This is a genomic window from Micromonospora arida, from assembly GCF_042873195.1.
GTDB classification, from domain to species: domain Bacteria; phylum Actinomycetota; class Actinomycetes; order Mycobacteriales; family Micromonosporaceae; genus Micromonospora; species Micromonospora arida.
The window spans coordinates 313,673-370,275 of record NZ_JBIALC010000002.1 but is presented as its reverse complement, the minus strand read 5'-3'; the positions used below and the strand labels follow the sequence as shown (position 1 = coordinate 370,275).

At 71.3% G+C, this 56,603-nt stretch carries 52 protein-coding genes (2 of these 52 running past the window's edge); 23 read left to right on the top strand and 29 right to left on the bottom strand.

Translation table 11 applies throughout. The features are described from left to right. The 8 genes from cydD to deoC all read right to left on the bottom strand — a co-directional run. On the bottom strand, positions 1 to 1,452 hold the 5' portion of the coding sequence (gene cydD, locus ACFYP0_RS08330; RefSeq protein WP_355493898.1) for a thiol reductant ABC exporter subunit CydD. Its footprint begins 225 nt before the window's first position; the window shows 1,452 of its 1,677 coding nt (coding positions 1-1,452); its start codon is at positions 1,450 to 1,452; the stop codon falls past the left edge of the window. Further along, positions 1,449 to 2,456 carry a cytochrome d ubiquinol oxidase subunit II gene (locus ACFYP0_RS08325; protein ID WP_124856356.1) on the bottom strand — a complete coding sequence of 336 codons (1,008 nt, stop codon included), beginning with the start codon at positions 2,454 to 2,456 and terminating at the stop codon, positions 1,449 to 1,451. Before ACFYP0_RS08325 ends, cydD begins: the two co-directional genes overlap by 4 nt. Positions 2,457 to 2,466: 10 nt before the next feature. Continuing rightward, positions 2,467 to 3,720, bottom strand: a complete 1,254-nt coding sequence (locus ACFYP0_RS08320) for a cytochrome ubiquinol oxidase subunit I (protein WP_124856354.1) — start codon at positions 3,718 to 3,720, stop codon at positions 2,467 to 2,469. A gap of 585 nt (positions 3,721 to 4,305) precedes the next feature. Continuing rightward, positions 4,306 to 5,211 (bottom strand): M56 family metallopeptidase, encoded by a 906-nt coding sequence (locus ACFYP0_RS08315; protein ID WP_355493899.1) that lies wholly within the window; start codon positions 5,209 to 5,211, stop codon positions 4,306 to 4,308. 10 nt (positions 5,212 to 5,221) lie between these two features. Next, complete coding sequence (locus ACFYP0_RS08310) at positions 5,222 to 5,695, bottom strand: BlaI/MecI/CopY family transcriptional regulator (RefSeq protein ID WP_091394501.1); 474 nt, start codon at positions 5,693 to 5,695, stop codon at positions 5,222 to 5,224. A 330-nt stretch (positions 5,696 to 6,025) separates the two neighbouring features. Further along, complete coding sequence (locus ACFYP0_RS08305) at positions 6,026 to 6,850, bottom strand: aldehyde dehydrogenase family protein (protein WP_355493900.1); 825 nt, start codon at positions 6,848 to 6,850, stop codon at positions 6,026 to 6,028. After that, the gene (locus ACFYP0_RS08300; protein WP_124862044.1) at positions 6,843 to 8,273 is read right to left on the bottom strand and encodes an aldehyde dehydrogenase family protein; all 1,431 of its coding nucleotides are present in this window, start codon (positions 8,271 to 8,273) and stop codon (positions 6,843 to 6,845) included. Before ACFYP0_RS08300 ends, ACFYP0_RS08305 begins: the two co-directional genes overlap by 8 nt. Before the next feature lie 6 nt (positions 8,274 to 8,279). Next, the gene (gene deoC / locus ACFYP0_RS08295) at positions 8,280 to 9,239 is read right to left on the bottom strand and encodes a deoxyribose-phosphate aldolase (protein WP_091394490.1); all 960 of its coding nucleotides are present in this window, start codon (positions 9,237 to 9,239) and stop codon (positions 8,280 to 8,282) included. 133 nt (positions 9,240 to 9,372) lie between these two features. On the opposite strand from deoC, the gene upp reads away from it, so the two are divergent. Further along, the gene (gene upp / locus ACFYP0_RS08290; protein WP_124862038.1) at positions 9,373 to 10,005 is read left to right on the top strand and encodes a uracil phosphoribosyltransferase; all 633 of its coding nucleotides are present in this window, start codon (positions 9,373 to 9,375) and stop codon (positions 10,003 to 10,005) included. A gap of 72 nt (positions 10,006 to 10,077) precedes the next feature. After that, a complete protein-coding gene (locus tag ACFYP0_RS08285) occupies positions 10,078 to 10,755 on the top strand; it encodes a GOLPH3/VPS74 family protein (RefSeq protein WP_355493901.1) in 678 nt (225 codons plus the stop codon). A 130-nt stretch (positions 10,756 to 10,885) separates the two neighbouring features. Here ACFYP0_RS08285 and ACFYP0_RS08280 read toward each other — a convergent pair whose 3' ends face one another. Next, on the bottom strand, positions 10,886 to 12,553 hold the full coding sequence (locus tag ACFYP0_RS08280; RefSeq protein ID WP_355493902.1) for a phospho-sugar mutase: 1,668 nt from the start codon (positions 12,551 to 12,553) through the stop codon (positions 10,886 to 10,888). A 48-nt stretch (positions 12,554 to 12,601) separates the two neighbouring features. Then, entirely contained in the window at positions 12,602 to 14,665 is a 2,064-nt protein-coding gene (locus tag ACFYP0_RS08275; protein ID WP_355493903.1) for a serine/threonine-protein kinase, read from the bottom strand. A 206-nt stretch (positions 14,666 to 14,871) separates the two neighbouring features. On the opposite strand from ACFYP0_RS08275, the gene ACFYP0_RS08270 reads away from it, so the two are divergent. Both ACFYP0_RS08270 and ACFYP0_RS08265 read left to right on the top strand, forming a co-directional pair. Further along, a complete protein-coding gene (locus ACFYP0_RS08270; protein WP_355493904.1) occupies positions 14,872 to 16,455 on the top strand; it encodes an acyl-CoA mutase large subunit family protein in 1,584 nt (527 codons plus the stop codon). Positions 16,456 to 16,912: 457 nt separating this feature from the next. Next, a complete protein-coding gene (locus tag ACFYP0_RS08265) occupies positions 16,913 to 18,172 on the top strand; it encodes an amidohydrolase (protein ID WP_124862023.1) in 1,260 nt (419 codons plus the stop codon). Here ACFYP0_RS08265 and ACFYP0_RS08260 read toward each other — a convergent pair. Further along, positions 18,129 to 19,091 (bottom strand): DUF4349 domain-containing protein, encoded by a 963-nt coding sequence (locus ACFYP0_RS08260; RefSeq protein WP_355493905.1) that lies wholly within the window; start codon positions 19,089 to 19,091, stop codon positions 18,129 to 18,131. The genes ACFYP0_RS08265 and ACFYP0_RS08260 overlap by 44 nt on opposite strands. A gap of 93 nt (positions 19,092 to 19,184) precedes the next feature. Between ACFYP0_RS08260 and ACFYP0_RS08255 the strand changes: the two genes are divergently transcribed. From ACFYP0_RS08255 to ACFYP0_RS08240, 4 genes are all read left to right on the top strand, one after another. Continuing rightward, positions 19,185 to 19,817: an MBL fold metallo-hydrolase gene (locus ACFYP0_RS08255; RefSeq protein ID WP_355493906.1), complete on the top strand. Its 633-nt coding sequence runs from the start codon at positions 19,185 to 19,187 to the stop codon at positions 19,815 to 19,817. A 4-nt stretch (positions 19,818 to 19,821) separates the two neighbouring features. Continuing rightward, complete coding sequence (locus ACFYP0_RS08250) at positions 19,822 to 20,796, top strand: hypothetical protein (RefSeq protein WP_355493907.1); 975 nt, start codon at positions 19,822 to 19,824, stop codon at positions 20,794 to 20,796. Between the two features lie 104 nt (positions 20,797 to 20,900). Beyond that, entirely contained in the window at positions 20,901 to 21,635 is a 735-nt protein-coding gene (locus ACFYP0_RS08245) for an SCO6745 family protein (protein WP_355493908.1), read from the top strand. Positions 21,636 to 21,697: 62 nt separating this feature from the next. Further along, positions 21,698 to 22,657 carry a GNAT family N-acetyltransferase gene (locus ACFYP0_RS08240; protein ID WP_355493909.1) on the top strand — a complete coding sequence of 320 codons (960 nt, stop codon included), beginning with the start codon at positions 21,698 to 21,700 and terminating at the stop codon, positions 22,655 to 22,657. Positions 22,658 to 22,732: 75 nt separating this feature from the next. Here ACFYP0_RS08240 and ACFYP0_RS08235 read toward each other — a convergent pair whose 3' ends face one another. Continuing rightward, entirely contained in the window at positions 22,733 to 23,188 is a 456-nt protein-coding gene (locus ACFYP0_RS08235; RefSeq protein ID WP_091394460.1) for a gamma-glutamylcyclotransferase, read from the bottom strand. Positions 23,189 to 23,294: 106 nt separating this feature from the next. Between ACFYP0_RS08235 and ACFYP0_RS08230 the strand changes: the two genes are divergently transcribed. After that, positions 23,295 to 24,698, top strand: coding sequence for an NAD(P)H-quinone dehydrogenase (locus ACFYP0_RS08230; RefSeq protein WP_124862003.1), 1,404 nt, complete (start codon positions 23,295 to 23,297; stop codon positions 24,696 to 24,698). Positions 24,699 to 24,738: 40 nt separating this feature from the next. On the opposite strand, the gene ACFYP0_RS08225 is transcribed toward ACFYP0_RS08230, so the two are convergent. Both ACFYP0_RS08225 and ACFYP0_RS08220 read right to left on the bottom strand, forming a co-directional pair. After that, the gene (locus tag ACFYP0_RS08225) at positions 24,739 to 25,389 is read right to left on the bottom strand and encodes a DUF998 domain-containing protein (RefSeq protein ID WP_355493910.1); all 651 of its coding nucleotides are present in this window, start codon (positions 25,387 to 25,389) and stop codon (positions 24,739 to 24,741) included. Positions 25,390 to 25,575: 186 nt separating this feature from the next. Beyond that, positions 25,576 to 26,199, bottom strand: coding sequence for a DedA family protein (locus tag ACFYP0_RS08220; protein ID WP_350862187.1), 624 nt, complete (start codon positions 26,197 to 26,199; stop codon positions 25,576 to 25,578). Between the two features lie 508 nt (positions 26,200 to 26,707). Between ACFYP0_RS08220 and thrS the strand changes: the two genes are divergently transcribed. Then, the gene (gene thrS / locus ACFYP0_RS08215) at positions 26,708 to 27,925 is read left to right on the top strand and encodes a threonine--tRNA ligase (protein WP_355493911.1); all 1,218 of its coding nucleotides are present in this window, start codon (positions 26,708 to 26,710) and stop codon (positions 27,923 to 27,925) included. A 39-nt stretch (positions 27,926 to 27,964) separates the two neighbouring features. Here thrS and ACFYP0_RS08210 read toward each other — a convergent pair whose 3' ends face one another. The 4 genes from ACFYP0_RS08210 to ACFYP0_RS08195 all read right to left on the bottom strand — a co-directional run bounded on the left by ACFYP0_RS08210 (position 27,965) and on the right by ACFYP0_RS08195 (position 32,748). After that, entirely contained in the window at positions 27,965 to 29,890 is a 1,926-nt protein-coding gene (locus ACFYP0_RS08210; RefSeq protein WP_355493962.1) for an ABC transporter ATP-binding protein, read from the bottom strand. Positions 29,891 to 30,066: 176 nt separating this feature from the next. Next, the gene (locus ACFYP0_RS08205; protein WP_355493912.1) at positions 30,067 to 31,800 is read right to left on the bottom strand and encodes an ABC transporter ATP-binding protein; all 1,734 of its coding nucleotides are present in this window, start codon (positions 31,798 to 31,800) and stop codon (positions 30,067 to 30,069) included. Then, a complete protein-coding gene (locus ACFYP0_RS08200) occupies positions 31,794 to 32,276 on the bottom strand; it encodes a MarR family winged helix-turn-helix transcriptional regulator (RefSeq protein ID WP_091394443.1) in 483 nt (160 codons plus the stop codon). The genes ACFYP0_RS08205 and ACFYP0_RS08200 overlap by 7 nt, the downstream gene beginning before the upstream one ends. 25 nt (positions 32,277 to 32,301) lie before the next feature. Further along, the gene (locus ACFYP0_RS08195) at positions 32,302 to 32,748 is read right to left on the bottom strand and encodes a DoxX family protein (RefSeq protein WP_356977918.1); all 447 of its coding nucleotides are present in this window, start codon (positions 32,746 to 32,748) and stop codon (positions 32,302 to 32,304) included. An 83-nt stretch (positions 32,749 to 32,831) separates the two neighbouring features. Here ACFYP0_RS08195 and ACFYP0_RS08190 point away from each other — a divergent pair, with 83 nt between their 5' ends. Next, a complete protein-coding gene (locus ACFYP0_RS08190; RefSeq protein ID WP_355493914.1) occupies positions 32,832 to 33,392 on the top strand; it encodes a TetR/AcrR family transcriptional regulator in 561 nt (186 codons plus the stop codon). 153 nt (positions 33,393 to 33,545) lie between these two features. Here ACFYP0_RS08190 and ACFYP0_RS08185 read toward each other — a convergent pair whose 3' ends face one another. After that, positions 33,546 to 34,985 (bottom strand): GuaB1 family IMP dehydrogenase-related protein, encoded by a 1,440-nt coding sequence (locus tag ACFYP0_RS08185; protein WP_124858029.1) that lies wholly within the window; start codon positions 34,983 to 34,985, stop codon positions 33,546 to 33,548. Positions 34,986 to 35,145: 160 nt separating this feature from the next. Next, positions 35,146 to 35,742 (bottom strand): LysE/ArgO family amino acid transporter, encoded by a 597-nt coding sequence (locus tag ACFYP0_RS08180; RefSeq protein WP_356977920.1) that lies wholly within the window; start codon positions 35,740 to 35,742, stop codon positions 35,146 to 35,148. Between the two features lie 70 nt (positions 35,743 to 35,812). On the opposite strand from ACFYP0_RS08180, the gene ACFYP0_RS08175 reads away from it, so the two are divergent. After that, positions 35,813 to 36,706, top strand: a complete 894-nt coding sequence (locus ACFYP0_RS08175) for a LysR family transcriptional regulator ArgP (protein WP_124858025.1) — start codon at positions 35,813 to 35,815, stop codon at positions 36,704 to 36,706. A 16-nt stretch (positions 36,707 to 36,722) separates the two neighbouring features. On the opposite strand, the gene ACFYP0_RS08170 is transcribed toward ACFYP0_RS08175, so the two are convergent. Next, complete coding sequence (locus ACFYP0_RS08170; protein ID WP_356977922.1) at positions 36,723 to 38,474, bottom strand: acetyl/propionyl/methylcrotonyl-CoA carboxylase subunit alpha; 1,752 nt, start codon at positions 38,472 to 38,474, stop codon at positions 36,723 to 36,725. Between the two features lie 150 nt (positions 38,475 to 38,624). On the opposite strand from ACFYP0_RS08170, the gene ACFYP0_RS08165 reads away from it, so the two are divergent. The 3 genes from ACFYP0_RS08165 (at position 38,625) to ACFYP0_RS08155 (ending at position 41,091) form a co-directional block, all read left to right on the top strand. Then, on the top strand, positions 38,625 to 39,236 hold the full coding sequence (locus ACFYP0_RS08165) for a PadR family transcriptional regulator (RefSeq protein ID WP_356978027.1): 612 nt from the start codon (positions 38,625 to 38,627) through the stop codon (positions 39,234 to 39,236). A 121-nt stretch (positions 39,237 to 39,357) separates the two neighbouring features. Further along, complete coding sequence (locus ACFYP0_RS08160; protein WP_112601935.1) at positions 39,358 to 40,317, top strand: ATP-binding cassette domain-containing protein; 960 nt, start codon at positions 39,358 to 39,360, stop codon at positions 40,315 to 40,317. Positions 40,318 to 40,335: 18 nt separating this feature from the next. Beyond that, positions 40,336 to 41,091 (top strand): ABC transporter permease, encoded by a 756-nt coding sequence (locus ACFYP0_RS08155; RefSeq protein ID WP_091394415.1) that lies wholly within the window; start codon positions 40,336 to 40,338, stop codon positions 41,089 to 41,091. Between the two features lie 98 nt (positions 41,092 to 41,189). Here ACFYP0_RS08155 and ACFYP0_RS08150 read toward each other — a convergent pair whose 3' ends face one another. The 5 genes from ACFYP0_RS08150 to ACFYP0_RS08130 form a co-directional block, all read right to left on the bottom strand. Continuing rightward, a complete protein-coding gene (locus tag ACFYP0_RS08150; RefSeq protein WP_124858021.1) occupies positions 41,190 to 41,843 on the bottom strand; it encodes an O-methyltransferase in 654 nt (217 codons plus the stop codon). Continuing rightward, positions 41,840 to 42,508, bottom strand: a complete 669-nt coding sequence (locus tag ACFYP0_RS08145; RefSeq protein WP_124858019.1) for a Maf family protein — start codon at positions 42,506 to 42,508, stop codon at positions 41,840 to 41,842. Before ACFYP0_RS08145 ends, ACFYP0_RS08150 begins: the two co-directional genes overlap by 4 nt. 227 nt (positions 42,509 to 42,735) lie before the next feature. Beyond that, complete coding sequence (mycP, locus tag ACFYP0_RS08140) at positions 42,736 to 43,863, bottom strand: type VII secretion-associated serine protease mycosin (protein ID WP_386995490.1); 1,128 nt, start codon at positions 43,861 to 43,863, stop codon at positions 42,736 to 42,738. A 1,384-nt stretch (positions 43,864 to 45,247) separates the two neighbouring features. Further along, a complete protein-coding gene (locus ACFYP0_RS08135; protein WP_355493920.1) occupies positions 45,248 to 45,706 on the bottom strand; it encodes a hypothetical protein in 459 nt (152 codons plus the stop codon). Between the two features lie 90 nt (positions 45,707 to 45,796). Continuing rightward, on the bottom strand, positions 45,797 to 45,991 hold the full coding sequence (locus ACFYP0_RS08130; protein WP_355493921.1) for an acyl-CoA carboxylase subunit epsilon: 195 nt from the start codon (positions 45,989 to 45,991) through the stop codon (positions 45,797 to 45,799). A gap of 90 nt (positions 45,992 to 46,081) precedes the next feature. Between ACFYP0_RS08130 and ACFYP0_RS08125 the strand changes: the two genes are divergently transcribed. Both ACFYP0_RS08125 and ACFYP0_RS08120 read left to right on the top strand, forming a co-directional pair. Further along, entirely contained in the window at positions 46,082 to 48,115 is a 2,034-nt protein-coding gene (locus ACFYP0_RS08125) for a serine/threonine-protein kinase (RefSeq protein WP_356977928.1), read from the top strand. Positions 48,116 to 48,180: 65 nt separating this feature from the next. Continuing rightward, positions 48,181 to 48,408, top strand: a complete 228-nt coding sequence (locus ACFYP0_RS08120; protein WP_356977930.1) for a hypothetical protein — start codon at positions 48,181 to 48,183, stop codon at positions 48,406 to 48,408. A gap of 82 nt (positions 48,409 to 48,490) precedes the next feature. Here ACFYP0_RS08120 and ACFYP0_RS08115 read toward each other — a convergent pair whose 3' ends face one another. Then, positions 48,491 to 49,243, bottom strand: a complete 753-nt coding sequence (locus tag ACFYP0_RS08115; protein WP_355493923.1) for a GH25 family lysozyme — start codon at positions 49,241 to 49,243, stop codon at positions 48,491 to 48,493. Between the two features lie 172 nt (positions 49,244 to 49,415). Here ACFYP0_RS08115 and ACFYP0_RS08110 point away from each other — a divergent pair, with 172 nt between their 5' ends. The 4 genes from ACFYP0_RS08110 (at position 49,416) to ACFYP0_RS08095 (ending at position 52,698) form a co-directional block, all read left to right on the top strand. Further along, positions 49,416 to 50,150 carry a M50 family metallopeptidase gene (locus ACFYP0_RS08110; protein WP_386995082.1) on the top strand — a complete coding sequence of 245 codons (735 nt, stop codon included), beginning with the start codon at positions 49,416 to 49,418 and terminating at the stop codon, positions 50,148 to 50,150. Between the two features lie 148 nt (positions 50,151 to 50,298). Beyond that, entirely contained in the window at positions 50,299 to 51,282 is a 984-nt protein-coding gene (locus ACFYP0_RS08105; protein ID WP_356977936.1) for a ketopantoate reductase family protein, read from the top strand. Between the two features lie 62 nt (positions 51,283 to 51,344). Further along, positions 51,345 to 51,845 carry a SigE family RNA polymerase sigma factor gene (locus ACFYP0_RS08100; RefSeq protein WP_356977938.1) on the top strand — a complete coding sequence of 167 codons (501 nt, stop codon included), beginning with the start codon at positions 51,345 to 51,347 and terminating at the stop codon, positions 51,843 to 51,845. After that, positions 51,838 to 52,698 carry a hypothetical protein gene (locus ACFYP0_RS08095; RefSeq protein WP_356977940.1) on the top strand — a complete coding sequence of 287 codons (861 nt, stop codon included), beginning with the start codon at positions 51,838 to 51,840 and terminating at the stop codon, positions 52,696 to 52,698. Before ACFYP0_RS08100 ends, ACFYP0_RS08095 begins: the two co-directional genes overlap by 8 nt. A 96-nt stretch (positions 52,699 to 52,794) precedes the next feature. Here ACFYP0_RS08095 and ACFYP0_RS08090 read toward each other — a convergent pair whose 3' ends face one another. Continuing rightward, positions 52,795 to 54,378: an acyl-CoA carboxylase subunit beta gene (locus tag ACFYP0_RS08090; protein WP_355493927.1), complete on the bottom strand. Its 1,584-nt coding sequence runs from the start codon at positions 54,376 to 54,378 to the stop codon at positions 52,795 to 52,797. An 84-nt stretch (positions 54,379 to 54,462) separates the two neighbouring features. Here ACFYP0_RS08090 and ACFYP0_RS08085 point away from each other — a divergent pair, with 84 nt between their 5' ends. Then, positions 54,463 to 55,338, top strand: a complete 876-nt coding sequence (locus ACFYP0_RS08085) for a biotin--[acetyl-CoA-carboxylase] ligase (protein WP_124857997.1) — start codon at positions 54,463 to 54,465, stop codon at positions 55,336 to 55,338. 194 nt (positions 55,339 to 55,532) lie between these two features. Then, the gene (locus ACFYP0_RS08080) at positions 55,533 to 56,105 is read left to right on the top strand and encodes a PH domain-containing protein (RefSeq protein WP_355493928.1); all 573 of its coding nucleotides are present in this window, start codon (positions 55,533 to 55,535) and stop codon (positions 56,103 to 56,105) included. 44 nt (positions 56,106 to 56,149) lie between these two features. Here ACFYP0_RS08080 and ACFYP0_RS08075 read toward each other — a convergent pair whose 3' ends face one another. After that, positions 56,150 to 56,603, bottom strand: partial view of a MaoC/PaaZ C-terminal domain-containing protein gene (locus ACFYP0_RS08075; RefSeq protein ID WP_355493929.1) — the 3' portion only. It continues 209 nt past the right edge of the window; 454 of the gene's 663 nt are visible here — the last part of the coding sequence; its start codon lies beyond the right edge, outside the window — the gene reads right to left on this strand; its stop codon occupies positions 56,150 to 56,152.

Sequence of the window (56,603 nt, the reverse complement as noted above, 5' to 3'; positions counted from 1 at the left end):
GAACGCCCGGGCCAGTGCCACCCGCTGCCGCTGCCCACTGGACAGCCCGTGCCCGCGCTCACCGAGCAGGGTGTCCAGGCCGTCGGGCAGGCCGGCCACCACGTCGTCCAGGGCGGCGTCGTGCATCGCGGCGGTGAGTACGTCGGCAGGGGTGTCCGGCGCGCCGAGGCGGATGTTGTCGGCCAGCGAGGCGGCGAAGAGGTGCGCCCGCTGCGGCACCCAGGCGAGCTGCCGGCGCCAGGCGTCCGGGTCGGCGGTGGCGAGGTCGACCCCGTCCACCGTGATCCGGCCGCTGGTCGGCACCACGAAGCCCAGCAGCAGGCCGAGCAGCGTGCTCTTGCCGGCGCCACTGGGCCCGATGATGGCGATCCGCTCGCCGGGCCGGATGGTCAGGGTCACGTCGCGCAGGGCGGTGGTCCGCTCGTACGCCACTGTCACCCCCTCGAACCGGATCTCGGCCCGAGCGTCCGGGACGGAGGCGCCCTCGGCGGCCCGCGGCGCGGTGGGTGCGGCGGAGACGGTCAACGCCTCGTCCAGCGCGGCCAACCCCTCCATGCTGGCGTGGAAGCGGCTACCGGCGGCCCGTAGCGGCAGGTACGCCTCCGGGGTCAGCAGCAACACCAGCAGCGCGGTCTGCAGGGCCAGCCCGCCGCCGAGCAGGCGGATGCCGACCGGCACCGCGACCAGCGCCACCGAGAGGGTGGCGACCAACTCGAGGACCAGCGCGGAGAGGAACGCGATCCGCAGCGTCTTCATGGTGGCGACGCGGTGACCGTCGGCCATCCGGCGCACCACGTCGGTCTGCGCCCGGGCCCGCCCGAACGCGCGCAGCGTGGGCAGCCCGGCGACCATGTCGAGGAAGTGCCCGCCGAGCAGCGCGAGCCGCCGCCACTGCCGTTCGGTGGCGGCCTGCGCCTGCCAGCCGAGCAGCGCGCCGAAGACCGGGATCAGCGGCAGGGTCACCGCGATGATCACCGCAGAACTCCAGTCGGCGAAGACGACCCGGGCCAGCACCGCGAGGGGCACCGTCACGCTGAGCACCAGTTGCGGCAGGTACCCGGTGAAGTACGCGTCCAGCGCGTCCAGCCCACGCCCGGCCAGGGTGGCGATCTCACCGGCCCGCTGCCCGGCCACCCAACCGGGCCCGTGCCGGCCCACAGCGCCGAGCAGGTCGGCCCGCAGCGTGGCCTTGACCGTGGCGGCGACCCGCGCCGAGACCGTGCCCTGCGCCCAGACCAGGGCCGAGCGGGCGGCGACCGTGACCACGAAGCCGGCCAGCGCCGGTCGATCCAGCCGACCGTCGATCGCGGTGGCCAGCAGCGACGCGAGCGCGGTGGCCTGCGCCACGATCAACCCGGCGGCCAGCACCCCCAGGAGTGCGAGCACGGCAAGGTCGCCCCGGGCCGCAGGGACCCGGCGCAGCAGACGCGGGTCGAACGGACGGCGGCTCACCAGTACACCGGTGCCCTACCGTCGGTCCGTCCTCGGAAAACCCACCAGCACATCGCCTGGAAGCCTAGTAGGGCCGGAAGTAGCGGCAGCGCCACCCAGCCCAGCAGCCGCAGTGTCGGCCCGCTGGCGGCCGCGTCGGCCACCCGCAGCGAGGCGTCCGGGTCGGTCGTGGACACCAGCACGTAGGGCCAGAGAGCGGCTCCGACCAGCACCACCGGCAGCGCCAGGGCCGCGCCGGTGGCGACCAGAGCCCACCCCGGTCGCCGCCGGGTCAGCGCCGCGCGGGCCGCCAGCAGCGCCGCCACGAGCAGCACCGGCAGGAGTACGGCCACCGCCGGCCGCTGCACGGCGTCGCGTACCCGGGCGGAGAGCAGGCCCACGACGGTGGCCAGGGCGACCGCGGTGAGCGCCACCGGCACCAGGCGGCGGGCCGTACGACCGACCACGGCGGCGGCCTCGGCCGACAGTCGCAGGGTGAGGAAGGTCGCACCGTGCACAGCGACCAGGGCGACCATGGCCAGCCCGGCGGCGGCCGCGAACGGGGTGGCCAGGTGTGTCACCCCGGCGACGTGCCCGTCGGCCTGAAGGGGTACGCCCTGCAACAGCGCGGCGAGCAGCGCACCCCAGCCCAGCGCGGCGAGGGCGCTGCCGATCATCACGACGCGGTCCCAGCGGGCCCGGATCCGCTCGTCGTCGGGTCGGCTGCGCAGCTGTACGCCGACGGTGACCAGGATGACGCCCACGAGGGCACCGGCGACGGCCGGATAGCAGCCGGCGAGCAACTCGCCCTCCAGCAGGGGGAACGCGCCGAAGAGGATGCCCACGGCGGCCACCAGCCAGACCTCGTTGCCGAGGAAGAAGGGGCCGAGCGCGGTGAGCGCCTCCCGCCGCCCGGCCGGACCGACGCCGCGGGCGAGCAGCAGCCCGACGCCGTAGTCGTAGCCGGCGAGCACCAGGTAGCTGGCGAAGAAGAGGCCGAGCAGGGCGTACCAGGCGAGGTCCACGGTCTACTCCTCAGAGGAGGGCGGGTTCGGGGTGGGCCGGCTCGCTGGGCGGGGCCGGCGGGCGGCCGAGCGCCGGGTCGGCCGCGCCGCGCCTGGCGTGCCGGGCGAGCAGCACCCAGTTGGTGACGGCGAGGGTGCCCAGCAGCAGGCTGAACCCGATCAGCGAGGCGAGCATCAGCGGTGCGCTGACCGGGGAGACGGCCTGCTCGGTGGGGAGCAGCCCGTACGCCACCCAGGGTTGACGGCCGACCTCCCGGGAGATCCAGCCGAGGATCACCGCGATGAACGGCAGCGGCAGGGCGAGCAGGATCAGCCAGAGCGGGAAGCGCAGTCGGATGACCCAGTCCCGGAAGAGCAGGGGCAGCAGGAGCCATATGCAGCCGAGGGTGAAACCGATCAGGATCATGAAGCCCAACCCGACGCTGGCCAGCACCGGCGGGGTGTAGTCGCCGGGGCCGAACCGCGTGGTCCACTCGGCGATCAGTGCCTGGCTTTCCGGGCCGTCGCCGCCGAACTTGGTCGGCTGCACCGCGCTTACCGGGCCGAACTGGGCGAAACCGAAGCCCTGCACCATCGTGATGGCCAGTGCCGCGGTGACCAGACCGATCCGCAACGAGGTGCGGAAGAGCGCGAAGTCCGGGGTACGCCGGATCAGGTGCCCGGCGCTGACCGCCGCCATCAGCATCCCGCCGACCAGCAGCGCCGCCGAGACCACGTGCCCGAAGGCCATGCCGAGGCTGGGGTTGGTGAGCAGCGCGCCGAAGTCGGTGAGGTGGGCGATCCCGTCGCGGACCTCGTAGCCGACCGGGTTCTGGAGCCAGGAGTTGGCCACCATGATCCAGAACGCCGAGGCGTACGCGGTGATCGCCACGCCCCAGAGCAACGCGAGGTGGACGCCCTTGCCGAGTCGGTGCCAGCCGAAGATCCACATCCCGAGGAACGTGGACTCCAGGAAGAACGCCACAAGCGTCTCGATGGCCAGCGGTGCGCCGAAGACGTTGCCGACGTAGCGCGACAGGCCGCTCCAGTTCAGCCCGAACTGGAACTCCATCACGAGCCCGGTGGCGATGCCGAGCACGTAGTTGATGACGTAGAGCTGGCCCCAGTAGCGGGTCAGCCGCTCCCACTTCGGGTTGCCGGTGAGCACCCAGGCGGTCTGCATGCCGACCAGCAGGGTGACCAGCCCGAGCGTGACGACCACGAACAGGAAGTGGATCGACGTGGTGGTGGCGAACTGCAGGCGGGCGAGGAGCAGGGTGTCCATGACCAGCCCTCCATAGAGTTGGCTCCCTTGTCGTAGCCACCCTACACGTAGTTTGCCTACTGATAGGAACTACTACGCCCTGTCGTAAGTCATGCTACTACGCAACGTAGTAACAGAGCGCACCGCGCCCGACCCGCCCTCAGCGCCCTCACGTCATCGAGTCGCTGTTCGCGAACCCGCCCCGCCCCCGCCCCACCCCGTCGATCAAGGAGTTGTGGTGGGTGACAAAGTCCCCAGTAATGGACCAAACGGGCACCACAACTCCATGATCGACGTGACCGGGCCGCGATCTTGCACTTACTGTCCCGACATAGGGCGCAGTCAACGCTTTCCGGCAACCGAAACTGCAAGATCGGCGCGGGCGCGGGCGCGGGCGCGGGCGCGGGCGGGGGCGGGGGCGGGCGCGGGCGGGGGCGGGGGTGCGGGAGCGGGCTCCGGGAGTGACGGACCTGGCGTCGTGTTATCCGCGCAGCAATCGAGTGCTCAGGCTCCTGGATATGGTGGTCGGCCCGGCGGTGTCGGGCAGCGTCTCGCCGCGCGAGGTGCCCAGTGTGCGTGCGTCAGCTCAGTGGCGCCTTGTGGGCGTCAGCTCAGGAAGAGGGTGACCGGGAGGGCGACCAGGGTGGTGGCGACCGCGAGGGCGGTGGCACCGAGAACCCGGGGCGGCCGGTCGCTGACCAGCAGGCGCTGCACCCGTACGTCGAGATCCCGGTCGCCCATGCCGAGCGCGCCGGCCGGGGTGATCCGGTGCCCGGCGGCCGCGAACCGGCGTAGCGCACCCGCCAGCGGTGCGTCGGCGTGCAACTCGCGGGCCTTGTCGTCGGCGCGCATCTCGACCAGCAGGGCGACCCGCTCGTGCGCGTCGCGCACCCAGCCGAACCACGGCAGCGCCCGGCACAGCGCGGTGAACGGCAGCAGCACCAGGTCGTGCCGCTCGTGGGCGTGCGCACGCTCGTGACTGAGCACCGCGGCCAGCTCGGCCCGGTCCAACAGGCTGAGGGTGCCGGCGCTGACCACCACCTGCGGCTTGACGCCCGGCAGGCAGTACGCGGCGGCGCTCGGATGATCCAGCACCAGCGCGCCCGGCGCGGCCGGGTCGTTCCGTGCGACCAGGGAGAGCAGGTCCCGGTGGCGACGCTGGGCGCGTACGGTGCCGTGGATGCTGCGCACGGTCGTCGTGACCAGCACCGCCCCGATGCCGAAGCCCACGCCGACGCCGGCCAGGTGGAACGTGCCCACCCCGATCGGCAGGGCGCCGTGGGCGAGGTCGTTGGCCAGGGCGAGCAGCGCGCTACCGGTCGGCCGGCCGTACGCGCTCAACCCGAGCGCCATCGGCAGGCCCATCGCCGAGAGGCCCATCGCCAGCCCGACGGCCTGCCAGCAGACGATGGCCACCCGAGGGCTGCGCCACGTCCAGGTGGAACGGGCCAACACCTGGGCGGTCAGATAGCAGGCCAGCATGGTGGCGGCGAAGTGCACGGCGTAGGCCATGGTGCGCGCCCTACCGCTCCGCTGCCTCGCCGGCGGGTCGTCGGCCCGCCGGCCCGTCCACCCGGTCGGTCAGGGCGTCGGCCCCGCCCGCGTCGCCGCCGGTGGAGCCCGGCCCGGTCAGGCCGGCCTCGCTGCCAAGGGCCGCTCGCAGCACCTCGGCCTCGGTGCCGGTCACCGAGCGGGCGAAGCGCACCAGCGCGGCGTCCCGGCTGCCACCCAGGTCGAGGGCGTCGAGCATGAGTTGAGCGATGTGCGCCTCACGGCTGGCCGCCGGACGGTACCGCCAGGCCCGGCCCTCCCGCTCCCGTTGCACCATGCCCTTGCCGGCGAGCCGGTCCAGCACGGTCATCACAGTGGTGTACGCCAGCTCGCGGCCATCGAGCGCGTCGGCCACCTCGCGCACGGTCACCCCGTCCGACGTGCCGGGAACCACGTCCCACAGCACGTCCATTACCGCACGCTCAAGATCGCCCAACCGAGTCACAAATCAATCCTACCCCCGGTAGTAGACCCCCGACCCACCCGACCAGGCACTGCCCCGGCCAAGATCCCCACACAAACAACGATGTAGTGGCCTCCATCCGCCAGGAGGCCACTACATCAACGAAACTGCGCGATCTTGGAGCAGGAGCAGGAGCAGGAGCAGGAGCAGGCGCAGGCAACTCAACCCAAGGCAGAGCCCGTGAGCTGACCTTCCCGACGAACCCGGCCCAGGTCAGGTTTTCCGGGGGAGCCCGCCCACGCAGGGATCAAGCCTGACCGCCCGGAGTGGGCGGGCTCCCCCGGAAAACCCCAAAGGCCGAGCAAAAGACGATCACACTCCCTTCGGGTGCCACACCGTCTTCGTCTCCAACAGTGCCGTCATCCGATCCAGGCCCGGGTCGACCGACCAGTCGTGGTCGGCCGGGGCCGGTCGGAGCACCCGCTTGAGGTTTTCCGCCGCCTTGACCTCGAGGTCGGTGGCAAGGGCGGCGTCGGTGACCCCGGTCAGGTCGATCGCGTTGACGTCCATGTGCGCGGCCAGCGTCGGCGCGGTCTCGGTGATCGCGCCGGTGAGGATGTTGACCACACCGCCGGGCAGGTCGGAGGTGGCCAGCACCTCGGCCAGCGTCACCGCCGCCAGCGGCTCGGTCGCCGACGCCGCCACCACCACTGTGTTGCCGGTGACGATCGCCGGGGCGATCACGCTGACCAGGCCGAGCAGCGCCGGGCGCTCCGGGGCGACCGCCGCGACCACGCCGGTCGGATCGGGCGCGGAGATGTTGAAGTACGGGCCGGCGACCGGGTTGGCGCCGCCGTACACCTGGGCGAGCTTGTCGGCCCAGCCGGCGTACCAGACCCAGCGGTCGACCGCGGCGTCCACCTCGTCGCCGGGGATGCCCAGGGCGACGAACTGCTCGCGGCGGCCCTCCAGCATCTCGGCGGCCCGGTAGAGGATCTGACCCCGGTTGTACGCGGTCGCGCCGGCCCAGCCCTTGACGGCGGCGCGGGCGGCGACCACCGCGTCCCGGGCGTCCTTGCGGGAGGCCAGTGACACATTCGAGGACTGCACGAGATACGACCGTCCCGACTCGCTGCGCGGGAACTTCCCGCCGATGAAGAGCTTGTACGTCTTGCGTACCGCGACCCGCTCAGACATTGAGGTAGCCCTCCAGCCCGTGCCGGCCGCCCTCGCGACCGTAGCCCGACTCCTTGTAACCACCGAACGGCGAGGTGGGGTCGAACTTGTTGAAGGTGTTGGCCCAGACGACGCCGGCGCGCAGCCGGTCTGCCATCCACAGGATCCGGGAACCCTTGTCGGTCCAGATCCCGGCCGACAGCCCGTACGGCGTGTTGTTGGCCTTCTCCACGGCCTCGGCCGGGGTGCGGAAGGTGAGCACCGACAGCACCGGGCCGAAGATCTCCTCGCGGGCGATCCGGTGTGCCTGGGTGACGCCGGTGAAGATGGTCGGCGCGAACCAGAAGCCCCGGTCGGGCAGGTCGCACGGCGGTGACCAGCGCTCGGCACCCTCGGCCGAGCCGGCGTCGGACAGCTCGCGGATCCGCTCCAGTTGGGCTGCCGAGTTGATCGCGCCGACGTCGGTGTTCTTGTCCAGCGGGTCCCCGACCCGGAGCTGAGCCATCCGTCGCTTCAGCGACTCCAGCACCCGGTCGGCCACGTTCTCCTGGACCAGCAGTCGGGAGCCGGCGCAGCAGACGTGCCCCTGGTTGAAGAAGATGCCGTTGACGATCCCCTCGACGGCCTGGTCGATGGGTGCGTCGTCGAAGACGATGTTGGCGGCCTTGCCGCCCAGTTCCAGGGTGAGCTTCTTGCTGGTGCCGGCGACCGACCGGGCGATGGCCCGGCCCACGTCGGTGGAGCCGGTGAAGGCGACCTTGTCCACGCCGGCGTGTTCGACCAGCGTGCGGCCGGTGTCGCCGGCACCGGTGAGGATGTTGACCACACCGGCCGGCAGGTCGGCCTGCTGGCAGATCTCGGCGAAGAGCAGCGCGGTCAGCGGGGTGGTCTCGGCCGGCTTCAGCACCACAGTGTTGCCCGCGGCCAGCGCCGGGGCGATCTTCCAGGCCAGCATGAGTAGCGGGAAGTTCCACGGGATGACCTGCGCCGCCACGCCGATGGGCCGCGGATTCGCGCCGAAGCCGGCGTGCTCCAGCTTGTCGGCCCAGCCCGCGTAGTAGAAGAAGTGCGCGGCGACCAGTGGCAGGTCGACGTCCCGGGACTCGCGGATCGGCTTGCCGTTGTCCAGCGATTCCAGGACGGCCAGCTCGCGGGAGCGCTCCTGGATGAGCCGGGCGATCCGGTACAGGTACTTCGCCCGGTCCCGGCCCGGCATCGGGCCCCAGACCTTGTCGTACGCCTTGCGGGCGGCGCGCACGGCGCGTTCCACGTCCTGGGCGCCGGCCTCGGCGACCTCGGCCAGCACCTCCTCGGAGGCGGGGTTGATCGACTTGAAGCTGCCACCGTCGGTGGGGTCGACGAACGTGCCGTCGATGAACAGCCCGTACGAGGGTTTGAGGTCCACCACCGAGCGGGACTCGGGGGCGGGGGCGTATTCGAACATCGGCTATCAGTCCAGGGTGAAGTAGTCGGGACCGGAGTAGGTGCCGGTCGTCAGCTTGGTGCGCTGCATCAGCAGGTCGTTGAGCAGGCTGGACGCGCCGAAGCGGAACCAGTCCGGGTCGAGCCAGTCCGGGCCGACGGTCTCGTTGACCATCACCAGGTACTTGATGGCGTCCTTGGTGGTCTTGATGCCACCGGCGGGCTTCACGCCCACCTGCCGCCCGGTCGCCTCGCGGAAGTCACGGACCGCTTCCAGCATCACCAGGCTCACCGGCATCGTCGCCGCGATCGGGACCTTGCCGGTGGAGGTCTTGATGAAGTCGCCGCCGGCCAGCATGGCCAGCCAGGAGGCCCGCCGGACGTTGTCGTAGGTGGCCAGCTCGCCGGTCTCAAGGATCACCTTGAGGTGGGCGTCCCCGGAGGCTTCCTTGGTGGCCACGATCTCGTCGTAGACCTCCTTGTACCGCCCGGCCAGGAACGCACCCCGGTTGATCACCATGTCGATCTCGTCGGCGCCGGCCGCGACGGCGGCCCGGGTGTCGGCCAGCTTGATCTCCAACGGCGCCTGACCCGACGGGAACGCGGTCGCCACGCTGGCCAGGTGCACGGCGGAGCCGCGCAGCACCTCGGCCACGTAGGGGACCATCGCCGGGTAGACGCAGACCGCGCCGACGTGCGGGCAGGACGGGTCGGCCGGGTCCGGACGCAGGGCCTTCGCGGCGAGCGCGCGCACCTTGCCCGGGGTGTCCGCCCCCTCCAGGGTGGTCAGGTCGACCATCCGGATCGCCAGGTCGATCGCCTGGGCCTTGGCGGTGGTCTTGATGGAGCGGGTGCCGAGCTGTGCCGCCCGCTGCTCCGCGCCGACCTGGTCCACGCCGGGCAGGCCGTGCAGGAAGGTCCGCAGAGCGGTCTCGGATCGTCCCAGCTCGGAGAGCTCCGACCGGGCCGACGTCGTTGTCGCCGTCATGCCGAGAAGTCTACGCACGAGACCGCCGAGTGATCTTGCTCACGACCGCTCGACGACGTGTCGACGTGAGCGGCGTCCCTGGTCCGACCGCACCCGCACCGCCGCGCGGTACGGACCGGTAGGTTGAGCGATCGTGGACGTACACGTCATTGACCACCCGTTGGCCCAGTCCAGGTTGACTGCCATGCGGGACGCGCGCACCGATTCCTCGACGTTCCGGGCGGCGCTGCACGAACTGACCACCATGCTGGTGTACGAGGCGGCGCGCACCTTCCCCGTCGAGCGGTACCCGGTGCAGACGCCGGTCACCGGCACCGAGGGCACCCGGCTGGCCAACCCGCCGCTGCTGGTCCCGGTGCTGCGCGCCGGGCTGGGCATGGCGGACGCCGCGTTGGGCCTGCTGCCCGAGTCGTCGATGGGTTTCGTGGGCCTGGCCCGCGACGAGGTGACCTACGAGCCTCGCGCGTACATGGAGTCGCTGCCACGCGACCTGGCCGGGCTGCCGGTGCTGGTGCTCGACCCGATGCTGGCCACCGGTGGTTCGCTGGAGCACTCCTGTCGGCTGCTGGCCGATCGGGGCTGTACCGACATCACAGTGCTCTGTGTGCTCGCCGCCCCGGTCGGCATCGAGCGGCTGGAGCGCTCTGGCCTGCCGTTGCGCCTGGTCACGGCCTCGATCGACGAGGGTCTCAACGACCGCATGTTCATCGTCCCCGGCCTCGGCGACGCCGGCGACCGCCAGTTCGGTGGCATGCCCCGCTTCTGAGGCGAAACCCGGTCGGTGCCGGGTCCGGCGGGTCCGTGCGCGGGGTGCGCGGACCCGCTACCGTCTCCGGCCATGACTGGTGTTGCGCTCGCCGAGGAGTTGCTGCTCCTCGCCTACGACGACACGACCGGCAAGGCGACCATGCCACGGATCAGCCTGGACCTGGGCATGGCCGCCGCGGTGCTGGTCGAGTTGGCCCTGGCCGGCCGGATCGCGTACGCCGACGGGTCCCTGACGGTGGTCGACCCGACGCCGACCGGCGAGCCGTTCAGCGACGATGTCCTCGGCCGGATCGCCGGCGACACCCCGCACACCCCGGCGTCCTGGGTGCAGCGTCTGCGGCACGGCCTGCGCGACCGGATCCTCGCCGACCTGTGCCGGCAGGGCGTCGTCCGGGACGTCGACGAGACCGAGCTGGGCTTCATCCACGTGCACCGTTACCCGGTCGTGGACACCTCCGTCGAGGCGGAGACCCGCCAGCGGCTGGCCGAGGCGCTGACCGGCGCGGCAGCCCCGGACGAGCGGACCGCCGCGCTGGCCACCCTGGTCGTGGTGCTCCGGATGGAGTCCGCGCTCGGGGTGAGCGGAGAGGCCGCCGCCGACGCCCGCCGCCGGCTGACGGAGATCGCCACCGGCGCCGGGTTCTCCGGCGAGGTGAGCACCGACAATTCGGTGGTCCGCCCGTCGGTCGGCCTGGTCGTCGCCGCCCTGGCCAGGGCCGTCGACCAGGCCCTCGGCCCGCGCCGCTGACCGTCGGGTCGACCCCGCTCGACGTGCCCTTTGCTCTGCACCCGCCCAGGCGCCACCGGACGACAGTCGAATGGCGCTTCCGCGGGTGCAGAGCAAAGGGCGGACTTGTTGTGGCTGGGTGCTGCGGGGCTCAGATGCCCAGGGCAGCGCTGACCTCGGCGCGGAGCGCGGCGACGGCCGACGCCGCCCTGCTGCGGGCCGTCGGCACGTCACCGTCCACGACCGGTTCCACCACCTCGAGGTACGCCTTGAGCTTCGGCTCGGTGCCGGACGGGCGGATCACCACCCGGGCCGTCGCGGTCCGCAGGATCACCACGTCCGACTCGGGCAGCAGGTCCCGGGCGCTGTCCATCGACTGCCCGAGCAGAGTGGTCGGGGTGTCCGCCCGGATCCGCGCCATCGCGTCGGCGATGACCCGCAGGTCGTCCACCCGGACGGAGAGCTGGTCGGTGTGGTGCACGCCGAACTCGGCAGCCAGCTCGTCCAGCCGATCGGTCAGCGTGCGCCCCTGCGTCTTCAGGCCGGCGGCCAACTCGGCCACGGTCAGCGCGGCGGTGATGCCGTCCTTGTCCCGGACGTGTTCCGGGGCCACGCAGTAGCCGAGCGCCTCCTCGTAGCCGAAGACCAGCGGCGCGCTTCCACCCCCGGCCCGCACGATCCACTTGAAGCCGGTCAGCGTCTCGTCGTAGGGCAGGCCCCGGGCCGCGCACATCGCCCGCAGCAGTGACGACGACACGATGGTGGTGGCGTAGAGCCCGGTCACCCCCCGGCGCATCAGGTGGTCGGCGAGCAGGACACCCACCTCGTCGCCGCGCAGCATCCGCCAGCCGTCGCGGTCGTCCCGGACGACCACCGCGCAACGGTCGGCGTCCGGGTCGTTGGCGATGGCGAGGTCCGCGCCGGTGGAGTCGGCCAGGGCGATCAGCCGGTCCACCGCACCCGGCTCCTCCGGGTTGGGGAACGACACGGTGGGGAACGCCGGGTCCGGTTCGGCCTGGTCGGGCACCACCCCGGGGGTCGGGAAGCCAGCGCGGGCGAAGGCGGCGGTGAGCACCGCAGCGCCCACCCCGTGCAGCGGCGTGTACGCCACCGTCAGGTCCCGTGGCCCGTCCGGGTCGATCACCGCTGTGGCCCGTTCGACGTACGAGGCGACCAGGTCGTCGCCGAGCACCTGACCGGGCTCGCCCAACGGCACCTGGGCCAGCGGCCCGACCGATCGGATGGCCGCCTCGATGCCGGCGTCGGCGGGTGGCACGATCTGGGCGCCGGCGCCCAACTCGCCGCCCAGCTCCGCGCCCAGGTAGACCTTGTAGCCGTTGTCCTGCGGCGGGTTGTGGCTGGCCGTGACCATCACCCCGGCGACACCGCCGAGGTGCCGCACGGCGTACGCCAGCACCGGGGTGGGCAGCGGGCGGGGCAGCAGCAGCGCCGGGCGGCCAGCGCCGGTGGCCACCTGGGCGGTGCGCTCGGCGAACTCCCGGGAGCCGTGCCGAGCGTCGTACCCGATCACCAGCGGGCCGGTGCCGCCCTGGGCCGCGAGCCAGGTGACCAGGCCGGCAGCGGCCTGGGTGACCACGGCGAGGTTCATGCCGTTCGGGCCGGCGCGCAGCGGGCCGCGGAGGCCCGCCGTGCCGAAGGTCAACGGGCCGGCGAACCGGTCGGCCAGCTCCGGGGCGCTCGCCGGAAGCCCGTCGAGCACCGCCGTCAGCTCGTCCCGGCTGGCCGGGTCGGGGTCGTCGGCCAGCCAACGCCGGGCTTGCTCGCGAATGTCGTCGATGTCAGTGGTGTCCGCCGCCATGCCCCTTGATAGCACGGCGACGGATCACCCCTGTGCGTTCCCTCCGGCTCAGCCGTTCCCGGTGAGCTGGAACGTCCGCGTCATCTCGTCGAAGATCGGCTTGCTCTCCGCGAACTTGGCGTCCGTGGCGGTGAGGTAGAACGAGTACGCCTTGCCGTCCTGGGCCACGCCCCGCCAGACGCCGTGCCGCATCGCGTCACCCTCGCCGCAGGTGTATTCGAACTCGGCTGCCGGCTTGCTGGCCAGCTCCGTCTCGGTGGAGGAGATCTGGTTGTACGGCTTGACGCAGGAGGTGCTCCGGGTCTTGAGGCCGTTCTCGGCCGTCTCGGCCCACCGGACGGAGCTGCTGCTCCACTTCTCGGTGATGATGCGGACCTTGCGGCCGCTGTCCGCCGGGTCGATGTAGTCGGTGTACGAGCCACCGGTGGCCTTCTTCCAGCCCTTCGGCACCATGACCTGGATTCCGCGGGCCGTGTGCTCCTGCATCTCGACAGTGGGAGCCGCCGGGGCGGCCGTGGTGGGCTGCGCGGCCGGGGTGTTCGGCGGGGGGTCTTCGCCGCCGGAGAGCGCCACCGCCGTGAGCAGCAGCACGACGACCAACCCGCCGGCTGCGGCGAGCTGCACCTTGCGCGGCCAGCCCTTGACCGTGGTGACGAGCTGACCACCGGTGGCCCGGACCTTGTCCAGCGCGCTGCCGCCCGAAGCGGCGGGCGCGGTGGCCCAGGGCTGGCCGGTGCCCGGCACCGACCACTGGTTGCCGCCGCCGTAGGTGCCGCCGACGCGCTGGGTGGCCTCCGGTGCGCCGCCGTACCCGACCTGCTGGGTGGCATCGGCCGGGCTGCCGTAGCTGACCCGCTGGGTGGCGTCGGGGTGCCCGCCGGCGTCCACCCGCTGGGTGGCGTCCGCGTTGCCGCCGTAGGTGCGCCCGGCCGCCGGTCGGCCCGTAGTCGGCATCGCGCCGGTCGGCGTGTGCAGCGGGCCGGCCAACGCGTCGGCGCTGGTCTCGTCGAGCCCACCGGTGGCGCCGGCCGCGGAAGTCGCCTGCGGGCGCTCGCCCCGGCGCGGCGAGGCCAGCCGGTCGGTCAGGGACTCGCCCGGGGCCAGCATCGCCTTGCCACCGATCTGGCTGTCCGGCTTCGGCTCCGGCTGGGCCGGCGGGAGGACGGGGATGGGGCGCTGCTGCACCGGCACCACGGCGTACGGGTCGGTGACCGAGTGCACAGCCGTCGCCGTGCTGCCCAGCGGGCCGGCGAGCAGCTCGCGCAGCATGGCCCGGGAGGTGTGCACGTCGAGTCGGCGCGCCGGGTCCTTCTCGAGCAGACCCATCAGCACCCGGGTCAGCGGGCCGCTGCGCTGCGGTGGGGCGGGTGGGTCCTCCACCACGGCGTGCATGGTCTCGATCGGGTCGCCCTTGTCGAACGGGGGCCGCCCCTCGACCGCGGTGTAGAGCGTCACACCCAACGAGAAGAGGTCACTGGGCGGGCCGAACTCCTGGCCCATGGCCCGCTCGGGCGAGATGAAGTGCGGCGAACCGAGCACCATGCCGGGGGTGGTGAGCTGCACGTCGGTGGGCATCCGGGCGACCCCGAAGTCGGTCAGCACGCAGCGCCCGTCGGTGCAGATCAGCACGTTTGCGGGTTTGACGTCGCGGTGCAGCACGCCGATCGCGTGCGCGACCTCCAACGCGCCGAGCAGCGCGATGCCGATCTTGGCGACGGCGCGGGGCGCGACCGGCCCGTCCTCGATCACCATGTCGGCGAGGCTGCGGGCGTCCAGCAGCTCCATCACGATCCACGGCCGACCGGCCTCGGTGACCACGTCGTACACCTGCACCACAGCGGGGTGCTGGATGGCGGCGGCGGCGCGCGCCTCACGCAGGGTGCGTTCGTACATCGCGTCGCGGTCGCTGGGGGCCAGCCCCGGGGGCAGGACGACCTCCTTCACCGCCACGTCACGGCGCAGCAGGGTGTCTGTGGCGCGCCACACCGTGCCCATGCCGCCGTTGCCCACCGAGGATCGCAGCGAGTACCGGCCACCAATGGTGGTGCCGGGCGCCGCTCGTCCGTTGGCGGGACTAACTGGTCCGCCGCTCCACGTCGGGATCTGAGTCACAGAAAAGCCACCGGGGGAAATCGAGGGGGGCTGGGACACAACCCCCCTATCTTGCTGGTTCCGACGCCCGATGCGAAAGCCGACGCGACGGACGTTTATCGAAGTCGACAGAACGTGCCCTGTCGTTCACCTGGTGTCGACCGGTCGGGACGCACTGTGCGGTATCCCTCACCCGAGGACGTGGCCAGGCGTCCTACCATCCGGGGATGAACCAACGGCGGTCAAGTGAGTCCGGTTTCCCGATCAACGGCGTCTACACGGAGGCCGACCTTCCGGAGGACCTGGACTCCCGGCTCGGCAGCCCGGGCGAGTTCCCGTACACCCGGGGTGTCTACCCCACCATGTACACCTCCCGCCCGTGGACCATGCGCCAGTACGCCGGCTTCGGCACCGCCACCGAGTCCAACGCGCGATACCACCAGCTGTTGCGGGCCGGCACGATGGGCCTGTCGGTCGCGTTCGACCTGCCGACCCAGATGGGCTACGACTCGGACGAGCCGATCGCGCACGGCGAGGTCGGCAAGGTGGGTGTCGCGATCGACTCCATCGAGGACATGCGGCTGCTCTTCGCCGACATCCCCCTGGACAAGGTGTCCACCTCGATGACCATCAACGCACCCGGCTCGGTGCTGCTGCTGCTCTACCAACTCGTCGCCGAGGAGAACGGGGTGCCGGGCACGGCGCTCAACGGCACCATCCAGAACGACATCCTCAAGGAGTACATCGCCCGGGGGACGTACATCTTCCCGCCGAAGCCGTCGCTGCGCCTGGTGGCCGACACGTTCGCGTACTGCCGCAGCGAGGTGCCGAAGTGGAACACCATCTCCATCTCCGGCTACCACATGGCTGAGGCCGGCGCGACGCCCGCGCAGGAGATCGCGTTCACCCTGGCCAACGGGGTGGAGTACGTACGGGCCGCGCTGGCCGCCGGGCTCGCCGTCGACGACTTCGCGCCCCGGCTGTCGTTCTTCTTCGTGGCCCGCACCACGCTGCTGGAGGAGGTGGCGAAGTTCCGCGCCGCCCGGCGGATCTGGGCCCGGCTGATGCGCGACGACTTCGGCGCCAAGGATCCGAAGTCGATGATGCTGCGGTTCCACACCCAGACCGCGGGCGTGCAGCTCACCGCCCAGCAGCCGGAGGTGAACCTGGTTCGGGTGGCGGTGCAGGGTCTGGGTGCCGTGCTCGGTGGCACCCAGTCGCTGCACACCAACAGCTTCGACGAGGCGATCGCGCTGCCCACCGAGAAGGCGGCCCGGCTCGCGCTGCGTACCCAGCAGGTGCTGGCCTACGAGACGGACCTGACCGCCACCGTCGACCCGTTCGCCGGGTCGTACGTGGTGGAGGCGATGACCGCCGAGATCGAGGCCGCCGCCGTCGAGTTGATGGAGCGGGTGACCGACCACGGCTCGGCGGTGGACGCGATCGAGGCCGGGTTCCAGAAGCGGGAGATCGAGCAGTCCGCGTACCGGATCGCCCAGGAGATCGACTCGGGGGAACGGGTGGTGGTCGGGCTCAACCGGTTCACCGTGGACGAGGAGGAGCCGTACGAGCCGCTGCGGGTCGACCCGACGATCGAGGCGGCCCAGGCCGACCGGCTGGCCCGGCTGCGCTCCGAGCGGGACGCCGACGCGGTCACGCGGGCGCTCGCCGATCTCCGGGCCGCCGCCGAGGGCACGGAGAACGTGTTGTACCCGATGAAGGAGGCGCTGCGGGCCCGCGCGACAGTGGGTGAGGTCTGCGGGACGTTGCGCGAGGTGTGGGGGCTGTACCGGCCCACCGACCGATTCTGAGCACCCCGGGGGCGGCGGCGGCCTCGGGGCGCGGTGTGTCCGGCGCTCTCAGCGGGTATCCGGTCGGTTGAGCCGGGACGCACACCCTGTGCGCCCACGGTGGGTGGGTGCGTGTGAGCGTCCTTATCCGGCTCGTTGCGGTGTGTGGTCGGCTAATTGTCGGAGTGTCAGTTCATCACCCCGACTAATGCGACAATTTGGCAACGGGTCTCCGACCGGCGCCGGGATTCGTGACTGCCGCGCTCGGTTACGCGTTGTAGGAGGTGAGGGGCTGATGACGGCGTTTGACCGTGATCTACCTGCTGTCCCGCGCCTTGACGAGCGCCCCCAGCAGGGCATACGTGACTCTGTGCGGTCCGATCATTACCGTAACGAGGTTGCGCAGCGTCACCGTCGGAGGTCTAGGCTGTCTGCTGTCCCCGATGATCCATCCATTCCTAGTGATCGAGAATTCGACGTGACGAGTGCGTTGACGCTGCCCACAGGCGGCCAGCTGGCGTCGTCCTGGCCGGAGACGCCACCGGGATCCCAGCCCCTGCCCCGCGAGCTGGACCACCTTCTCGCGCTCCGGGTACCGGGGCTGATCGCTACGCGCCGTCACCTCCACTCGCACCCGGAGCTTTCCGGCAACGAGTTCGAGACGGCCGCGCTGATCGCCCGGGAGCTGTCGCTGGCCGGGCTGAACCCGCGCCTGCTGCCCAAGGGCAACGGCGTGATCTGCGACGTCAACGGCAGACCGGACGGCCCGGTCGTGGCGCTGCGCGCCGACATCGACGCCCTACCGCTGGACGATCCCAAGGACGTCCCGTACCGGTCGACCGTGGAGGGCGTCTGCCACGCCTGCGGGCACGACGTGCACACCACGGTCCTGCTCGGCGTCGGCATGCTGCTCGCCCAGCTCGCCGACCTCGGTGAGCTGGACGGTCGGGTCCGGCTCATCTTCCAGCCGGCCGAGGAGATCCTGCCCTGCGGTTCGCTGGAGGTCATCGAGGCCGGCGGCCTGGACGACGTGGTGCAGATCTTCGCGCTGCACTGCGACCCGAACCTGCCGGTGGGCCAGGTCGGCCTGCGGGTCGGCCCGATCACCGCGGCCGCCGACAACGTCACCGTCCGACTCTCCGGCCCAGGCGGGCACACCGCCCGCCCGCACCTGACCGTGGACATGGTCGACGCGCTCGGTCGGCTGATCACCGAGGTGCCGGCCCTCGTCAGTCGTCGGGTGCCGGCCAACAGCGGCCTGCTGCTGGTCTTCGGCCACGCCTCGGCCGGCACCCGCTACAACGTCATCCCGTCCGAGGCGAGCGCGTCCGGCACCCTCCGGGTGATGGACCGCGACACCTGGGAGCAGGCTCCCAAGATCGTCGCTCAGGTGGTGCGGGACGTGATCGCGCCGACCGGTGCGACCGTCGACCTGGAATACCTGCGCGGCAGACCGCCGGTGTGCAACGACGCCCGCGCCATCCAGGTGCTGACCGCCGCCACCGCCGCCGCCCTCGGCCCGGACGGGATCGCCGAGACACCGCAGAGCATGGGCGGCGAGGACTTCTCCTGGTACCTGGAGTACGTCCCCGGCGCCCTCGCCCGGCTCGGCGTGGGTCGCTCCGGCCCCAACGTCGACCTGCACCGGGCGAGCTTCGACGTGGACGAGCGGTCCATCGCGGTCGGCGTCCGCGTCATGGTGCAGACCGCGTTGCGGGCACTGGCGGCGGCGCGCTGACCGGCGCGATCGGAGCCGAGGGCTTGCGCCGTCGGCGCAGCACCACCAGCAGCGCCACCAGCGGTACGCCCAGCGCCACCAGCCAGGGCAGCAGTGCCCCGAGCACCGTGAGCAGGACGGTCATCGAGACGACGAACGCCTTCCAGCCGCCCCTGAGCCCGACCAGGAAGCCGGTCTCGGCCTTCTCCTCGGTGTCCTTCGCCGCCGGCCCGGCCAGCGACACGGTGATCGTGGAGAGGGCGGTCAGGTCGGCCAGGCGTCGCTTCTTGGCCTCCAGCGAGGCCAGGTCGGCCTCCCGTCGACCCAACTCGTTCTCCAGCGACACCAGGTCGGTGATCGAGGTGGCTCGGGACAGCAACCGGCGGGCGCTCTCCACCCGGGCCCGCTGACTGGTGATCCGGGCCTCCAGGTCGACCGTCTCCTCGGTGACGTCCTGAGTGTTGATCTCCCGGCTCTGCTGCCGACCGAGCTTCGCGATCTCCTCCACCACGCCGGTGAACTTCGCCGCCGGCACCCGCAACTCCAACTCCGCCACCGCGTCGGCGTCGGCGCTGTGTCGCTGGTCGCCGCCGACGAAGCCGCCGGCCTGGGTGGCCACGGCGGTGGCCTCGCGGGCGGCAGAGTCCACATCGTTCACCTGCACCCGCATCTTTCCGGTGTAGATGATCGCCCGCTGGTCGACCCGTAGGTCCGGTGCGCCGGCACCGGCCCCCTCCGGTGCGCCTGCGGCGGCGTCCCGGGCCACCTCGCCGCCGTTGGCGGCTGGCGCCTCGGCCGCCGTGCCCGCGTTGTCCTGCGCCCCGCTGTCGCCGGCACCGCACCCCGTCAGCGCCAGGGCCGCCGCCAGTGTCGTCGCCGCCAGCAGCGCATTGCGGCGTCTTCCCACCTGTCCGTCCATCCCCGCTCCCATCGTCGTCAACCGGTGTGGCGATAGCTCGGACGCGACGCGCACACCGGCTGGTTCCGGCAGACTGCGCTGAGGACGTCACGATTCGATAATCGAGGAGTCACGATGCGGCTCACCAAGTACGCCCACTCCTGCCTTCGGGTGGAACACGACGGGGGAGTGCTCGTCGTCGACCCCGGGGTGTTCGGCGACGCCGCGGCGGCGCTGGACGGTGCGGACGCGGTGCTGATCACCCACGAACACCCCGACCACCTCGACCTGGCAGCGGTGCGCCTCCAACTCGACCGACAGCCCTTCCCGATCCACGGGCCCGCCTCACTCGGAGAGACCCTGGGCGACGCGGCCGACGTGCTGCGCCCGGTCAGCGTCGGTGAGTCGTTCACCGCCGCCGGGGTCGCGGTGCGCGCGTACGGGGGGCGGCACGCCGTGATCCACCCCGACATCCCGGTGATCGACAACCTCGGTTACCTGATCAACGACGTGGTCTACCACCCGGGAGACTCCCTGGTGGTGCCCGACGAGACACCCGTCGACACGCTCTTCGCACCGATCCACGCGCCCTGGTCCAAGTTCTCCGAGGTGGTCGACTTCATCCGCGCGGTCGCACCGCGGCGCGCGTACGCCCTGCACGACGCGTTGCTCAACGACAACGGGCTGAGCGTGCTCGACCGGCAGTACACCGCGATGTCCGGCACCGAATACCAGCGACTGGAGCCCGGTAGCCGGGTGGACGTCTGACCCGATGCCCGGCCTCTCCGCGGAGCTGGTGCAGCAGCTCTACCGCACCCCACCGGACCGGTTCGTGGCCGCCCGGGACGCCGCTGTGGCCGAGGCCCGCCAAGCCGGCGACCCGACCACCGCCCGGCAACTGGCCCGGCTGCGTCGACCGACGGTGGCCGCCTGGCTGGTGAACCTGCTCGCCATCCGACGCCCGGAACTGGTCGCCGATCTGGTGCAGCTCGCCGACGCACTGCGAGTCGCCCAGCGGGAGTTGCGTGGGCCCCGACTGCGGGAGTTGTCCGCGCAGCGCCGGGCGGTGGTCGGCGCCCTGGTCGCCGAGGTTCGCAAGCTCGCCGCGGCCGAGCCGGACGCGCCACCGGCGAGCCGGCTGCCCCTGGCCGAGGTGGAGGCGACGCTGAACGCCGCGTTCTCCGACGTCGAGGTCGCCGAGCAGGTGCGGGCGGGCCGCCTGCTGCGGGCGGCCAGCTACGCCGGCTTCGGTGAGGTGCCCCGGCCGCAACTGCGGCTGGTCACCGGCGATGACGAGGAACGTGAGGAGGAACGCCCGGCCCGCCGACCCGGCCCCCAACGGGGCCGTCCCGAGGCGGCACCCCGTACGGACCGGGCGGCCGAGCAGGCCGAACGGGCCGCACAGCGGGCGGCCCGAGCCGAGCGGGCCCGGCAGCGCCGCGCCCTGGACCGGGAGTTGGCGAAGGCCCAGGCCGACCAGGAGCGGGCCGAGACCGAGCTGACCGAGGCGACCGGCCAGGAGCACGACGGTGCGGCCGTACTCGATCGTCTTGAGGCCGAGCTGGCCGAGCTGGAGCGGCGGCGCGCGGTCGCCGAGCAGGACCTCAGCCGGGCCAAGCTCGCCCGGCGTGCCGCCGAGCGGGCGGTCACCGTGGCCCGGCGGCGCGCCGGTGAGGTCGAGGCGGCGGTCGAGGCACTGGCGGCCGAAGAGGGGGATGCGGACGCGGGCGGTGGCGCGGCAGACTGACCATCGATGGACGACGACGAGTGTGCGGGCCGTACACGGCGAGTGGCCCCGGGTCGGGGCGTGGTCGTGGTCGCCGGGTCGGTTTGCCCGAGCGGGGCGGCGCGGTGACTCCGGAGCAGGTCGCGGCCGCAAGTAAGCCCGTCGTGCTCGACCTGGGCGACGCCTTCAGCCGGGACCCGACCACGTTGCGCCGGGCCCGACTGCTCGGCATCTCCGGCTGGGCCTTCTACATCAGCGGCCGGGCCGGCGCGCTCGGCGGTGTGCGGGCCGAGACGGCCGCCGCCGCACTCGGGTTCATCGCCCCGGACGCGGTCGCCGACGGTTGGGACGCCGCCGCCCGGGTCGTTCCGCCGTTCGAGGTGGCCGCCGCGAGCCTCGCCGAATGCTGCCGGTGGGGGGCGCAGCGGCTCGGCCCCCTGCCCGGCACCGAGCGCCTGTCGGCGCTCGTCGAGCGGGCCGTGGTGGCGGCGGAGGCCAGTGGGATGCCGCTCTTCGCCGCGTGGCGGGCCATGCCGCTTCCCGATCTCTCGGCCGGGGCTCGCAGCGCCGCCGGGCTGCGGCTGCTCCGGGAACACTTCACCGGCGCCTACCTGCTGGCGGTACGTGCCGCCGGGATGACCCCGCTGGAAGCCGTGCTGGCCGGGCCGGAGGGCGAGGCCGGGGCGGTGGCCTGTGGCTGGCCGCCGCCGTACCCGCCGATCGGGCCGCTGGTGCGCCGCCGGCTCTGGGCGGAGGCGGTGACCAACCGGCTGGCCGCGCCGGCGTTCACGGCCCTCGGGCCCGCCGATGGCGCGGAGTTGGTGGAGTTGCTGCACCGCACCCGGGCCGACCTCGGCTGAGCCTTTCGTCGGCCGAAAAAATGGGCGGCGCCGCAGCCGAGGGGCTGCCAGGATGTCCTGCCGTGACCCTTCCCGCTGGTTGGACGACGCGCCGACCCACCCTCGACGACGTGTCGGCGATCCTCGCTGTGGTGCACGCCGCCGACACCTTCGCCATCGGCCATCCCGACTTCGACGCCGAGGACGTCGCGGCGTCGCTGACCGCCCCTCACTTCGACCCGACCCGGGACTCCTGGCTGGCTATCGATCCGGACGACACCGTGGTCGGCTGGGCGACGGTGGACAACCCGACCGGCGTGGGTCGGGAGTTCGTGGAGGTCTACGTCGATCCGGTACGGGCCGCCGTCGTCCGCGCGCCGTTGCTGCTCCGCCAACTGGACCGGGTCGCCGAGCGCGCTGCCGAGCGGGGGCTGCCGTCGCTCACCGTCCGCTGCGCGGTCTTCGCCCCGGAACGTGACTGGGAACACGCCCTACGCGGGCTCGGGTTCACCCTCGTCAAGCGGTACGTCCGGATGAGCCGGCCGTTGGACGACCTACCCGACGAACCGGCCGGTCCATCGGCCGTCACGGTGCGGCCGGTCCGCCCGGACGACGAGGCCGACCTGGTGGAGTTCCACCGGATCTACGAGGCCGCCTTCGGTGACACCCCGGACCACGAGCCGCTGTCGTACGAGCGGTGGCGGGCCCGGATCGGCGACCTGACCGCCTGGGACGAGTGGTTCGTCGCCGAGGTGGACGGGGTGCCGGTCGGCGCGTTGCAGTCCTCCGACCAGGCGCTCGATCAGCAGTCGGGCTGGGTGAAGAGCCTGTCGGTGCTGTCCGCGTACCGGCGCAGGGGAGTGGGTGCGGCGTTGCTGCGCCGCGCCTTCGCCCGCTACGCCGAGAAGGGGCGACGGGCGGTCGGCCTGGGCGTCGACCTCACCAACCCGACCGCCCCGCTGTCGCTGTACCGGTCGGTGGGCCTGCGGGAGACCCAGTGGACCGACATGTACGAACTTGCCGTTCCGGCGGCCGGTGTGTGATTGACGACCCCGGTCCGGCCCGGCCGGCGCTCCGCTCGACAGCGGTAGCAGACTGGTGGGGTGCGATACGCGCTGCTACGGCGAGGCGGTGCCGGTGGGGCGGGCCCGCAACTCGGTGACGTAGTCGTCCGGGGCGCCCGCCTTCTCGGCGGCGTTCGCGATCTCCGACAGATACCACGAGGTCGGCAGGCCACCCTCGTACCCGTTGAAGACGTAGATCCACGCGGTCACGTCGCCGTCGAGGGTGGAGACCCGCACGTGCAGCTTGCGGTACGTGCCGGCGGTCACCCCCTCGATCTCGTCGAGTTGGCCGGCGTCGTAGGGGTGGATGTCGTAGAGCGCCACGAAGACCCGGTCACCGGGAGACTCGACCAGGGTGCTCACCGCACCCTCCCAGCCGATCACGTCCGCCCCGGCGAAGGTCAGCCGCCAGCCCTCCAGCCAGCCGGTGCCAACCATCGGCGAATGCGGACAGTAGGCGCGCATCCGGGCAGGGTCGAGATTTGAGCCGTAGGCGGCGTGATGACGCACGGCGATGACGATAGCCCGGCCGACGGGTGGGGGAGAATACGACAGTGCGTGTCGAATGCGCTCGGGAGAAGAAAGTCACTATGAGCATGGACGAAGGGCGAAAGCTGTGAGCCGGATCGTGATCATCGGCGGGGGGCCGGCCGGGTACGAGGCGGCACTGGTCGCCGCCCAGCTGGACGCCGATGTCACAGTGGTGGAGGCCGACGGTGCCGGCGGTGCCTGCGTGCTCTCCGACTGCGTACCGTCGAAGACCTTCATCGCCAGCTCGGGGGTGGTCACCGGCTACCGCGACACCGAGGAGTTCGGGGTGCACTCGGACGGCCTGGAGGCGGTCACCGTCGACGCGCGGGCGGTGCACGGGCGGGTCAAGCGGCTGGCCCTGGCGCAGTCCGCGGACATCCACGCCAAGCTGCTGAAGGCGGGGGTCACCTTCGTGGCCGGCACCGCCCGGCTCGGCGAGGACTCCCTCGGGCACACCCACCGGGTCGTCGTCACCCCCGCCGACGGCGGCGCGGAGTACTCGATCGACGCGTCCACCGTGCTGGTGGCCACCGGCTCGACGCCCCGTCAGCTGCCCACCGCCGTTCCGGACGGTGAGCGCATCCTGACCTGGCGACAGGTGTACGACCTGCCGGAGCTGCCCGAGCACCTGATCGTGGTCGGGTCCGGTGTGACCGGCGCGGAGTTCGCCAGCGCGTACCTGGCGATGGGGGTCCAGGTGACCCTGGTCTCCAGCCGGGACCGGGTGATGCCGCACGAGGACGCCGACGCCGCCTCCGCCATCGAGCGGGTGTTCCGCAACCGGGGCATGGAGATCCTCAACAACTCCCGGGCCGACGCGGTGCGGCGTACCGCCGACGGCGTCGAGGTGGAGCTCTCCGACGGCCGCAAGGTGACCGGCTCACACGCGCTGATCACCGTCGGTTCCATCCCGAACACCGCGAACCTGGGTCTGACCGAGTACGGGGTGGAGCTGGGCCGGGGCGGCTACCTGACGGTCGACCGGGCCTCCCGGACCAACGTGCCCGGTATCTACGCCGCCGGCGACTGCACCGGCGTGCTGCTGCTGGCCAGCGTCGCCGCCATGCAGGGCCGGATCGCCATGTGGCACGCGCTCGGCGAGGCGGTCCGCCCGCTGCGGCTGCGTACCGTCGCGGCGAACGTCTTCACCGACCCGGAGCTGGCCACAGTGGGTGTCTCGCAGGACGAGGTGGACGCGGGCAAGGTGCCGGCCCGGCAGGTGATGCTGCCGCTGTCCGGCAACGCCCGGGCCAAGATGGACGACCTCTCCGACGGTTTCGTGAAGCTGTTCTGCCGTCCCGCCAGCGGCCAGGTGATCGGCGGTGTGGTGGTTGCTCCGAAGGCCAGCGAGCTGATCCTGCCCATCACCATGGCGGTGGAGAACAACCTCACGGTCAACGAGCTGGCCCAGACCATCACCATCTACCCGTCGCTGTCCGGCTCCATCACCGAGGCGGCCCGCCAGCTCATGCTGCACGAGTTGGAGTGACCCAACCGTTCTCGTCGATCATGGGCTCGTGGTGGCCGTTTCACGCTGCCACACCCCTTTTGTGAGGCACCACAACTCCATGATCGGCGTGTGCGGGCCGGGTCAGGCTCGTCGCTACCGTCACCAGGACCGCCACCTCGGCGAGGATCAGGAGACGTTCGGCCAGGCCGATGAGCATCCGGTCGCCGGGGTAGGCGGACCAGATCATCGCCGCCGCCAGGGCCAGGCTCAACAGGACCAGGGCGCGTAGCGTCCGGGCGGCGGGCGTCAGGTCGGGTCGCCGGGCGAGCAACCAACCGGCGACCGGCAACGCCAGGAAGGCGATCACCGACGCGTACCGGTGCAGGTAGGCGGCGGTGGTCATGGCGGTGCCCGGCTCGTTCGTCGGCACCACGGCGGCCAGCAGCAGCCCACCCACCCATGCGCCGAGCAGCAGCTCGACCGTTCGACCGGAGCGCGGCCGGGGTGGGCTGGCGTGGCGTAGTCCGTACAGCAACGCCACTGTGGCGAGCGCGAGCACCACCATGGCGATGTCGATGACGCCACCCCGGTCGGAGACCGCGAAGTCGCTGATGGTCAACGCCCAGGGGTTGAGGTCGTCGTTGACTTCGAGGTGGCCGATCACGGTGAGCAGCGCCGCCAGGGCGATCCCGACCAGGGCCAGTAGGCCGGTACTCCGGGTAACAGGCATGCCTCAGCCTGTCGCCGCAGACACCCCAGCCGAATCCGGGACAGCCACCGAAATCGACCCCCGGGACCACCCCTAGAGGACTGTTGCCAACCCGCCGCGATCTTGCATCTTCGGTTGTTCGTATGTGCGGCATGCCCCAATTGCCGGGACAGTAAGTGCAAGATCGCGGAGGCTGGGGCGCGACACTCAGTCGATGGGGACGTCGACTGCGGCGGCGGCGGCGCGGGCGTGGCGGGCGCTGACCACTGTCATCGCCCACCCGGCCGCGGCGAAGCCGGCCGCCGCGGCAGTGGCGATGATGGCCAGCCGCCAGGCCGACTCGGTGAGTGCGGTGCCGCCCAGGTGCCCGACCAGCGCGCCGTAGGTGGCCCAGCCCAGCGCGGCGACGGCCTCGTAGAGCACGAACAGGCGGTACGGGTAGCGGCTGCGCCCGGCTGAGAAGCAGGCCGCCATCCGACCGCCGGGCACGAACCGGCAGAGCAGGATGACCAGCGGCCCGGGTTGTCGTAGCCCCTGGGTGACCCGGCTGGCCACCCGGCGGGCGCGGCTCAGCTCGGCGTGCCGGGGTGGCCGCCGGTCCGGTGCGCTGCGCCCGAGCAGGTAGCAGGCCAGGTCGCCGGCGAATACGCCGAGCGCGCCGACGGCGATGGTGACCGGCAGGCTGAGCCCGCCGTAGACGGTGAGCGCACCACTGGTGATCATGACGATCTGGGTGGGGATCACCGGCACGAAGGCGTCCGCGATCAGCAGCGCGAGCAGCACCAGGTACGCCCACGTCGGCGACGCGACGTCAGTCAGAAGTTCGGGCACGCCTGCCACCTCGCCGGATGCGGCCGATTGGGTGTCTTGAGCCTGACGTCGTGTCCGGCGTCACCGTGGACGGCCCCGGCCCGTCGTGACCGTCGACACGACTGGGCCACCCAGCTACAACGAGGCCGATCGCTGCCGGGTGACGGGTTCGGAGGCTGTTCCACCCGTTCGAGGCGGGCGGCAGAACGCCGTTCGTCGGCGTACCGTTGTCGGCGCGGCCACGCCCGTCGGGTCCCCCGTTCCTGACGATTCGGCCGCCAGGGCCGCCGGCGGGTCCCGCGCCGGCGGCCCACCCTTCCGCCGCAAATCCGGGTGCATCCCCGAACGTCGCGCGGGTACGGTCGCCGTATGCGCAGCGCGGTAGTGATGACCACGACGCCGGGTGTCCCCGGCGCGCCGCTCTGACGTAACCACCGTCGACCAGGCCCCGGGGCGATCCGCCCCCGAGGGCAGCGCGCCGAACGGAGCTCAGGTCGCCTCCGGGTCGTACCCGATCCAGGAGCCCGACATGATCGACCACCGTAGGCTCGGCCGCGAGCTGGACCTCTTCGTGTCCGACCCGCTGGCCGGTGCCGGCCTGCCGATCTGGCTGCCGGCCGGCGCCGCAGCCCGGCACGCCGTCGAGGAGTACGTCCGGGAGTTGGAGCGCCGCTCCGGCCACCAGCACGTCTACTCGCCGCCGCTGGGCAAGCGGGAACTCTTCGAACTCTCCGGCCATCTCGGCTACTTCGCCGACGACATGTTCCCGCCGATGCGGCTGAGCGCCGACGACGAGTTCGTGCTCCGGCCGGCGCTCTGCCCGCACCACGCGTTGGTCTTCCGGGCGCGGGGCCGTTCCTACCGGGAGTTGCCGTTGCGGATCGCGGAGCTGGGCGGGATGTACCGCTCGGAGCGCTCCGGGGTGCTCGGCGGGCTGTCCCGGGTCCGCGCCATCTCGCTCAACGACGCGCACACCTTCTGCGCCCCCGAGCAGGTCGGCGCGGAGGTCGTCGAGATCCTCGGGCTGATCCGTGCCGCGCACGCCGCGCTCGGTGTCCGGCCGGCCGGGTTCCGGCTGTCGCTGCGCGGGCCGGGCGAGAAGTACGTCGGCGACGACGCCCAGTGGGCCCGCGCCGAGGAGTTGCTCCGGGAGGCGCTGGCCGGGGTGGAGTACGTCGAAGCACCGGGGGAGGCTGCCTTCTACGGTCCGAAGATCGACATTCAGATCGTGGACGCCGCCGGCCGGGAGTCGACCATCTCCACCATCCAACTGGACTTCGACAAGCCGGAACGGTTCGACCTGTCGTACACCGACTCGGACGGCAGCCGTCGTCGGCCGGTCATGGTGCACCGCAGCCTGGTCGGCAGCATGGAGCGGCTGTTCGCGTACCTCATCGAGGTGCACGAGGGGGCGTTCCCGGCCTGGTACGCGCCCGTCCAGTTGGTGCTGCTGCCGGTCGGCGACGGCCAGGCCGACGCGGCGGCCGGCCTGGCTCGACGGGCGGGCGACGCCGGCCTGCGGGTCGAGGTCGACGCCGCCGGCTCGCTGGGTGCCCGGGTCCGGGACGCGGCCCGCCGCCGCGTCCCGTACCTCGGGGTGTTGGGTGCCCGGGAGGTGGCTGACGGGCACCTCGCGTTGCGCCTGCGCGGCGGCCGCGCCCTGGCTCCGATGCCCGCCGACGCGGCTCTCGCCCTGATCGGCGGGCAGGTCGACGCCCGCGCGACCGACCTGCTGCCGTCGGACTGACACGCCCACCGATCGTCTCGCGCGCACGGCCGCCCGACCTCAGACCGACGCCGGTTGGGCGGCCGGTTCCTCGTCGACCGCCGCGCCGGTGAACTGTGAGCGGTAGAGCCGGTGGTACGCGCCCTGGGCGGCGAGCAACTGCTCGTGGGTGCCCTGCTCGACGATCCGACCGTCCTCCATCATCAGGATCAGGTCTGCGTCGCGGATGGTGGAGAGCCGGTGCGCGATCACGAAGCTGGTGCGGTCCGAGCGCAGCGCGGCCATCGCCCGTTGCAGCAGCACCTCGGTGCGGGTGTCCACCGAGCTGGTGGCCTCGTCGAGGATCAGCAGTGACGGCTCGGCGAGGAACGCCCGCGCGATGGTGATGAGCTGCTTCTCGCCGGCGCTGACGTTGCTGCCCTCCTCGTCGATGACGGTGTCGTAGCCGTCGGGCAGGCTGCGCACGAACCGGTCCACGAAGGTGGCCCGGGCGGCGGCGAGGATCTCCTCCTCGGTCGCGTCCGGCCGCCCGTAGGCGATGTTGTCCCGGATGGTGCCGCCGAACAGCCAGGTGTCCTGGAGGACCATGCCGATCCGGCCGCGCAGGTCGTCCCGGCGCATCGTGGTGATGTCCACCCCGTCGAGCGTGATCCGGCCGGCGTCCAGTTCGTAGAACCGCATCACCAGGTTGACCAGGGTGGTCTTGCCGGCGCCGGTCGGGCCGACGATGGCCACGGTGTGTCCGGGCTCGGCCACCAGCGACAGGTCGTCGATCAGCGGCTTGTCCGGCTCGTAGCGGAACGAGACGTGCTCGAACTCGACCCGACCGTGCGGATCGGTGACCCGGGCCGGCGCGACCGGGTCGGGGGTCTGCTCGTCCGCGTCGAGCACCGCGAAGACCCGCTCGGCCGAGGCCACCCCGGACTGGAGCAGGTTGGCCATCGAGGCGAGTTGGGTGAGCGGCTGGGTGAACTGGCGGGAGTACTGGATGAACGCCTGCACGTCACCGAGGCTCATCGTGCCGGAGGCGACCCGCAGCCCGCCGACCACGGCGATCGCCACGTAGCTCAGGTTTCCGATGAACATCATCGACGGCATGATGATCCCGGAGATGAACTGCGCCCCGAAGCTGGCCCGGAACAGCTCCTCGTTCTTCGCGTGGAACGCGGCCTCGACCTCACGCTGCCGGCCGAAGACCTTCACCAGCTCATGACCGGTGTACGCCTCCTCGATCTGACCGTTCAACTCGCCGGTGTGCGTCCACTGGGCGATGAACTGCTTCTGCGAGCGCTTGGCGATGCGCTGGGTGACCAGCACCGACAACGGCACCGCGACCAGGGCCACCAGGGCCAGCACCGGCGAGATCCAGAACATCACGGCCAGCACGCCGACGACGGTCAGCAGCGAGGTCAGCAACTGGCTGAGGGTCTGTTGGAGGCTGGTGGAGATGTTGTCGATGTCGTTGGTGACCCGGCTGAGCAACTCACCGCGCGGCTGTCTGTCGAAGTAGGGCAGCGGCAGCCGGTTGAGCTTCTCCTCCACCTCGGCGCGCAGCCGCAGCACGGTGCGCTGGACCACCCCGTTGAGCAGCCAACCCTGCCACCAGGACAGCAGGCTCGCCGCGAGGTAGAGCCCGAGCGCCAACAGCAGCACCCGACTCAGGGCGCTGAAGTCGATGCCCACCCCGGGCACCACGTCCATCCTTGCCAGCATGTCGGCGAAGCTGTCGTTGCCGCTGGCCCGGGCTGCCGCGACGGCCTGCTCGGCGGTGGTGCCGGCGGGCAGTTGCCGACCGATCACCCCAGTGAAGATCAGGTCGGTGGCGTGGCCGAGGATCTTCGGCCCGGCCACGCTGAACCCGACACTCACCACGGCCAACGTGATGATCGCGGCCAGGTGCAGTCGGTGCGAGCGCAGCCGGCCGAGCAGCCGTCGGGCCGACGGCCCGAAGTTCATCGACTTCTCGGCGGGCATCCCGGCGCTCATCCATCCTGGGCCGCCGCCCTGACGGCCGGGCGGCAGCCGCTTCGGCGTCGGCGCGCCACTGCCGGCCTCCGGCGCGGATGCCCCGCCGGGTTGCTGCGCGGTCTCATCCGGCGTCCGTCCGTCGCCGCCCGGCTTCTGACTGGGTACGGCCGCGGTGCGCGGCTCGTCACGCTCGCTCACGCCGCCACCTCCGTGGTTTGCTGCGAGGCCACGATCTCGGCGTAGGTCGGGCAGGTGTCCAACAACTCCGCATGTCGTCCCACTCCGACGACCCCTCCGTTTTCCAGGACGATGATCTGATCGGCGTCGATGATCGTGGAGACCCGCTGGGCCACGATCACCACCGCTGCCTGCGCGGTGACCGGCCGCAGGGCCGCTCGCAGCCGCGCGTCGGTGCCCAGGTCGAGCGCGGAGAACGAGTCGTCGAAGAGGTAGATCTCCGGTTGCCGGACCAGGGCCCGGGCGATGGCCAGGCGCTGCCGCTGCCCACCGGAGACGGTGGTGCCGCCCTGCGCGATCGGGGCGTCCAGCCCGCCGGGCATCTGGGCTACGAAGTCCCGGGCCTGGGCGATCTCCAGCGCCGTCCACAGCTCCTCGTCGGTGGCATCCGGGTTGCCGTAGCGCAGGTTGCTGGCGACCGTCCCGGTGAACAGGTACGGCCGCTGCGGCACCAGGCCGATGCGTCGCCACAGCTCGTCCGGCGCCAACTCCCGCACGTCCACCCCGTCGACCAGCACCGCGCCGTCGGTGACGTCGACCAGGCGGGGGATCAGCGACAGCAGCGTCGTCTTGCCCGCGCCGGTGCTGCCGATGATCGCCGTGGTGGTGCCCGGGGTCGCCCGGAAGGAGATGTCGCGCAGCACCGGCTCCACCGCGCCCGGGTACTGGAAGCGCACCCCGCGCAGCTCCAACTCGGCTCGGGTGGGCAACTCGGTGACCGGCGCGGCGGCCGGGACCACTGAGGAGTCGGTGTCCAGCACCTCGACGATCCGCTCGGCGCAGACCGCCGCCCTCGGCACCATCATCAGCATGAAGGTGGCCATCATGACCGCCATCAGGATCTGCATCAGGTACTGCAGGAACGCGGTGAGCGCGCCGACCTGGATCGCGCCGGCGTCCACCCGCTGCGCGCCGAACCAGAGCACCGCCACGCTGGAGACGTTCAGCACCAGCATGACCACCGGGAAGATCAACGCCAGCAACCGACCGGTACGCAGCGCGGTCGCGGTCAGGTCGGCGTTGGCGACGCCGAAGCGGTCCGTCTCGTACGGCTCTCGGACGAACGCGCGGACCACCCGGATGCCGGTGATCTGCTCCCGCAGCACCCGGTTGACCGTGTCGATGCGGGTCTGCATCAGCCGGAAGCCCGGCACCATCCGACGGATGATCGCGCCGAGGGCGATGGCCAGCACCGGCACGCTGACCAGCATCAGCCAGGAGAGCCCGACGTCCTCACGCAACGCCATGAACACGCCGCCGACGCTCATGATCGGTGCGGCGACGAGCATCGTGCAGCTCATCAGCACGAGCATCTGCACCTGCTGCACGTCGTTGGTGTTGCGGGTGATCAGCGACGGTGCCCCGAACCGGGCCACCTCGCGGGCGGAGAAGCGGTTGACGTGCCCGAACAGTTCGGCGCGTACGTCGCGGCCGAAGCCCATCGCGACCCGGGCGCCCAGGTAGACGGCGGCGATCGAGCAGACGATCTGGATGAGGCTGACCAGCAGCATCCAGCCGCCGGTGCGCACGATGTAGTCGGTGTCGCCCCGGGCCACACCCTGGTCGATGATGTCCGCGTTGAGGCTGGGCAGGTAGAGCGAGGCCATGGTGCCCACGAACTGGAGCAGCACGACCGCCAGCAACGGTCTCTGATAGGTGCGCAGTTGGCCGCGCAGGAGTCGGATCAGCACGCCGGGTCCTTCGTTTCGGTAGGGCGTCCGGTCATCCGCGGGTCGTCTCCGCTACCGATGACCTCAAGCAGGAACTCCCGGATCACCTGGGCCTTCGCCGGGTCGGCGTCGACCGAGGTGAGGGGCCGTCCGGAGTGCATGAGCGCGCCGAGCGCGGCCACCCGTTCCCGCCCGGCGGGGGTGATGGCGAGTCGGATGCTGCGTCGGTCGTTGTCGTCGCGCTGGCGCTCGACCAGACCGTCGCGCTCGAGCGTGTCGACGATGCCGGTCAGGGTCGCCGGCCGGACGAAACCCTTCTCGGCGACCGCCCGGTGCGGCAACTCGCCGTGTCGGGCGAGCGTCATCAGGGTGATCATGCCGGCCTGGGTGAGGCCGTGCTCCTCGGCGAGGTAGCGGTTCCACCGCTGCCCGACCAGGTGCCCGGCCACCACCAGCAGCCGGCCGAGCGGCACGTCCTGGAGGGTCACGAGTTCCACGACACGTAGGTTAGCCCCCTGATAGTCAGGGGCCAAACGAAATTGCCGCAGCGGTGGCCACGAACACGACCTGCAAGATCGTTCGCTGTGCGAGCGGGGTGACCGGGCGGCCGGCGAGGGTCAGTTTGCGGCGGGCGGCCGACACGTTGGCCGGGAACATGGCGAGCATGAGCAGGCCGAGCCCGGCCGCTGCGACCCGCGCGGTCGCCGGCACCAGGAGGCCGACCGCGCCGACAAGCTCCAGCACGCCGGTCATGGTGACCAGCAGCTCCGGCCAGGGCAGCCGGGGCGGGACCATCGCGATCAGGTCGGCGCGGCGCTGGCCGGCGAAGTGCGCGACGGCGGTGAGCGTGAACATCACGGCCAGCCCGACGCGCAGCGCGGGATGCCAGCCGTCCAGTGCGGAGATGCCGACCAGGCCGGCGATTCGGGCCAGCGCGGTGCCGACGATCAAGGCGATCAGGGGTGCCATCGGAATCCTCCTCCGTGAAACTTTCCAGTGACAAGATTGCGCGTCTAGGGTGCATCTTGTCAATGGCAAGATAGGATTCGCCCATGACCGACACCCGCGCCTACCACCACGGCGACCTGCGCCGCGCCCTGCTCGCCGCGGCGCTGGAGGCCGTCGGCGAGGTCGGCCCCGCCGCGCTGAGCCTGCGCGACCTGGCCCGCCGGGCCGGTGTCTCGCACGCCGCACCCGCACACCACTTCGGAGACAAGGCGGGCCTGCTCACCGCGCTCGCCGCGCAGGGCTTCGACCTGCTGGCCCAGACGTTGACCGAGGCGGATGACGACCTGTTGGAGGCCGGCGTCGCTTACGTCGACTTCGCCGTCACGCACCGTGCGTACTTCGAGGTGATGTTCCGGCCGGAGCTCTACCGGGCCGACGACGCCGAGCTCATCGCGGCGCGGGGCCGGGCCGGCGCCGCGCTCCGCTCCGGAGTGGCGGCGCTGCCCGGCGGCGGCGCGCCCGCCGACACCGACCGGGACTCGCTCGCGGCCTGGTCGATCGCGCACGGCTTCGCCACCCTCTGGCTGGCCGGCGCACTGCCCGACCGCGTGGGCGACAACCCCCGCGAGGCAGCCCGCGCCGTGCTGCGCCGGCTGTCGACCTGACAGCGAGGTCCCCCCGCCGACCCGGCCGACCCGGCCGACCCCGGCCCTCCTCGGTTGATCATGAGGTTACCGCCACGACACGCCGATGCGAGACGCGACAACCTCATGATCAACTTTGCCGAGGTCGGGGGTGGGGGTTGGGGGGTGGGGGGGTTACCAGCTGGTGGGGAGGGGCATTCCTTCGGTGAAGCCGGCGGCGCTCTGCACGCCGACGATGGCCCGCTCGTGGAACTGGGTCAGGTCCCGTGCGCCGGCGTAGGTGAAGGCGCTGCGTACCCCGGCGATGATCTCGTCGATCAGGTCCTCGACACCGGGACGGGCCGGGTCCAGGTGCATCCGGGCCGAGGAGATGCCCTCCTCGAACACCGCCTTGCGGGCGCGGTCGTACGGGCTGTCGTCGGCGGTTCGGGCGCTGACCGCCCGAGCCGAGGCCATCCCGAAGCTCTCCTTGTACCGCCGGCCGTCCGCGTCGGTGTAGAGGTCACCGGGGGACTCGTAGGTGCCGGCGAACCAGGAGCCGATCATCACGTTCGACGCGCCGGCGGCGAGCGCGAGCGCCACGTCCCGGGGGTGCCGCACCCCGCCGTCGGCCCACACGTGCCGGCCCAGTTGGCGAGCGGCAGCCGCGCAGTCGAGCACGGCGGAGAACTGCGGTCGACCCACGCCGGTCATCATCCGGGTGGTGCACATCGCCCCCGGGCCGACGCCGACCTTGATGATGTCCGCCCCCGCCTCCACCAGGTCGCGTACGCCCTCGGCGGTGACCACGTTGCCGGCCGCCACCGGCACCCCCGGGTCCAGCTTCCGGACCGCCTGAAGTGCCGAGATCATCCGTGCCTGGTGGCCGTGCGCGGTGTCCACGACCAACGTGTCCACCCCCGCCTCCAGCAGCGCCGCGGCCTTGCCGGTCACGTCCCCGTTGATCCCGACGGCCGCCGCGATCCGAAGCCGACCCCGGTCGTCCACGGCCGGTGTGTAGAGGGTGGCTCGCAACGCGCCCTGTCGGGTCAGCACCCCGACCAGCCGACCCTCGGCATCCACCACCGGGGCGAGTCGGCGACGGCCCGCCGAGAGCAGATCGAAACCGGTACGAGGATCCGCGTCCGCCGGGACGGTGTGCAGTTCGGTGGACATCACGTGCCGCAGTTGCGCGAAGCGGTCCACGCCCGCGGTGTCCGCCTCGGTGACCACACCCATCGGCCGACCGGCGTCGTCGACCACGATCACCGCACCGTGCGAGCGCTTGGGCAGCAGGTGGATGGCATCGCCCACGGTTTCGGTCGGGCCCAGCGTGATGGGGGTGTCGTAGACCAGGTGGCGCTGCTTGACCCAGGCGACGACATCCGCCACCACCTCGATCGGAATGTCCTGCGGAATCACCGCGATGGCACCCCGGCGGGCGACCGTCTCCGCCATCCGCCGTCCGGCGACCGCGGTCATGTTCGACACCACCAACGGAATTGTGGTGCCGGTGCCGTCGCCGGTGGAAAGGTCGACGTCGAGTCGGGAGCCCAGGTCGGAGCGGGCCGGCGCCATGAAGACGTCGGTATAGGTCAGGTCGTGCGCGGGAGCCGCGCCGTGAAGGAACCGCACCCGACAATCATTCCCGCTCGCGGCCAGTTCCACCGCTGGTGGTCGCGGAAAACACTCGCATCGTCGTCGGTCCTGGTCCCGGTGGCGTCGTCGGCGCTTGCCGAACGTGCCGGGTAGCCCGGTGGAAGTGCCACGGCGAGCCCGGCCGGGTACGAACCGGTCAGCCCAGCAGGAGTGCCACGGCGAGCCCGGCCATCACGACGGCGATGACCGCGTCCAGCACCCGCCAGGCGACGGCGCGGGCGAGCAGCGGTGCGAGGCGCTGCGCGCCGACGCCGAGCGCGGTGAACCAGACCACACTGGCCAGGGCGGCGCCGGCGCCGAAGACCCACCGGTGCGGGTGTTGCTGGGCCACGCTGCCCAGGAGCAGCACGGTGTCCAGGTAGACGTGCGGGTTCAGGTAGGTGAAGGCGGCGCAGGCGAGCAGGGTCGCCCCCAACGTGGCCGGCGGCCGCTCGGTGGGCAGCAGAGTGCCGGGACGCAGGGCGCGGCGGGCGGCGAGCCCCGCGTAGCAGAGCAGGAAGGCCGCACCGCCCCAGCGGATCGCCATCAGCAGGCCCGGTCGGCCGGTCACCAACGAACCGACCCCGGCTACTCCCGCCATGATCAGCAGCGCGTCCGACGCGGCGCAGGTCAGCACCACGGGCACGACGTGCTCGCGTCGCAGGCCCTGACGTAGGACGAAGGCGTTCTGGGCGCCGATGGCGACGATGAGCGCGATGGAGATCGAGAAGCCGGCGACGGCGGAGGTGAGCACGGAGTCGACGCTAGGACCGTCGACAGCCACCAGTCCAACTAAAGATTCTCACGCAACTTAAGCTCAACTAATGGACGGTCTCGACTCGGCGCAGCTGCGGACACTCGCAGCCGTGGTGGCGGAGGGCAGCTTCGACGCAGCGGCCCGGCTGCTGCACGTCACGCCGTCAGCGGTGAGCCAGCGGATCAAGGCGCTGGAGGAGACAGTCGGCCAGGTGCTGGTCCGCCGCGCCCGTCCGTGCGTGGCAACCGACGCCGGCCGCCCGCTGCTGCGCCTGGCCGGCCAGCTCGCGCTGCTCGAACGGGAGGCCCTCGCAGATGCCCGCGGCCCGCTGGCCGGCGGTGGCCGGACCCGGGTCGCCGTGGTGGTCAACGCGGACTCGCTGGCCACCTGGTTCCCCGCCGCGCTGGCCCGGTTGCCGCAGCGGGCCGGGCTCTCGTTCGACCTGCGGCAGGACGATCAGGACCACACCGCCGAGCTGCTCCGCGACGGTTCGGTGACGGCGGCGGTCACCGCCCAGCGGGAGGCCGTGCAGGGCTGCCGGGTGCTGCGACTCGGGGCCATGCGCTACCGCGCGTTGGCCACGCCGGAATTCGCGGCGTCCCACTTCCCCGCAGGATTCGCCGCCGCCGCGCTGGCGAGCACCCCGTTGTTGGTCTTCGACCGGAAGGACCGTGTGCAACATCGGTTCATCCGGGCGGTGGTCGGTCGACCGCTCGACCCGCCGGTGAACTACGTACCGTCGGTGCCGGCTTTCAGCGAGGCGATCCGGCTCGGGTTGGGTTGGGGTCTGGTGCCGGAACAGATCGCCCAGGCCGACCTGACCGCCGGTCGCTGTGTCGACCTCGCGCCGGGCCGACACCTCGACGCTCCGCTGTACTGGCAGCACTGGCGGCTGGAGTCGGACGTGCTGAACGCCCTGACCGTCGCCGTCCGCGCGGTCGCCGCCGAAACCCTGCGCTGATCGTCCGCCGGACGGCTCAGGCGATGGTGCAGATGGGGGCACCGGCGGTGATCACGGCGCCGACCTCGGCGCTGAGGCCGCTGACCGTACCCGCCTTGTGCGCGTGCAGCGGCTGCTCCATCTTCATCGCCTCCAGCACCACGACCAGGTCGCCCTCGGCCACTGTGTCGCCGTCCGCCACCGCGATCTTGACGATGGTGCCCTGCATCGGCGAGGTGAGCGCGTCGCCGCCGACCGGAGCACCGCCCTTGGCACCGCCGCCGCGCCGGGTCGGCTTGCGGGCGGCGGGTGCCGCGGTGGTCGTACTCCCGCCGAAGCCGGCGGGGAGGCTGACCTCGATGCGCTTGCCGCCCACCTCGACCACGACGGTGTCGCGCTCGGCCGGCGCCTCGGCGGCGCCGGCGGCGGCGGTGAACGGCGGCACGGTGTTGTGGAACTCGGTCTCGATCCACCGGGTGTGCACAGTGAACGGCTCGGCGGTGAACGCCTCGTCCCGCACGACGAGCCGGTGGAACGGCAGCGCGGTGGCCATCCCGTCGAGGACCATCTCGTCCAGTGCGCGGCGGGCGCGCTCCAGCGCCTCGGTCCGCGTCTCACCGACGATGATCACTTTGGCGAGCAGTGAGTCGAAGTTGCCGCCGATCACGTCGCCGGCCGAGATGCCGGTGTCGACGCGCACACCCGGCCCGCTGGGCAGACGCAGCGCGGTGACAGTGCCGGGGGCGGGCAGGAAGTTGCGGCCCGGGTCCTCGCCGTTGATCCGGAACTCGATCGCGTGCCCGCGCGGCGTCGGGTCCTCGGTGATCCGCAGCTTCTCGCCGTCGGCGATCCGGAACTGCTCGCGGACCAGGTCGATGCCGGCGGTCTCCTCGGTGACCGGGTGCTCGACCTGGAGTCGGGTGTTGACCTCCAGGAAGGAGATGATGCCGTCGACGCCGACCAGGTATTCCACAGTGCCGGCGCCGTGGTAGCCGGCCTCGCGGCAGATCGCCTTGGCGCTGTCGTGGATCTGCGCGCGCTGGGCGTCGGTGAGGAACGGCGCGGGCGCCTCCTCGACGAGCTTCTGGTGACGCCGCTGCAACGAGCAGTCCCGGGTGCCCACCACGATCACGTTGCCGTGCTGGTCGGCGAGGACCTGCGCCTCGACGTGCCGGGGCTGGTCGAGGTACCGCTCGACGAAGCACTCGCCCCGACCGAACGCCGCGACCGCCTCCCGGGTGGCCGACTCGAACAGCTGGGGGATCTCCTCCATCGTGCGGGCAACCTTGAGGCCGCGCCCGCCGCCACCGAAGGCGGCCTTGATGGCGACCGGCAGGCCGTGGTCGACGGCGAAGGCCATCACCTCGTCCGGGCTGGCCACCGGGTCCGGGGTGCCGGGGACCAGCGGTGCGCCGGCCCGCTGGGCGATGTGCCGGGCGGTGACCTTGTCGCCCAGGTCGCGGATCGCCTGCGGGGTGGGGCCGATCCAGGTCAGCCCGGCGTCGATGACGGCCTGGGCGAAGTCGGCGTTCTCACTGAGGAAGCCATAACCCGGGTGTACGGCGTCGGCGCCGGCCCGAGCGGCGACGTCGAGCAGCTTGTCGATGCGCAGGTAGGTCTCGGTCGCGCTGTCCCCGCCGAGCGCGTACGCCTCGTCCGCGAGGGTGGCGTGCAGGGCGTCGCGGTCGGAGTCCGCGTACACGGCGACGCTGCCCAGGCCGGCGTCGCGGCACGCGCGGATCACCCGGACGGCGATCTCGCCGCGGTTGGCGATGAGTACCTTGCGCACCTTGGTGGCTCCTCCCGGGCAGGTTACTGACGGGGAGTGTATCGGCCGCCCTCGGCGGCCCTAACGATCGCTCAGTGTGGGATGCCGCACTGCACCCGCCACGGTTTAGTCAAACTTGGCTATTACGCTTATCGGGTGTCTTCGACTCGGATGATGATTCTCGGTCTGGTGCGGTGGATGCAGCCCGTGCACGGCTACGACGTGCGCCGTGAGCTGCTGAGCTGGAGCGCCGACAAGTGGGCGAACATACAGCCCGGATCGATCTATCACGCCCTGCGCAAACTCACCGAGGAGGGGCTGCTCCGCGCCGTCGCGACCGAGCAGGTGGGCGCCCGTCCGGCGCGGACCACGTACGAGGTGACGGTCAAGGGGGAGGACGAGTTCGAGACGCTGCTGCGCAACTCCTGGTGGACCATCAGCGAGCCCCCCGACCCGTTCGTGGCCGCCTTCTCCTTCCTGCCGGCCATGCCGCGCGCCGAGGCGGCCGCCGCCCTGCGTAACCGGGCCAACCTGCTGCGCGCCGGCGTCGAGTCCATGCGGGCCTCGCTGGAGTCGGACTGGGTGCGCAACCGCAAGCCGGCGCACGTGGGCTGGATGTTCGAGCTGTGGTCGGCCCGGGCGGAGGCGGAGATGACCTGGTGCGAGCGGATCGCGGAGCGGATCGATTCCGGAGTGTCGTACCTGCCTGCTGAGCTGGATGAAGCGCAGGGTTGGTCGGGGTGGCGGGACGGCGTGGAGCCGCGCGACACCGACGCGGAATAATCAACGTTGACTAAAAAAGCTATATCGCGTTAGCCTGCTGGCGGCACAGCGGGGGAGTGCGCCGTCCGGTGCCGTCCCACCCGACGGCCGGCCCGACCGGCCCGAACGACCAGGAGCAGAGATGATCGAGACCAGGGGGCTGCGGAAGTCGTTCCGCTCCCGCGCGGGTCGAGAGACGAAGACGGTGGACGCCGTGCGGGGCGTCGACCTTGACGTTGCCAAGGGCGAGATCTTCGGCTTCCTCGGCCCGAACGGCGCCGGCAAGACCACCACACTGCGGATGCTCGCGACGCTGATCGAGCCGGACGGCGGCGAGGCCACCATCGCTGGCGCCGACCTGCGCAAGGACCCGGCCGAGGTGCGCCGCCGCATCGGGTACGTCCCGCAGGGCGGCAGCACCTGGGACGAGTCCACCGCCCGCGAAGAGTTGGTGCTGCACGCCCGGATGTACGGCATCAGCAAGGCCGACGCACAGCGGCGCGCCGCCCGCGCCCTGGACGCCTTCCAGCTCACCGAGTACGCCGACCGCAAGTGCAAGACCTACTCCGGCGGCCAGCGTCGCCGGGTGGAGATCGCCCTCGGCATCATCCACGAGCCGAAGATCGTCTTCCTGGACGAGCCGACCACCGGCCTCGACCCGCAGAGCCGCGCCCACATGTGGGACGAGATCCGCCGGCTCCGCGCCGACGGAATGACCGTCTTCATCACCACGCACTACCTGGACGAGGCCGACGCGCTCTGCGACCGGATCGCGATCATGGACAACGGCGAGGTGGTCGCCGAGGGCACGCCAACCGAGCTCAAGCGGGAGATCTCCGGCGACGTGGTGCTGGTCGGCCTCGACCTGGCCGCCACCCCGCAGGCCGCCCAGACGCTCGACGGCGAGCCGTACGTCAACAAGCTGGAGACGGTCGACGAGGGCGGCCTGCGCCTCTACGTCGACGAGGGCGCCACCGCCATCCCGCAGGTGCTGCGCCGACTCGACCACGCCGGGCTGGAGCTGCGCTCGATCGAGCTGCACCGACCCAGCCTGGACGACGTCTTCCTCACCAAGACCGGCCGCTCGCTGCGCGAGTCCTGACCACCGGAGACGACTCTCATGAAATTCGCCCGTGACACGTGGCTGATCTTCCAGCGCCAGACCCAACTCCTGCTACGCAACCCGGTCTGGGTCTTCGTCGGCGTGTTCCAGCCGGTCATGTACCTGCTGCTCTTCGCCCCGCTGCTCAAGCCCGCGCTGAACGCGCCCACCCAGGCCGCCGCCTACAAGATCTTCGTACCGGGTCTGCTGGTGCTGCTGGCCATCTTCGGTGGCCTGTTCCAGGGCTTCGGCCTGATCGCCGAGCTGCGAGCAGGCGTCATCGAACGCTCCCGGGTCACCCCGATCAGCCGGCTCGCCCTGCTGCTCGGCCGCTCGCTGCGCGACGTGGTCTCGCTCATGGTGCAGGCGGTCATCATCACGCTCCTGGCGCTCATCTTCGACCTGCGGGTGTTCATCGGGGACCTGCTGCTGGCGTACCTGATGCTCGCCCTGATCGCCCTCATGACCTCGGCCGTCTCCTACGGCGTCGCCCTCAAGGTCAAGAGCGAGGACGCACTGGCCCCGCTGATGAACACCGTGGCGCAGCCGGTGCTGCTGCTCTCCGGCATCCTGCTGCCGCTGACCTTCGCACCCGGCTGGTTGCAGGGCATCGCCAACTGGAACCCGTTCTCCTGGGCGGTCGACGGCACCCGGGCGCTGTTCGCCGGTGACCTGGGCAGCGACAAGGTCTGGCAGGGCCTCAGCATCACCGCTGTCCTCGCCGCGCTGGGCGTCTACTGGGCCGCCCGCCAGTTCGCCCGCAGCGTCCGCTGACCCAGGCCTTCGCTGTTCCTTGATATTGGGGTGTCCCCTGCTGGGGACACCCCAATTACCGTGTTCGGCGGTTGCCGACGGTCAGCTGTTTTCGGCGGTCAGCGGACCCGGGCGAGGGTGAGGCCGTCCGCGATCGGCAGCATCACCGGGTCCACCCGTACGTCCGCGAGGACCTCGTCGTTGAACGCGGCGATGGCCCGGTCACCAGCGTCCTGCGGGGCGATGACCCGCCCGCCACGCAACACGTTGTCGACGGCGATCACCCCACCCGGACGCATCCGGGGCACCAGCTCCGCCCAGTAGATCGGGTAGCCGGTCTTGTCCGCGTCAATGAACGCGAAGTCCAGGTGCCGCTCGTGCGGCAACTCCCGCAGCCCGTCCGCGGCCGGGCCGATGCGCAGGTCGATCAGATCCTGCACGCCGGCCCGCGCCCAGTAGCGCCGGGCGATGCCGGTGAACTCCTCCGAGATGTCGAAGCAGGTCAGGCGCCCGTCCTCGGGCAACCCGCGGGCGATCGCCAGCGACGAGAGCCCGGTGAACGTGCCGACCTCGACGGCCTGCCGCACGCCGAGCAGCCGGGTGAGGAACGTCAGGAACGCGGCCTGCTCCGGAGCCACCTGCATGGTGGCGTGCTCGGGCAGCACCGACCGGGTCTCCTCGGCCAGGTCACGGATGATCTCGTCCGGCGGGGAGCCGTGTGCGACCAGATAGGCGTGCAGCTCGTTGGTGAGCGGGATCGACTTGGTGGTCATGACCGGACGTTACCGAGCGGCTCGACCGTTTGGCCGCCCGGCGCGACCTTCGTCCACAGGTCGGTGATCCGCAGATCCAGCTCGGCGAGGAGCCGGCGCAGCAGCGGCATCGAAAGCCCGACCACCGTCCCCGGGTCACCCTCGATCCGTTCCACGAACGGCCCACCCAGCCCGTCGATCGTGAACGCACCGGCCACCGCCAGCGGCTCACCCGTAGCCACGTACGCGGCGATCTCGTCGTCACTGACGTCGGCGAAGTGGACAGTGGTCGACGCGACCGCCTCCGCACGCCGGCCCGCAGTAACGTCGACCAGGCAGTGCCCGCTGTGCAGAACGCCGCTGCGTCCCCGCATCCGCAGCCACCGCCGGGTCGCATCAGCCGCATCCGCCGGCTTGCCGAGGATCTCCCCGTCGAAGGCGAGCACCGAGTCGCAGCCGATCACCAACGTCCGCTGATCGGCGGTCGGGTTCAGCCGGGTCAACACCGCCTGCGCCTTCAGGCGAGCCAACTCCAGGCACAACTCCTCGGCCCGCTCGGTCACCACCAGGGACTCGTCCACCCCACTGACCAGCACCTCCGGCTCGACGCCGGCAGCCTGAAGCAACTTACGACGGGCAGGGCTCGCCGAAGCGAGCACGAGGCGGAGCGGCAAAGTCTCAGACACCAGCCCGACGTTACCGCCCAACCCTCCACCAAGACCGACACCCCGCCCAGCACCCACCCGCTCGGCCGCCCGCCGTGGTGGCGGTCGGGTGGTCGGGCGGCCCGGTGGTCCGGCGGCCGGTGGTCCGGCGTCCTTGATCCACTCGACTTTCAGGAAAACGCGGTATCCCCTCGCCCCGGACACCGCAGTTTCCTGAAAGTCGAGTGGATCACCGCTTCGTTGATCGATCAGCGACTGATTCTGGGCGGCGGATCATCACCACGCCGGCGTCGCCGCGCTAAAACGGCCCACCCAACCCCGGCAGCCACGAGCACCCCGAGAGTGGCCAAGCCGCGCGCGGTCGCGCTATCGCTCTCATCACCCCGCTGAGCGCCAGCCGTCGTGGTCGGGCCAGCACCGGCCGGAGCACTCACCGATTCAAACCCCAGCGGCGGTACGTCTGCCGTCAGCGCCGCCACAAGATCGATCACTCCGTAGCCGTACTCGTCGTCACGCCCAGGAGGTCCCTTGTCGACGGCGGTGGCCGTGAGCCGGTGCGCCACCTCCCGGGCCGGCAGGTATGGGTACTTGGACCTGATCAACGCAGCCGCGCCCGCCACGATCGCCGTCGCGCTCGACGTACCAGTCCCCTTCGAGTATTTCCCGCCGTAGCTGGTGCTATAGATGTCAACCGCAGGAGCGACCACATCGATATTCGGTCCAGTGACCGAGATGGCGGCATGTTGTCCAGCGCGATCCACACCCCCAACCGCGATAACACCCTCTGCGCTTGCGGGATAGCGCACGCCCGTGTCGGAAGGTGTATTACCTGCTGCGGCAACCACTACGATGTCAGCATCCTGGGCCGCCCTGATCGCGCGCTGAAGTCGTATGCTGGCACCGGCGACCGCTGAAATGCTGATAACGTCGGCGCCCTCGGCGATGGCGAATTCAATGCCAGAGGCTAGTGCGTCCGGACTGCCCACACCATTAGGTGGAGTATCCAGGATTGGAAGGACCTTTGCTCTTGGCGCAATGCCGAGGGCGCCTTGGTTGTTCGTCCTTCCATGTGCGACGATCAGGCCAGCCATTGAAGTTCCATGACTATCCCGATCCCGGTGCCCGTCACCACTTCCGCCAGGAATAACGTCGGTCCCTGGGAGTAAGTTCCCGCGCAGGTCGGGATGGGGGTCGACTCCAGTGTCCGGCACTGCGACAATCACGCCGGACCCTTGACTGAATTTATGTACCTGCTCGATCCGTAGGAATGGTAGGTGCCATTGATCGCCTCGTATTAGGTCCGCATTTTGAGGCGGGGCGGCAAGGCTGGCAGGAAACAGGGCTCCGACCAGAGCTAGTCTGGAAAAGCCCGCCAGGGTTGACTCAATCACCTGCCGAAACCAATTGCCGGACCGGGGTCGATCGGATTGTCTCTGTCTGGTGGGCGAACCACCGGAGGGACGCCCTGGTCGGTTTCCCATGGGTTGTCCGGATCCCAGTAGCGAGAGTTTTCCTCGCCCTCTGTCCCAAGCTTTGGGCGGCCCCCGGTTCCAGGCAGACCGGGTGCACCGCCAATTGGGAAACCGTTCGCACCTCCATTGAGGCCACGTCCCCCGCCCGGCCGACTTCCAGCCGAACCGGTGGGCGCTGTCCCAGCGCCGCCGCCGCCGATGACCCCGCCTACCGGATTGACCCTTCTAGGGGTGCCAGAGTTGTTAACCGGATGGCCTGGGGCTGGTCCTGGGACGCCGCCGATTAATCCTCCGGCGGAAGGGGCCGGGCGGGCGGGCGTTGCGGGATGTGCGGTGCTTCCCTCGGTGCCCCCGCTGACTGGTTTTGACAGGCCCCCAGGTTGGGGTGTTCGCGTGGGAAGCGTTGGAGTCGCGCCAATGGAAGCAGCGGGCATCCTTGGCGTAATGCCAGGGCCAATGGCAGCTGGTGGGCCTCCCGCTCCCGGTGCTTGAACGGTTGGCGACGTCGTCCCAGCGGGCGGCGAGGAGACTCCAGCGGCCGCACCCCCGAGGACTGGACCGATCCCCGACGTCGTGAGGGCGGCGGAACTCAACCGCTGAGCACTTGCGCCACGAGGGTGAGTGGTGGAGGTGGGCAAGGGCACTGGAACTATCGGAGGAATAGCGGGTGCCAGATAACCGTCATACACATCGGGGTCGTCCGGCTGCCGCACGTTCCTGGGCGCCGCAGGTGGTTTTTGTAGGGTTGCCTGGGCTTGTTGGAGTTCGCCGCTCAGGTTGTACATCATGGATCGGGCCTGCACGTTGAGCCGTTCCAGCTCCCCATCAGCAACAGGCGGCGTAGTGGTCCGGTTGCCCATCACCGCTTTCGGGTCGGCGACCATCGACTCGTACGCCTGCTTTTGTTGGAACTTGGTCGCGTACTCCTCGTAGATCTTGCCGAGTGCGGCGCGGGTGGTGCCGATGGCCTGGGTTGCGGCGGAGAGTGCGGTGTAGTTCGCGGCGGCGGCGTCGTGGGTGCGCTGCACCTTGTCGATGAGTTCGTCGAGTTCGGCGAGGTACGTGCGGGAGGCGGCGCTGGTCTCGGGGGGCCATGCCTCGGCGAGTCCGCGTCGGTACTGCTGGAGGCGGCCGAGGTGGGTTTGCGCCAGGTCGCAGACCTTGCGCCACCCGGCGACCTGTTTCCAGTGGTTGGCGGTGTCGTGGTCCTGGAGGCAGGCCCACATGCTGTTGACGTCCATGAGGTGCCAGTCGGTGAGGCCGGAGGTGCGGCCGGTGCCCCGTTCGATCACGGCAGAACCACCGGCCCTTCGGCGTCGGGGCTGGTCGGGTCGGTCAGGGTTGGCGTCGGGCCGCTGGCGAGGACGCTGGCCGGGTTGGCGAGGGCTCGTTGCACGTCCGCCACTCGGGCGGCGGTGAAGGCGTCGCTGTCGGCGTAGTGGGTGGCGACCTGATCGGCGGCGGCGGCCAGGTGGCCGGTGGCGCCTCGGACGGCGTACACCATGTCGGCGGTGGCCTGCTGCGTCTCGTGGTGCGCGTGCAGGAAGGTGACCAACTCGATGAAGGCGTCGCAGGGGTTGGGCAGCTTCGCGGACATGTCTTCGGCGATGTACGACAGGTGCGGCGCGTAGTTGCTCTCGACCTCGGCGGCGAGCCGGTCGGCGAACTCTCTGAGCTGGCTGATGTCGGCTTCGATGCCGCCGTAACCGCGTAGCCAGGGTGCTGGCCGGTCCTCTTCGGGGATCATGGATCCTCCCTACCCGTAGCGGCACCGTTTCCCTGAGTGAGGTTAACGGCTCAACGCCACCCTGACAGCCCCCGCGCGACAGGTCTCGGGCTAGCGGGGCAGGCCGGCGGCGCGCCAGCCGCGGGAGCCGCCGGGTCGACCGCTGCGCGCCCAGGCGGATGCGGTCGCCGGGACGGGGGCGGCGGTTGGGCGGGTTCGGACGATGATCGCCCCCACCAGAGCGGCCAACTCCTCGGCGGTGGGCACGCCGCGGACGACCCGGAACAGCGGCTCTTCGGCAGACATGCCGCCAGGGTACGCGCCGCGAAGTTACCCGAAGCGCACAGTGGCGTGCCGGCGGTGTGAGCGTCAGCCGGTCCGGGTACCGTCTCACCGATGTCGAACGCGCTTCCCCAACTCGTCGCTGACCGATACCGGCTCCTGTCGCCGCTCGGCCAGGGTGGCATGGGCCGTGTGTGGAAGGCGCGCGACGAGGTGCTGCATCGGGACGTCGCCATCAAGGAGTTGGTGCCGCCGCCCGGTCTCACCGATGAGGAACGCCGCGAGATGCGCGAGCGCTCGTTGCGGGAGGCGCGGGCCATCGCCCGGCTCAACCACGCCAACGTCGTCCGCATCTTCGACGTGCTGCGCACCGACGGCGATCCGTGGATCGTCATGGAGTACGTGGCGTCGAAGTCGTTGCAGGACACTCTCGCCGAGGACGGCCCGGTGTCGGTGGCCCGCACGGTGGAGATCGGCCTGGGTGTGCTGGGTGCGCTCAGCGCCGCGCACAAGGCGGGTGTCATGCACCGCGACGTGAAGCCCGGCAACGTGTTGCTCGGCGACGACGGCCGGGTGGTGCTGACCGATTTCGGTCTCGCCACGATCCCCGGTGACCCCAACGTGACCCGCACCGGCATGGTCCTCGGCTCACCTGCGTACATCTCGCCCGAGCGCGCTCGGGACGGCACCGCCGGGCCGGAGGCCGACCTGTGGTCGCTGGGCGCGACGCTCTACGCGGCGGTCGAGGGCAAGTCGCCGTATGCCCGGCCGTCGGCGATCGGCACCCTGGCTGCGTTGGCCACCGAGCCGATTCCGCCGCCGAAGAACGCCGGTCCGCTCAAGGCCGTCCTCAACGGCCTGCTGCGCAAGGACCCGAACGAGCGGATCACCGCCGAGGTGGCGGAGCGGTTGCTGCGCCGCGCCGGCGGCAAGCGGTCGCGCGGGATCTCACTGCTTGATGGCGTACGCCGGCCTGGGCCGAACGGTCCGCGCGAGCCGCGCCTGCCGGTGGTGCCGGCCCCGCGACCGGCCGAGAGTGTCGACCGGCCGGTGTCACCGCCGCCGGTCGCTGCCCCGACGACGTCCGCCGCCACCTCCGCTGCCGCCGCGACTCCGGCCGCCGATGCCACTCCGACGGCCGTCGTCTCCTCCGGTGCGGTCGCCGACCCGACCGCGGTTGTGCCGGCTGAGCCGACCGCAGCGGCGCCGGCCGAGCCGACCGCCACGATCGACCGCCCGGCGCCGTCCGCTGCCGACCCGTCCGATGCCGAGCCGACCGCGAAGGTCACGGCCGCGCCCGACACGAGCGGCGACGGTACGACGAACGTGGACGACGAGCCGACGGTTGTCGACGGTCCGCCGGTCGCTCCGGAGCAGCGCAAGCCGACCACGCCGACGTCGCTCATGCCGCCGGTGAGTCCGGCCGGTCGCGCGGCGGTGCCGCCCTCGGACGGCACGAAGCCGAACAACACCCGACGTAACCTGCTGATCGGCGCGGTGGTCGCCCTGCTGCTGATCGGCCTCGTGGTGGTCGTGCCGATGCTGACCAAGGGTGACGGCGACAAGACCCCGCAGGCCAACCCGACCGGTGCTGCCGCGACCTCGGGGGCCGCCCCGACTTCTGCTGCGCCAGCGCCACCGCCCTCCGCCACAGGTGCTCCCAGCCCGTCGGCGTCGGCCACCCCCTCGGTCGACCCGAACGCGCTGCCAGCGGGGTGGAAGCTGCACAAGGATCCCGGAGGCTTCTCCCTGCCGATTCCCAATGGTTGGGTGCGTCGATCGGGCGGCTTCAACACTGTCGTCTTCGAGGATCCCGAAGGGCCGGGCGAGCTGCTCGTGCAGTGGACCTCGAACCCGAAGAAGGACGCCTACGCCGACTGGAAGAGCATCGAGGGCGGCCGCAAGAACGAAGTTGACAACTACCAGTATCTCGGCATCGAGCGCTGCACCTTTTGGAAGACCTGCGCGGACTGGGAGTGGCTGGAGACCCGGGACGGGGAGCGGATCCACGTCCGCAACCGCGGGTTCGTTACGGCCAAGAACCGCGGTTATGCCCTGCGGTGGGAGATCGCCCAGAAGGACTGGCAGGCCAACCTGCCGAACTTCGACCGGATCGCCAAGGGTTTCGTGCCCGACCGTCAGGACTGAAAATCCTTCGCATGACCTTGCGCCGTCGTGGGTAATTGACATTCGACGACGGAAGGAGGCGCGACATGGGTTACCGACGGAGGGACACTCGGCCCCGGCTGGCACTGTGGATGCTCGTGGCGCTCGGCGACGCGATCCTGCTGCTGGTCAGCGCGGGGGTTTCGGTGCTCATCGCACTGCTCGGCGTCGTGATCGTTGCCGGCTTTGGCGTTGCCGCCTGGCGGTTGACCCGCAGGGGCGCGCTGGCTCGTGAGGATGCTGTGGTGCCGGCCCTGAGCCGGCGGCGGGCCTGACCCGTACCCGGTGGTGTGGCGGCAGCCGGACCGATTGTCGACCGTGTGGTGACCGTCGATCCCGCTGCCGCCAACGGCGCGGTCAGGTGTTGTTGGCCAACGCGATCAGGCGGCTCCGGTCACCGTTCCAGTAGTTGCGGTCCACGTTGCCGCTGATCCCGGAGACCGCGCCGGTGCTGGTGTACTGCCAGAAGCTCCACACCGACGCACCGGCGGGCAGGGCGCCGGGTGTGCTCGACCAGCGGGCCAGCCAGAGCGGGTGGTTCGCCCACGGGCCGGTCCAGCTGCCGGTGCACTGGTTCCACCAGCTGGTGGTGGTGTAGATGACCGCGTACCGGCCGGTGCGGGAGCGGTAGGTGTTCAGGAAGTCCTGCACCCAGTTGCGCATCCCGGTCGTGCTGAGCCCGTAGCAGTAGCCGCCGGCGTACGGGTTGCCCTCGATGTCCAGCGCCGCCGGCAGGGTGCGGCTGTCCGCCGACCAGGCGCCGCCGTTGGAGGCCAGGTAGTTGGCCTGGGTGGAGCCGGCGGAGATGTTCGGGCGGGCGAAGTGGTACGCCCCGCGGATCACCCCGGCGTTGTACGAGTTGACGTAGTTGGCGTTGAAGTTCGGGTCCTTGTAGCTGGTGCCCTCGGTCGCCTTGATGAAGGCGAACTGGATGCCCGCGTTGCGGACGCTGGTCCAGTTGATGGTGCCCTGGTAGCGGGAGACGTCGACACCGGGTGTGGTGGCGGCGGCCGCCGGTCCGGCGGTCGCGACCAGGGCCGCCGCCGCGGTGGCGAGGACGGTGAGGCCGGCCGCGAGCGCGCGGCGCAGCGATGATCGGGTACGGGTCATGAATGCCTCCAAGAGGATCGCTCTATCGACAATCATCTTTGGAGCTAAGTGCCCTAGATCGCAAGGGTGGCTGAATAAAAGCTTCAACGGCGGGTGTCAGTCACCCCGCTGGCCGACATGCGAGCCGGTGCCTCGGGAGCGACACGGAACGCCGCCGGTAGGCTCGCGCCCCATGATGTCGATCGACGGGCTGGGCGACCTGTGGGACACGCTGTTCGGCGCGCAGCCGGACCCGCCCGCGCTGCTGGTGCTGATCACCGGGGTCGTAGCGCTGGTGGTGGTCTCCACCCGGCTGCCGTGGCGGATCGCCCGTAACGCCATCACCATCGCGCACGAGGGCGGGCACGCCCTGGTCGCCCTGCTCACCGGCCGTAAGCTGCGCGGCATCCGGCTGCACTCGGACACGTCCGGGCTGACGCTCTCCGCCGGCCGCCCCACCGGGCCGGGCATGATCCTCACCCTGCTCGCCGGATATGTCGCACCGCCGCTGGTCGGGCTGGCCGGCGCCTGGCTGCTCGGTGGTAACCGGATCACCCTGCTGCTCTGGGTGGCCGTGGCGCTGCTGCTGGCCATGCTCGTCATGATCCGCAACGCCTTCGGCGTGGTGTCGTTGCTGATCACCGGGGCGCTGGTGTTCGCCGTCTCGTGGTACGCGACGCCGCAGGTCCAGGCCGCGTTCGCGTACACCGGGGTGTGGTTTCTGCTGCTCGGTGGGGTGCGGCCGGTGGTCGAGCTGCAACGGCTGCGTTCGCGGGGCCGGATGCCCGCCTCCGACGCCGACCAGCTCGCCGGGCTCACCCCGTTTCCGCCGCTCTTCTGGGTGGGTGTCTTCGCCCTGGTCAACCTCGCGGCGTTGGTCGCCGGCGCGCTCCTGCTCACCGGCCCGTTCCTCCCCGCGTCGTCCTAGCCGCCTCTCTCCGGCGATCATGGAGTTGTGGTGGGCCGTAAAAGCGGCAACCCGCTCACAATCGGGCACCATAAGTCCATGATCGACGGCGGGTGGGGTGGTTCAGCCGTGCGCGGGCTGGAGAGGCGCGGGCGGGCAGAATGAGGCAATGCGATACGTGATCATCGGCGCGGGTGCGGTCGGCGGGACCATCGGCGTACGGCTGGCCCAGGCCGATCGGGACGTGACAGTGGTGGCCCGCGGTGCCCACCTGGACGCGATCCGCGCGCGGGGTCTGACCCTGCGGCAGCCCGACGGTGAGGTCACCGCCCGGCTCGCGGCGGTGGACCGGCCCACGGACGAGCCGCTGCCAGCGGACACCGTGCTGATCCTCACCGTGAAGTCGCAGGACACCGCCGGGGCGTTGGCCGCGTGGGTGGACGCGCCGGTGGTCGGCGGCGGCACTGCGGGCGAACGTCTGCCGCTGGTGACCGCGCAGAACGGGGTGGCCAACGAGCGGGCCGCGCTGCGCCTCTTCGCCGACGTGCACCCGGTCTGCGTCTGGCTGCCGGCCACCCACCTGGACCCGGGTGTGGTGGTCGCCAACGGGTACCCGCATCCCGGGATGCTCCACATCGGTCGGTACCCGGGGGGCGCCGACGACACCGACCGGGCGATCGCCGCCGACCTGACCGCCGCCGGCTTCGTCGCCCCGGTCCGCACCGATGTGCTGCGCTGGAAGTACGGCAAGCTGCTCAGCAACCTCGGCAACGGCCTACAGGCGTTGCTCGGCCGGGACATCCCGGACGCGCTGGTCGAACGGGTACGCGCCGAGGGCGTCGCCGCGCTCGCCGCCGCCGGCATCGCGCACACCTCGCCGGAGGAGGAGAAGGCCGAACGCGGCGACCTGGTGGGGCAGCGCCCGGTCGACGGCGAGGAGCGCTCCGGCGGCTCCACCTGGCAGAGCCTGGCCCGGGGCACCGGCTCGACCGAGGTCGACCACCTCAACGGCGAGATCGCGTTGCTCGGCCGGTTGCACGGCGTACCGACGCCGGTCAACGTCGCGGTGCAGCGGGCCGTACGCCGGGCGGTCCGGGAGCGAACCGGGGCCGGGGCGTTCCCGCTCACCGAATTGCAGAAGATGATCACCTGACCGGGGCAACCGACGACCCCGCCCGGTGCGTGTTCCCAGCGACCGACACGGGGAGGTAGCGGGTGCCGGACGTCGACGGGTTCGACGAGTTCTACCGGGGGAGTCGGCAACGACTCCTCGGGTTCGTCTACGCCCTCACCGGCGATCGGGGTGAGGCGCAGGACGCCGTGCAGGAGGCGTACGTCCGGGCGTGGCAGCGCTGGTCGACGGTCGGCGCGTACGACGACCCGGAGGCGTGGGTGCGGGTGGTGGCCAGCCGGATCGCCGTCAGCCGGTGGCGCAGCCTGCGTAGCCGCGCCCGCGCCTACCTGCGACACGGGGCCACCGAGACCGTTCCCGGGCCGGGCACCGACACCGTCGCGGTGGTCGCCGCCCTGCGTCGACTGCCCGAGGAGCAACGCGTCGCCATCGCCCTCTACTACCTGGTAGGCATGCCGGTCGCCGAGGTCGCGCGGGAGACCGCGGCCCCGGTGGGCACCGTCAAGGCCCGTCTCTCCCGGGGGCGTACCGCGCTCGCCGGCCTGCTCGCCGTCTCTGATCTGGAGGAGGCCACCGATGCGTGACGACCCGACGTTCGTCGAACAGATCCAGCAGGACCTGCGGGACGTGCGGTGGCTCGGCCCGGAGGAGATCCGCTCCCGGGCCCGCCGCCGCGGCCAGCGCAAGGTCGTGGTGGCCACGGTCGTGCTGGCCCTCGCCGGGGTCTCCGCCGTGGCGGTCGCCGCCCCGAGGAAGTCTCCGCCGCCGGTCCTGCCGGCCGCCGCGCCCTCCGCCTCGCCGACCCGGCACGAGATCACCACCGACGCCCTGTTGCAGCCAGCCGACCTGCCGCAGCAGGTCGATGTGCAGCTCAGCCAATCGGGGCTGGGCGAGCCGGTCCTGCTGGACCACATGCTCGGCTACTGCCGGACGAGCCAGGGACGGTCGGAGGGTTGGCAGACGTCGATCCTGTCTCGTTCACAGACGTTTGTGCCCAAGCGCGCTGCGCCGATCCTCACCCAGTCGGATGGTCTGGTCACGCAGGATCTCTTCCGACTGGTGCCCGAGACGGCCCGACAGATCTTCGCCAGTCTGGACGACCTGGTCGCTCCGTGTACCGAATGGCTGAGCGTTGGGCCGATCCTGACGGCAGGGGGGACCCGCACGGGGGAAGCACTGCACCGGTGGTCGGTGGTGCAGCGAGGCTTCGCCGGTGACGACGCCGCCATCCTGCGGGACTCACTCACCGTCACCCGGGACCTGGAGACCGGGCAGCCGCTGGGCGACCAACCGTCGCCGATCCTGGTGGCGGTCGTCCGGGTCGGCGACACCGTCTCGGTACTCCGCCTAGGCTACGACGGCACCGAGGCCGAACTCGTGCAGCTCGCAGTGGCGGCGGCGGCCCGGATGTGCGCCGCCGCCAACCCACCCTGCTGACGCGCCAGGGGCGATGATCCGCACAACATCTGTTGCTGCCTCCTGTCGCCCGGAGGCAGCACTTTCCCCGAAGTTGCGCGGATCAAGGCGGCGAGTTCAGAGCGGGATGTTGCCGTGCTTCTTGGGCGGCAGGGTCTCCCGCTTGGTACGCAGGACGCGCAGCGCCCGGACGATCTGGGTGCGCGTCTCGTGCGGCGGGATCACCGAGTCGATGTACCCGCGCTCGGCGGCCACGTACGGGTTGGCCAGGGTGTCCTCGTACTCGGCGATCTTCTCGGCCCGGACCGCCGCCGGGTCCTCGGCCCCGGCCAGCTCGGAACGGTAGAGGATGTTCACCGCGCCCTGCGCCCCCATCACCGCGATCTGCGCGGTCGGCCAGGCGAAGTTCAGGTCCGCACCGAGGTGCTTGGAGCCCATCACGTCGTACGCCCCGCCGTACGCCTTGCGGGTGATCACGGTGACCTTGGGGACGGTCGCCTCGGCGTACGCGTAGATGAGCTTCGCGCCCCGGCGGATGATGCCGTCCCACTCCTGACCGGTGCCGGGCAGGAAGCCGGGCACGTCCACGAAGGTCAGCACCGGGATGTTGAACGCGTCGCAGGTGCGAACGAAGCGGGCGGCCTTCTCCGAGGCGGCAATGTCCAAGGTGCCGGCGAAGTGCATCGGCTGGTTGGCCACCACACCGACCGGTCGCCCCTCGACCCGGCCGTAGCCGACCACGATGTTCTGCGCGTAGAGCGGCTGGACCTCCAGGAACTCCCCGTCGTCGAGGACGTGTTCGATCACCGTGTGGATGTCGTACGGCTGGTTGGCCGAGTCCGGGATGAGGGTGTCCAGTTCCCGGTCCTCGTCATTGACCTCAAGCGAAGCGGGGGCGTCGACCACGACCGGCTCGTCGAGGTTGTTCGACGGCAGGTACGACAGCAGGGCCTTGACGTAGTCGACCGCGTCCTCCTCGTCGCTGGCGAGGTAGTGCGCGTTGCCGCTGCGGGAGTTGTGCGTACGCGCGCCGCCCAGCTCCTCCATGCCGACGTCTTCGCCCGTCACCGTCTTGATCACGTCGGGGCCGGTGATGAACATGTGCGAGGTCTGGTCGACCATCACGGTGAAGTCGGTGACCGCCGGGGAGTAGACCGCGCCGCCGGCACAGGGCCCCATCACCAGCGAGATCTGCGGGATGACGCCGGACGCCCGCACGTTGCGGAAGAAGATCTCGCCGTAGAGGCCGAGCGAGACGACGCCCTCCTGGATTCGCGCGCCGCCGGAGTCGTTGATGCCGACCACCGGGCAGCCGATCTTCATGGCCAGGTCCATCACCTTGACGATCTTCTCGCCGAAGACCTCACCGAGTGAGCCGCCGAAGACCGTGAAGTCCTGCGCGAAGACGCACACCTGCCGGCCGTCCACCGTGCCGTAGCCGGTGACCACACCATCGCCGTACGGGCGGTTCCGCTCCAGCCCGAAGGCCGTGGACCGGTGCCGGGCCAGCTCGTCGAGCTCGACGAAGGAGCCCTCGTCGAGCAGCATCTCGATCCGCTCGCGGGCGGTCTTCTTGCCGCGCGCGTGCTGCTTCTCCACGGCGCGGGCCGACCCGGCGTGCACCGCCTCGTCGACCCGGCGCTCCAGGTCCGCCAGCTTGCCCGCGGTGCTGTGCATGTTGGTCCCGGTCTCGGTAGTCACCCAGGGAATATAACGATGGTTCAGGTGGGTGCCGCTGTGCAGTACGCCTCAGTGTCGACCGGAGCACCGCCGTAGGCTGGCGGAATGTCGGGCTCCCCGTACACGAATCTGGACCGGCCGCCGCTGTCGGCGGCCCGGCTGCGCCGTGCGTTGACCGCGCCGAACGGGCCGTGGGCCCGGTTGGAGCTGCGTGCCGAGACCGGCTCCACGAACGCCGACGTGGCCGAGGCCGCCCGGGCCGACGAGCCCGAGGGCCTGGTCGTGGTCGCCGAGCGGCAGACCGAGGGGCGCGGCCGGCGCGGTCGGGTCTGGCAGTCGCCGGCACGGGCCGGCATCGCGACGAGCGTCCTGCTGCGGCCCGGCGAGGCCGTGCCGGACCGCGGCTGGCTGCCGGCGACACCCACGGGGTACGGGTGGCTACCGTTGCTGGCCGGCGTGGCGCTGGTCGAGGCGGTGGCCCGGCTGGCCGAGCTGGAAGCCACCCTCAAGTGGCCGAACGACCTGCTGATCGACGACGCGAAGTGCGCGGGCGTGCTGGCCGAGGCGGTGCCCGGACGGGCGTCGGACCAACCGCCGGCGATCGTGCTGGGCATCGGGCTCAACGTGACGTTGCGCGCCGACGAGCTGCCGGTGAATCCGACCGGGCTGCCGGCCACCTCACTCCAGCTGGCCGGCGCGGTGGCCACCGATCGGGATCCGCTGCTGCGGGCATTGCTGCGGGCGGTCGCCGACTGGTACGACCGTTGGCGTTCGGCGGGCGGCGACGCGGTGGCCAGCGGCCTGCGCGACGCCTACCTGGCGGCCTGCGCGACGATCGGCCGCGAGGTACGCGTTCTGCTCCCCAACGGCGACTCCCTGACCGGCACCGCCACCGGGGTGGACCCGGACGGCCAACTGATGGTCACCACGTCGACCGGTGCCCGAACCCTGGCCGCCGGCGACGTCCTGCACCTCCGCTAATACCCCACCCCGCCCCACCCCCGCCCCGCCCCCGCGATCTTGCAGTTTCTGTCGCGGCTAGTCGGGCGAAAGCCGCGCAACGGCGACCGAAAGTGCAAGATCGCGGACAACGGGTGGGGCCGCGTGGCGGATGTTGTGCGAGGGCTTGGGGGGTTTACCGTCTGCGCGTCTAGAAAATCGCGTTGGAGGTTCCCGTGGCGTTTCCTGAAGACGTGCTCACCGAGGACGAGCACGTCGTGCTGCACCTGCATCCGCACTGGAAGGCGTTGATCCGGCCGATCGCGGTGCTGGTGCTGGCCATCGCCGCGGTGGTGGTCGGCGTGCTCCTGTTGCCCGAGAGTGGCGGCGGTTCGATCGTGCTGGCCGTGATCGGGGCGATCGCCCTGGTCGCGGTGCTCTGGCTCGGCCTGTGGCCGTTCCTGGTCTGGCGCACCACCCACTACCTGTTCACGAACGAGCGAGTCCTGCTTCAGCAGGGTGTGTTCTCTCGGGACCGGCGGGACCTCCCGCTCGCCCGGGTCAACGATCACTCGATGAACCAGCGTTTCGTCGAGCGTCTGCTCGGCTGCGGGACGCTCACCATCGAGTCGGCGGGTGAGCGCGGCCAGTCGGTGCTCCACGACGTGCCGGACGTCGGACGGGTGCAGACCACCCTGTACGAGCTGGTCGAGGCACAGCACGACAAGCACTCGCTGGGCGATGGCGAGATGCGCGACATGCTCGCCGACATGCAGGACGGCAAGCCGCTGCGCGACACCACTACCTGAACCGGACGGTGGGGACCCGCCCCTGCCGCACTGTCGGGGGCGGGTCAGTCGGGTCGTTGAGCCTCGGGTGAGCCGCTGCTCTCCGTCAGGTCGGCGTCGGTCGACCCGACGGTGGACGGGTCCGCTGCGGTCGGGCCGCTGTCCGGCTGGTCAGCTCCGCGCTGGTCCGCGTCGGTCGGGGCGGCTTCGGCTTCGGCGGGGTCGGCCTCGACCGGTCGGACGGCGAACCAGCCACGGAAGCGGGTTCGCAGCACCTCCTGCTCGGGCCGGTCGTCCGGGCCGAGGCGCAGCATGGTGCCGGTGAGGCTGACGGTGCCGAGCCCGGGGCGGGCGGTCGACGGCCGGGCACCCATCACGTCGACCCGGACCGCGAGCCGGTCGCCGGCCCGCACCGGGGCGAGCCAACGCAGCTCCTCCAGGCCGGGGGACGCGTCCGCGGCGGCCCGGGACAGCAGGTGGTCGACGTACGCGCGCATGAACAGGCTGACCGTGTAGAAG

Excerpts from the sequence above, each read along its gene's own strand:
- ACFYP0_RS08285 (WP_355493901.1), top strand. The coding sequence starts at position 10,078 with ATGACTGGTGTTGCGCTCGCCGAGGAGTTGCTGCTCCTCGCCTACGAC.
- ACFYP0_RS08155 (WP_091394415.1), top strand. The coding sequence starts at position 40,336 with ATGAAATTCGCCCGTGACACGTGGCTGATCTTCCAGCGCCAGACCCAA.
- ACFYP0_RS08320 (WP_124856354.1), bottom strand. The coding sequence starts at position 3,720 with ATGGACACCCTGCTCCTCGCCCGCCTGCAGTTCGCCACCACCACGTCG.
- thrS (WP_355493911.1), top strand. The coding sequence starts at position 26,708 with ATGATCGACCACCGTAGGCTCGGCCGCGAGCTGGACCTCTTCGTGTCC.
- deoC (WP_091394490.1), bottom strand. The coding sequence starts at position 9,239 with ATGACGGCGACAACGACGTCGGCCCGGTCGGAGCTCTCCGAGCTGGGA.
- ACFYP0_RS08125 (WP_356977928.1), top strand. The coding sequence starts at position 46,082 with ATGTCGAACGCGCTTCCCCAACTCGTCGCTGACCGATACCGGCTCCTG.
- ACFYP0_RS08095 (WP_356977940.1), top strand. The coding sequence starts at position 51,838 with ATGCGTGACGACCCGACGTTCGTCGAACAGATCCAGCAGGACCTGCGG.
- ACFYP0_RS08150 (WP_124858021.1), bottom strand. The coding sequence starts at position 41,843 with ATGACCACCAAGTCGATCCCGCTCACCAACGAGCTGCACGCCTATCTG.
- ACFYP0_RS08120 (WP_356977930.1), top strand. The coding sequence starts at position 48,181 with ATGGGTTACCGACGGAGGGACACTCGGCCCCGGCTGGCACTGTGGATG.
- ACFYP0_RS08190 (WP_355493914.1), top strand. The coding sequence starts at position 32,832 with ATGACCGACACCCGCGCCTACCACCACGGCGACCTGCGCCGCGCCCTG.
- ACFYP0_RS08105 (WP_356977936.1), top strand. The coding sequence starts at position 50,299 with ATGCGATACGTGATCATCGGCGCGGGTGCGGTCGGCGGGACCATCGGC.
- ACFYP0_RS08160 (WP_112601935.1), top strand. The coding sequence starts at position 39,358 with ATGATCGAGACCAGGGGGCTGCGGAAGTCGTTCCGCTCCCGCGCGGGT.
- ACFYP0_RS08280 (WP_355493902.1), bottom strand. The coding sequence starts at position 12,553 with ATGGCGGCGGACACCACTGACATCGACGACATTCGCGAGCAAGCCCGG.
- ACFYP0_RS08225 (WP_355493910.1), bottom strand. The coding sequence starts at position 25,389 with ATGCCTGTTACCCGGAGTACCGGCCTACTGGCCCTGGTCGGGATCGCC.
- ACFYP0_RS08110 (WP_386995082.1), top strand. The coding sequence starts at position 49,416 with ATGATGTCGATCGACGGGCTGGGCGACCTGTGGGACACGCTGTTCGGC.
- ACFYP0_RS08130 (WP_355493921.1), bottom strand. The coding sequence starts at position 45,991 with ATGTCTGCCGAAGAGCCGCTGTTCCGGGTCGTCCGCGGCGTGCCCACC.
- ACFYP0_RS08085 (WP_124857997.1), top strand. The coding sequence starts at position 54,463 with ATGTCGGGCTCCCCGTACACGAATCTGGACCGGCCGCCGCTGTCGGCG.
- ACFYP0_RS08315 (WP_355493899.1), bottom strand. The coding sequence starts at position 5,211 with ATGGCCTACGCCGTGCACTTCGCCGCCACCATGCTGGCCTGCTATCTG.
- ACFYP0_RS08305 (WP_355493900.1), bottom strand. The coding sequence starts at position 6,850 with ATGTCTGAGCGGGTCGCGGTACGCAAGACGTACAAGCTCTTCATCGGC.
- ACFYP0_RS08195 (WP_356977918.1), bottom strand. The coding sequence starts at position 32,748 with ATGGCACCCCTGATCGCCTTGATCGTCGGCACCGCGCTGGCCCGAATC.
- ACFYP0_RS08270 (WP_355493904.1), top strand. The coding sequence starts at position 14,872 with ATGAACCAACGGCGGTCAAGTGAGTCCGGTTTCCCGATCAACGGCGTC.
- ACFYP0_RS08300 (WP_124862044.1), bottom strand. The coding sequence starts at position 8,273 with ATGTTCGAATACGCCCCCGCCCCCGAGTCCCGCTCGGTGGTGGACCTC.
- ACFYP0_RS08135 (WP_355493920.1), bottom strand. The coding sequence starts at position 45,706 with ATGATCCCCGAAGAGGACCGGCCAGCACCCTGGCTACGCGGTTACGGC.
- ACFYP0_RS08175 (WP_124858025.1), top strand. The coding sequence starts at position 35,813 with ATGGACGGTCTCGACTCGGCGCAGCTGCGGACACTCGCAGCCGTGGTG.
- ACFYP0_RS08255 (WP_355493906.1), top strand. The coding sequence starts at position 19,185 with ATGCGGCTCACCAAGTACGCCCACTCCTGCCTTCGGGTGGAACACGAC.
- ACFYP0_RS08165 (WP_356978027.1), top strand. The coding sequence starts at position 38,625 with ATGATGATTCTCGGTCTGGTGCGGTGGATGCAGCCCGTGCACGGCTAC.
- ACFYP0_RS08115 (WP_355493923.1), bottom strand. The coding sequence starts at position 49,243 with ATGACCCGTACCCGATCATCGCTGCGCCGCGCGCTCGCGGCCGGCCTC.
- ACFYP0_RS08250 (WP_355493907.1), top strand. The coding sequence starts at position 19,822 with ATGCCCGGCCTCTCCGCGGAGCTGGTGCAGCAGCTCTACCGCACCCCA.
- ACFYP0_RS08210 (WP_355493962.1), bottom strand. The coding sequence starts at position 29,890 with ATGAGCGCCGGGATGCCCGCCGAGAAGTCGATGAACTTCGGGCCGTCG.